Here is a 57,671-nt window from a genome sequence, read left to right on the forward strand (position 1 = left end):
CTAAAGGCCAGCTTGTACGCGTATTGGAGCAGGAGCCAAGCCAGCTCGCTTAAAGCGATTGGGCGCTATGCTTAAAAGATAACATATAGTAGAACAGTGCTGGTGAAAATAGCTTTTGCTATTTGGAAATCAAGCATTTTGGTGAGAATAACGATATGCGTTCAGATGTATTGGGTGTATAAACTCATTCGTACTGTTTTTAAAATGAGAAGTTGTTTATAGATCAAGCTTCATAATAATATTCAGCAGGATTTCATTTTGCATAACTGGCGAGATGCCGGAGCCGCAAGGTGAAATCCTTTGTTTTGCCGTGAAATGTATATCGTGAAGTGTATTTGGTATGAATCGCTTGAAATGTAGTACGCATTGATCAGGATAGAATCAATGAATAGTAGATCGATCGGTATTTGATTGTATTGGGATGTACGTATAAAAGGAGTGAGCCATCGTGGCAACGGTTATTTTACAACAGAAACGTAAGAAAAGATTAGAGCAAGGACATCCGTGGATGTTTGAAGGGGAAATTGCTACAGTAGAGGGCGAGCCGCAAGCAGGCGAGGTTGTACAGGTGATGAATCATCAGCGTAAGTTCCTCGCTACAGGTTATTACAACCCGGCATCGAAAATTAAAGTTCGTATTATTTCCAGACAGCCGGTGATCGAGATGGATCAGGCGTTTTTTGCCGAGCGATTCCGCTGGTGTGTACAGCATCGGGAGCGCTTTTTGCCTGAGGAGCGTGCTTATCGTCTAGTGTATGGTGAGGCCGACTTTTTACCTGGCTTGATTGTGGATCGTTTTGACGATGTACTCGTTGTCCAGCTGCTCACGCTTGGTATGGATCAGCGTCGCCAGCAGATTATCGATGCACTGGTTGAAGTTATTCAGCCAAAAGGCATCTATGAGCGTAGCGATGTATCCGTTCGTAAGCTGGAAGGGCTGGAGGAAACGACAGGCGTACTGTATGGTGAATGTCCACGTCATGTGACCGTGCAGGAAAATGGCTTGTGGATCAAGGTCGATATCGAGCAAGGTCAGAAGACCGGTTATTTCTTCGATCAACGCGAAAATCGTGACTCGATCGCTCCGCTGATGCTCGGCTGGGGTGAACGTAGCGGCATTACATTGCAATCGGTCACACAGGATGGCGAAACGGTACAGGCTCCCGTGAATCGTAAAGGCAATGTGGTGGAATTCCCATACTGGGATGGAGCAACGGTGCTAGAATGCTTCTCGCATACAGGTAGCTTCACGCTCAATGCATGCAACTACGGTGCGAAAAAGGTAACCTGTTTGGATATTTCTGCACATGCGATCGAAAGCGCTGAAGAAAATGTACGTCTGAACGGGTTTGAGGATCGGGTAGAATTTGTCGTAGCCGATGCATTTGACTACCTGCGCAGCAATGCCAAGGGACTGGAAGAGCGCCGCAACCGCGCCGAAGGCGGTAAGCACGATACATCTGTACCGATGACCGCAGGCGGTGGACGTAGCTGGGATGTTGTGATTCTCGATCCACCTGCATTTGCCAAAACGAAAAATGCAGTTCCTGGTGCCGTACGTGGCTACAAGGATATTAACCTGCACGGTATGAAGCTCGTGAATGAAGGCGGCTATCTCGTAACTGCAAGCTGCTCGTATCATATGAAGCCCGAGCTATTCCTGGAAACGATTCAGGAAGCCGCTCAGGATGCAGGCAAGGTGCTGCGTCTGGTAGAGTGGAGAGCGGCAGGTAAGGATCATCCGCAAATTCTCGGCGTAACCGAAGGGCATTATCTCAAGTTTGCGATCTTTGAAGTGCGTAGCGCTTCGTTTTAATAGATAAAGCAGTGTTCTGCCCAAGCATTATTCATTCAGTAAGCCTTATAGTATAATTATAGTTATGGTGAGGAGTCCCCTCCGCCTGTCGTACCGCATTGTACGCCTGAGGCGGTGGGGATTTCCTTGTTTACGGGTATACTATACAGGAAGATAAGCACAGCGGAATGATAACGACATAGCAGTAGTATTGAAATCCAACACATAGTACGATAAAGTGGAAAGATAAGAACATTTGTTCTATTAAAGAATTGTAAGTGAAGAGAGATATTTTACAGACCAAAGGGGATATGCATATGCCTCTCAAGTTTATGATCGGCCGCTCGGGCAGCGGTAAAACGACAACGATTATTAATCGAGTAATCGATAAAATTGCAGCGGAGCCGACAGGCGCACCGCTATTTATTATTGTGCCAGAACAGGCATCCTTTCAGACGGAGCATGCGCTTATTCGAACCGAGCGTGTACGTGGCAATATGCGTGCAAGTGCATTTGGCTTTCGGCGTTTGGCACAGCTTGTACTGCGTGAGGTCGGCGGTTCGGCCCGAATCGTGATTGCAGATGAAGGCAAAAAGATGCTGCTGTATAAGCTCCTTCAGCAGCAACAATCGCAACTTAAGCTATTTGGACGTTCTGGTGAGCAGTTTGGCTTTATTAGTCAGCTGAGCGAGCTGTATAGCGAATTTAAGCATTATTCGCTCACAGCCGAGCAGCTAGAGGGCTATGTACAGCAATCTGTAACAGGCGTCTCACCACTTCTGACAGACAAGCTACACGATTTACAGCATATTTATCGCCAGTACGAATATGGATTGTCGCAGTTATATATTGACCGCGACGATACGCTTGATGATCTGGCAGAAGCGATTCCGCGCTCAGAGATGCTGAACGGAGCAGAGGTCTGGATTGATGGCTTTCATAGCTTTACGCCACAGGAATATAGAGTCATCATGGCACTGCTGGACAAGGTAGATGGTGTGACGGTGTCGCTGACACTGGATCGTCCGTACTGGGATGAGCAGCCACCCGAGATGGAGCTGTTTTATCAGCAAGCGGTTGCTTGTCGACGTCTGTATCAATTTGCAGAAGCGCTTGGTCATGCCGATCCTCAGGCGGTAGAGAATCTGTCGCCTGCACATGAGGATGTCCCTGTCCGCTTTGCGCATAGTCCGCTACTTGCCCATCTGGAAAAGGGCTATCGTACGCGCAGTCTGTGGAAGGGTGGTCGTCTACAACAGGGTACAGCGGATGAGCTATCTGTACATTGTGCCCCTGATCGTCGTACAGAAATCGAGGGCGCACTACGTGAAATGGTGAAGCTAGCGCGTGAGCAGGGAGCAAGATGGCGAGAAATGGCTATCTTTGTGCGTAATCTGGATGATTATGAGCATCTGATTGCACCGCTAATGGAAGATTATAATATTCCTTATTTCTTAGATAAACGACGTGGTATTTTGCATCATCCGCTAGCTGAGCTTATGCGTGCTGCACTTGATGTGGTGCAGTATAACTGGCGCTATGAAGATGTATTTCGCTGTATCAAGACGGGATTGCTCGTCACACTGGATGATGAAGTAACGGCAGATGATCTGGATCGCCTTGAAAATGTCGTGCTCGCATGCGGTATTCATGGATATCGCTGGACAGATGGACGCGAATGGAGAGGCATTCCAAGTCTGTCACTGGAAGCAGAGGAGACAGAGAACGGCCAGCCGAGCGAGCGCGATATGATGCAAGCGCAGCAGATTGAAAAGGTACGCCGTAGAGTCGCCGCGCCACTACAACGGCTGGAGAAAAAGCTCAAAAAGGCAAGACATGCGACTGAGATGTGTATTGCTCTGTATGAGCTGCTGGAAGAGCTGGAGGTCGCCGATAAGCTGGAGCAGTGGAGTGCTGAAGCGGCTGCTAGTGGGCAACCACTGCGCGCACGCGAGCATATTCAGATTCATGGCGGCATTATCGAGCTGATGGAGCAAATGGTCGATATTATGGCGGAGGATGAGCTTCAGCTGGAAACCTTTGCTGGATTGCTGGAAACGGGTCTTGCGGGATTAAGGCTGGGGGTTGTACCACCAGCGATCGATCAGGTGCTGATCGGTTCACTGGATCGTACTCGTCCGCTAGATATTAAATATGCATTTGTGCTTGGTATCAATGATGGCATTGTGCCGTCCGTATTTCCAGATCAGGGCATTTTGAATGAAGCCGAACGATTGAATCTAACAGATAGTGGACTGGAGCTTGCGCCAGGCATTACACGTCGTCAATTGGATGAGCAATTTATTATTTATCATGCACTGACGGTTGCGAGTGATCGTCTGTGGATCAGCTATGCGATGAGCGATGAGGAAGGTCGAGGCTTGATTGCTTCCGAGGTGATCACGACCGTCAAAGCACTCTTCCCTGGCTTGCGTGAGCAATCGCTCAGTATAACGGCTGATGTACGTCAGACAGCCGAACAGCAATTACAGCTTATTGGGCGTCCAGGCGTGACACTGCCTCATCTGATTGGACAGCTGCGTGAATGGAGCCGTGGCACGAATATACCGGTCCTATGGTGGCATGTGCTGCGCTGGTATGATGCGAATGAAGCATGGAAGCCGCAGCTGCATCGATTGTTCGGCTCACTATTTTATGAAAATGTCGGTCATCGTCTGAGCGAGGAAACGAGTCAGCGTCTGTATGGTCGTGTACTACGCACGAGCGTGTCTGGTATGGAGCAATTCGTATCCTGTCCGTTCGCCCATTTTGCAGCGCGTGGATTGAAGCTGCGCGAACGGCAGGAATACCGTCTGAAAGCACCGGATATCGGTCAGCTGTTCCACGCCTCCCTCACAACGTTGGCGCAGGATTTGAAGGAGCAGGGGCGCAACTGGGGCGATCTGACACCAGAGGAATGTGTACAGGTAGCCGAAGCGGCAGTAGATAAGCATACGCCGCGCTTACAGGGTGAGATTTTGCTAAGCTCGCGGCGATATGGCTATATTACACGCAAGCTACGCGATATCGTGAGCCGTGCTTCGGTCATCATTGGTGAGCAGTCACGACGTGGACAGTTTGAGCCGCTGTTTTTGGAGCTGGCATTCGGACCGGACTGTAACTGGCCTGCATTGCGCTTTACTTTAGATAATGGATACACGATGGAGATTGTTGGGCGCATTGACCGTGTGGATGTAGCGGAAGGTGAAGGCAATCTGCTCATTCGGATTATTGACTATAAATCCAGTTCGACCGATTTGAAGCTGCATGAGGTGTATTATGGTCTGGCACTACAGATGCTCACGTATCTGGATGTGCTGCTCACCCATGCAGAAGAGAAGCTCGGACAGAAAGCTGATCCAGCAGGCGCTCTGTATTTCCATGTACACAATCCGATGCTGCAATCGGGCAATCGTCTGAGCATGGAGCAGTCACGTCAGGAGCTGCTCAAGCGTTTTAAAATGAAAGGTCTACTTGTTGCAGACCGTGATGTGATCGGTAAAATGGACAGCACGCTGGAAAAAGGACATTCTGCGATATTGCCTGTTGCCGTGAAGGCAGATGGTGGCTTTTACAGCAGCTCGGCAGTCGCTTCACCAGAGCAATGGCAGGAGCTACTAACGAATGTGCGACAAACGGCACGGCAGATCGGTGAAGGCATTACAGGCGGTGTAACTCAGATTGAGCCTTATCGCATTGATCAGGAGAAGGCATGCACATTCTGTGCGTACAAGTCGGTCTGTCAATTTGATGAGAGTATCAAGGGCAACGCCTACAATATGCTGAAAAAACCAAACAAAAACGAAACATGGGAGCTGCTGCAAAGTCAGCAAAACCCGCAGGAGGGAGAGAGCGGACATGAACGATCATGATCGTGAACAGCAACCATTACAGAGCGGACAGGGCGATCATGCCGATTCTGCGGGCTTTAGCGATGCTGGCAGCCAGTCCGCGCATCAGGAGCGCGCCCATGCCTTACAACAGCTGGTCATTCCAAGACCGGAGGATAGTACATGGACAGAGGATCAATGGAAGGCAGTTTCGCTGCGCGGTGACAATCTGCTCGTAGCCGCCGCTGCGGGTTCAGGTAAAACGGCAGTGCTGGTTGAGCGCATCATTCGTCAGGTGACGGATCCAGACCATCCACTGGATGTGGATCGGATGCTGGTGGCTACGTTTACGAAGGCGGCAGCGACCGAGATGCGTCAACGGATACGGGCAGCGCTTGACCGTGAGGTGCTGAATCGACCGAATGATGAACGGCTGCGCAGACAGCTCGCACTACTCGGTCAAGCATCGATCACAACGCTGCATTCCTTTTGTATGGAGGTCATTCAGCGTTATTATGCGATGATTCCGCTTGATCCCGGCTTCCGCATCGCGAATGAAAATGAATGCGCCATGATGCGTGAGGAATTGCTGGAGGAATTATTCGAGGATAAATATACAGAGGAAGAAGAACGCGATAATAAGCAGTTTCATCGCTTGATCAACTGGTTTGGTGGCGAGCGTAGCGACGAAGCAGCGATGCAGCTTGTAGAGCGTCTGTATCATTTTGCACGCAGTCATCCGTGGCCTGAGCACTGGCTACGTGAAACGGCAAAATCCTTTCAAGTGCAGGATGCAGAGCAGCTGGAGCAGTCCGTCTGGGTAGAGCAGATTGTGAATGATCTGCATATGGCACTGGAAGGGCTGGAGGCACTGGTGCAACAGGCGATCGATACTGCGCTACAGCCTGGTGGCCCTGCCGCTTATGCGGAGACACTACGCGGTGATCTGGAGCTTGTTCATCATCTACAGGATGCAGTCGCCTTGAAGCCATGGAGTGAGCTGTATCCGGTATTTCAGCAGATTACATTTGGCAAGCTCAAGTCTGTGCGTAAGGATGATGCGCTGGATGTACAGCTACAGGAGACAGTCAAGCAGCTTCGCGACACGGTTAAAAAGTCACTGACAGAGCTGGGAAATCTATTTTTTGGTCGCACGGCAGATGAGTTTGCGCAGGAGCTGCGTGAATCGGCACCGCTGATGGAGGAGCTATCGGAGCTGGTGATTCGCTTTAGCGAGCGTTATCAGCAGGAGAAGCAGCGACGCGGCTGGGTGGACTTTTCTGACCTGGAGCATTATGCGCTACAGGTACTACGTGATCCATCTTCTACGCCAGAGCAGCTTTTGCCTTCGGCAGCGGCACTGGAATATCGGTCACGCTTTGATGAAGTGATGCTGGATGAGTATCAGGATACGAACTCGGTACAGGAGCAACTGGTACAGCTCATTTCACGTGAGCAGCCGGGCAATCGATTTATGGTTGGCGATGTGAAGCAAAGTATTTATCGCTTCCGCCTTGCCGAGCCAGGACTATTTTTACAAAAGTATCATCATTATCGTGATGATTGGAGCGGTGACGGACGCCGAATCGACCTGTCACGAAACTTTCGTAGTCGGACACAGGTTGTGGATGCGGTGAATATGCTATTTCGCCAGCTGATGAATGAAAAGGTTGCCGAGATTGTATATGACGAGCGTGCGGAGCTGGTAGCAGGTGCGCAATATCCAGACGGTTATGAAGCGGATTATGAGCCGGAATTCTGGCTGCTTGAGCGTGGCGGCAATGGTGTAAGCGCAGATGAGGAAGCTATCGATAGCGATAATATAACGGGTGGTGACGAGGCAGAGCTGGAATCTGCACGTCTGGAAGCCCAGGCGATCATTACGCGCGTGAGAGAAATGATCTCTCCAGATGGCAAGCCGCTGATGATTTATGATAAAGCGATCGATGGACTGCGTCCGGCAGAATATCGCGACATGGTTATTTTGCTGCGTTCTACGGCGGTATGGGCACCGCTTATGCTGGATGAGCTGAAGTTAGCTGGTATTCCAGCCTATAGCGATGTGGAGCAGGGGTATTTTGAAGCGGTTGAGGTTGATGTGATGCTATCACTGCTGGAGATTATCGATAATCCACAGCAGGATATTCCGTTTGCCTCTGTATTGCGCTCGCCCATTGTTGGCTTGAATGAGGATGAACTTGCTCAGGTAAGACTGGCGCGGAAGCAGGTGACCTTCTACGAGGCGATGACGACCCTGCTAGAAGCTACATCAACAGCGTCAACATCAGAAGCATCCGATACAATGGTTCAGCCTACTACAGATATTGGCGAAATGGCTCCAGAGCGTGCGCAGCCAGCGGATGAATGGCAATATGCCGCCAGCTTAACCGACAAGCTACGCCGCTTCCATGAGCAGCTTCTTAGCTGGCGTGCCGAAGCGCGCGAAGGCGAGCTGGGAAGCCTGATCTGGCGCATTTATCGCGAGACAGGCTATATGGACTGGCTGGGTGGATTGCCGGGCGGTGTGCAGCGCCAGCATCATTTACGTATATTGTATGAACGGGCGTTGCAGTTCGAACGTAGCGGTTCATCACAGGGGTTATTCCGCTTCCTGCGCTTTATTCGTCGTCTCAAGGATACGGGCGGCGATCTTGGCTCGGTATCAGGTGGAGCTGAGGAAAATGCGATTCGGATTATGACGATTCATAAAAGTAAAGGACTGGAGTTCCCGGTCGTCTTTCTGGCGGGTATGTCCAAAATGTTTAATATGCAGGATCTGAATGCACCGTTTCTAATGCATAAGGAGCTGGGCTTTGGGCCGAAGTTTGTAGATGAGGATACACGGGTAAGCTATCCGACTTTACCGAATCTGGCGATCCGTCGTCGTGCGATGAAGGAGCTGCTGGCAGAAGAGCTACGTGTGCTATATGTCGCATTAACTCGTCCACGCGATAAGCTGATCATGCTGGCAACGGTCAAGGATCTAGATAAGCGTATTGCAGCCTGGAGTCAGGTGCAGTCTCATCCAGCGCTAGAGCTACCTGATTATGTACTTGCTCGTGCGCGTAGTTATATCGATTGGTTAGGCCCGGCATTTATGCGCCATCGGGCGGCACGTGTATTCCGTGAGCGTAATGAAGCAGCAACCGCACCTTATGCAGCAGTGCTAGCTGATGATCCAGCAGCATGGCAGGTGCATATTCTGGATACTCGTCAACTAATAGACACGTTAGATGCAGATGAGCAGACGGCTGTAGAGCCGCGTCAAGATGATCCTAAATGGCAAGCGATGAAGGCAGGAAAAGCTCCGCAATGGCACGATATTATTGTCGCTGCGCTGGAACAGGAGCAAAGCGATCAGCCATTAGCTGCTATAGCGGACATGGCTGACGAAAATTCTCATGCCAAGCATAATATAACGTCAGCAACTGAGTCTCTGGAGCCGACAGCTACCCCTACTAACGCTTCTGAGCAGACTAAGGATGTCGATACTACAGCTATCGATGCGAAGACGCTTGCCCAGCATGTACACATTAGTGAAGCAGACTGGCATCGGCTGGATGAACAGGAACAGCAAGCCGCTGAGGCGATTGATACCCGTCTCAGCTGGACATATCCATATGAACAGGCTGCACATATTGCTGCTAAAACGACGGTGAGTGAGCTGAAGCAGCAGCTTGTATCGGATGAGATACCGGATGCTGATCTATGGGAAGGAATCTGGGATTTGAACCCTCAGCTGCAAGCTTATATCGATCGGCAAAAGCAGCATGAAGCTGCTGGCGAAGGCATAGCGACGAATACATCGCTTTTAGCGGAGCTTTCTTCGAAAATATCCCAGGAAAATCTGTCCAGTGATGGATCGTCAGATACTTCTGATCGTCACCGGAATAGTCTTAAGCTTGAACGCCCCTCCTTTATGGAGAAAAAAGGTCTAACCGGCGCCGAGCGTGGGACGGCCTACCATATGGTGATGCAGCGTGTGCCCATACAAGCAGGTGAGGTGACGACCTTGCTTGTTGAGGAAACGAAGCAGCGTTTGGTAGACCAGCAGATTTTACGACAAGCCGAGGCAGATAGTGTACAGCCGGATGAAGTAGCTGGATTTTTCCAGACTGAGCTCGGTCAGCGCCTGATGAACGCTTCATGGATTCGACGTGAACTGGCATTCAGCCACGCGCTGCCTGTTAATGAGCATGGTGATCTGATGCTGACACAGGGCATTATCGATTGTCTTTTCCGCGAAGGGGAGCGCACCATTCTGGTCGATTACAAAACAGATCGTGTTCTTCCGCATGAAGGTGGACTTGAAGCCTTGAAGGAGCGTTATCGTATCCAGCTGGAGCTTTATGCACAAGCTGTACAGCAAGCATTTGGCTGGAAGGTCGATGAGCTATGGCTGTACTTTTTTGACGGTAAGCATGAGGTTCGTATAGATGGATAAATAGACGGGAAGCTTATCATTCTAACGATCATCGAATCGCACAAATCTAATTCTCTGAATGCTGAATAGTATAGAGTTCCCACAGATCGATGCACAGGTGGATCGAGGTACTTTTTACATGCGGTTCGGCTGATCGTTAGTTCTGTTTTGTTTAGTTATGATTGGCGACTCAATAAGCCCGATCTAGTGCAAAACCATACAACGATAACTCATATGCTCTATACAAAATAAGAACAGAAAATAATACACCGCAATATGAAAGATAAAGGGGGAGTTCTGTGCGTATTTTACATACCGCAGACTGGCATTTTGGAAAAACGCTGGAAGGGCGTAGCCGGATGGAGGAGCAGGCAGCATTTGTTGATGAATTGGTACGGCTCGCAGACGATCAGCAGGCGGATCTCATTTTGATGGCTGGCGATGTGTATGATTCAGTCAATCCTCCGGCGATAGCAGAGCAGCTTTTTTATGAAGCGACTGCACGATTAACGGAAAAGGGTAGACCGCTCATCGTTATTGCAGGTAACCATGATCAGCCTGAGCGAATTTCGTCCGCTTCTCCGCTCGTGCGTGGACGCGGAATTCATTTGCTCGGTGTGCCGGAAGCGGCAGGTCTGAGCATCTATGTTCCACGTACAGACGAGACGGCGATCATTGCGCCATTATCCTATCCGTCCGAGGCACGCTTAAATGAATTGCTAACTGAGGAAAATGAAGAAAATACCGTTCGCCGTGCCTATAGCGAGCGTGTTGGACGTCTGATGCGCCAGCTTGGATCTGGCTTTCGTCCGGACACTGTAAATCTAGCGATGAGTCATATTTATGTACTTGGTGGTGTAGAGACCGATTCGGAGCGACCGATTCAAGTAGGTGGAGCGTATACAGTTGACCCGTCGGCACTGGATACAGGCGCGCAATATACGGCGCTCGGACACTTGCATCGCGCACAGGCAGTCAAAGGAAATGGCATGATCCGCTACAGTGGCTCGCCGCTTGCGTATAGCTTTTCCGAAGCAGGACAGGCGAAGTCGGTCACGATGCTGGATATCACGCCAGGACAGGCGCCGCAAATGGAAGAGGTATTTCTGACAAGCGGACGACCACTTGTCCGTTGGAAGGCGAAAAATGGACTGACCGAGGTATATCAGTGGCTGGAAGAGGGGCGTGATCCGAACGCCTTTATCGATCTGGAAATCTCGCTAGTTGAGGCGTTATCGATGAGCGATATTCAAACGCTTCGCAAAGCTTGCGGTGGCATCGTGAATATTCGTCCGGTATATGCGCAAATGGAAACACAGGAGCAGCTTAGTGAGCGAGCGCAATTGCCTGTACACGAGCTGTTCCGTAAGTTTTATGAGCGTCAAACCGGGGGGGCTGTGCCCGAGGATCGATTAATTGAGCTTTTTCTAGAACTGATCGACGGCGAGGACACGATTGCAGCCTCAGATTCGAGTGTACATCATGATTTTGAAGGATAAGGAAGTGCAGCCATGAAGCCCATAATGTTAAAGCTATCCGGCCTGCAAAGCTATCGTGAGCAGCAGGAGATTGATTTTACCGAGCTGTGTGAAACGGGTCTGTTTGGTATTTTCGGACCGACAGGCAGCGGGAAATCAACGGTTCTGGACGCGATCACACTGGCGCTGTATGGCAAGGTGGAGCGTGCGCAGAACGGAACGCAGGGGATATTGAACCATTCAGAGGACGCGGTATTTGTCTCGTTCTCATTTGAGCTATTATCCGATGCAGGCCCACAGAGGTATCGGGTGGAGCGTAGATTTAAACGTACAGGCGATCATACGGTCAGCAACAGCATGAGTCGTTTTATTTGCTGTGAGGCGGATGGCGATAAGGTGATCGCGGATAAGCTTGGCGATGTCACTCGCTGTGTAGAGGAATATATCGGACTGAAAATGGACGATTTTACCCGTGCAGTTGTATTGCCACAGGGGAAATTCGCTGAATTTTTATCGCTCAAGGGCAGTGATCGCAGACAGATGCTGCAACGTCTATTCCATCTGGAGCGGTACGGTGATCGACTGATGCAGAAGCTAAGCCAGCGTGTGAAGGAAACAGATCACCAGCTGGAGCGCTTCGCTTCGGAGCAAACCGGACTTGGCGATGCCTCAGCAGATGCGGTGAAGCAGGCGAAAGAGCATCTGGCAGAGGTCACACGAGAAGCAGAGCGTGTTCGTACGCGTCTGCTCGAAATGAATACGCAGGTGGAGCAATTGGGCAAGGTACGCGAGCTACTGCGTGAGCGCGATCTACTGCATACACGTCAGGAACAGCTTCGTGAGCACGAGCCAGCGATTCGTCAGCTGGAGCAGGAGCTTGCAGATGCGGAATCAGCACGTACATTGTTGCCACTACTAGATGCGTGGCAAGAGGTTCAGGCACAATCAGTAGAAGCCGAGCAACGTATGCAGCATCTCCAGCTCCAATTAGCGCAAACAGAGCAGGTCTACAAAGACGCTGCCGCTGGCGAAGAAAAAGCACGTCTGGAGCTGGCAGCACATGAGCCGCGTCTGGTGCTTCGTCTGGAGCAGCTTCAGCAAGCGCTGGAATTGCAGCAGCAATGTGCCGAGCTGGAGCAATCCCAGCGACAGCTAAATGAACGGTTAGCGCATATTGCCGCAGAGCTGGTACAGGTACAACAGCAGGCAGAGACGGAACAGCGTATGCTAGGCAAGGCAGAGCATCGACGAGCCGAGCTGGAGCAGCAACTCAAGGAGTGCGAGGTGCGCAGCAGTGATCGGCAAAAGCTCCAGTATGCCCAGCAGCGACTCAGTACGCTGGACGGATTGCGTACACGTCAAGCCGAGTTAGAGCAGGAACACCACGATTATGAGTCTGTCCATGAGCGTCATAATAAGCAGTGGGAAGTCTTACAACAGCAGTCTGCCCAATTCGCCTTACAAGAGCAGGAGCTGTATCGTCAGGTGGTTAATGCGCATATTATACAGCAGGAGCAAGACCGTTTGCTGATCGGGGCGCGTGAGCAACTGGATCAATTGGAGCAGCAATACCAGCAGGCATCTCGCGCCGCAGAATCACATCGTCTGGCTGCCATTCTGGCTGCTGATTTGCAGGATGGACAACCATGCTCGGTCTGCGGATCGGTGCATCATCCACAGCCAGCTGTGGCTATTGAGGAAGAGGAATCAGAGTCTTCCGATCTGAATGGGCAGTTGAGTAAGCTTCACCCACTACGTCAGCAAGCGATGCAATACGGTGAGCGGGTACGTAATCACGGCTATGAGCTGGAACGTATGGTCACCGATTGGGAATGGCAGCATGGACGGGAGGAAGCAGTCGCTGCAACGGCTGCGTCTCAGAACACGCCGGGCGATCCGTCTATTGATCAATTCAGTAGCCTGGATGCGCTCGTTCTAACCAAGGCGGATCAACAGGAGCTGGATGCAAGCTTACCTATCGCAGAGACATGGTTGTCGCAATATGGCGTAGCTGTACAGCAATTAGAACAGCAGCTAGAGCAGATCCGTCAGCAGCTACGAGCATGGCGCCAGGAGCAACGTGAATGGACACAGCAACATACCGCTGTACAGGCTGAGCGTCAAAGTGCACTTCGACTAATGGAGCAAGTAACAGCGCGCCTGGAGGCTGGACAACACGCTGTACAAACAGCACTAAATGACTGGCAGCAGACCTTTGAAGGACTATCCGAGCAGGAAGCGCGTGAGCGCTTTGCTGAACTGGCCAAGCGCGATGAGCAGGCAGATGCAATTCGTACTGGCTTGGAAAAGAGTGTGCCTTACATCGAGGAACGTAAGCGCCAATTGCAGGAATGCGAGCAGAAGCTTCATACGCTGGAGCGACAGCAGATTCAGGAGCGCACTCGCTTTGAAGGCGAGGAACGTTTATTACAGGAGAAGCGTAGCCGTCTGGAGCAATGGATTGGTGAGCAATCCGCAGAGGAGCTACTACGGCAGTCACAGGCAGAGCTAGAGTATTATCGGCAGCAGTCTGCTCAATGGGCGGGCAAGCTTCGGGATGCACAGCAACAGCAGCAGCAGGCTTCACAGGCTTATGCGCTAGCAACACAAGCTGCGCAATCGCTGGCAACACAGTCCGAGCAAGCGCGTTCGCGCTGGCAGGGAGCACTGAATGACTCTCGCTTTGACGATGAGCAGCAGGTGACTGCGGCACGCATGGATGAGCAACAGCAGGCACAGGGCCGTCAGCGAATCGAGCAACATCGAGAACAGCAAAGTGAGCTAACTGTCCGATTGCGTGAGCTGGATGCCAAGCTGGATGGACAGCAGGTATCGGAGGAAGACTGGCAACAGCTACAGCAGAGCTGGCAGGAAGCTAGGCAGGCAGACGAAGCTGCGTTAGAGCTACGCGCTCGTGCTACACGCGATGTGGAGGATTTGGAGCAGCGCCATATTCGCTGGCTGGAGCTGGAGCGGCAGCGTGAGCAGTTGTCGATCGAGGCAGGACATTTATCGAAGCTACAAGCGAGTATGCGCGGGAATGCCTTTGTCGAATATATTGCGGAAGAGCAGCTGATGCAGGTCAGCCTGGCTGCTTCAGAGCGTCTTCGTTTTCTGACCCGTCAGCGTTATTCGCTAGAGGTCGATTCCGGTGGCGGTTTTGTCATTTGTGATAATGGCAATGGTGGTATTCGCCGTCCTGTATCGACATTATCCGGTGGCGAGACGTTCCTTACCTCATTGTCGCTCGCACTTGCGCTGTCTGCACAAATTCAGCTACGCGGTAAATATCCGCTACAGTTCTTTTTCCTGGATGAAGGATTTGGTACATTGGACCCCGAACTTCTGGATACAGTAGTTACGTCGCTGGAGAAGCTGCACACCGACCGTCTTGCTGTCGGCATCATCAGTCACGTGCCAGAGCTACGTATGCGCTTGCCGCGTAAGCTTGTGATTTTACCAGCAGAGCAAGCAGGCAAAGGCTCCCGAGTCGTATTGGAGAAAATGTAGCTGAACCGCCAGGTAGCCATACACAACCGATTCGCTTTCATCATGTTACACTAATTATGATCTATTCATCTGTACAAAGCCGTTATATGAAAGGGGAATTTCGATGTTTAAAGAGGATTGCTTATTTTGTAAAATCGTTGCAGGTACAATCCCGTGCAATAAAGTGTATGAGGACGAGCAGATTCTGGCGTTCCATGATATCGCTCCAGCCGCACCTGTACATGTATTAATTATTCCGAAAAAGCATATCGATTCGATGAATGAAGTAACTGCGGAGGATTTGCCACTGATCAGCGACATTCATCGTGTAGCGATCGAGCTTGCCAAGCAGCTCGGAGTTGCAGAATCCGGCTATCGCCTGATCAACAACTGCGGTCCAGATAGCGGACAGGCTGTCCAGCATTTGCATTATCATCTGCTCGGTGGCGGTAAACTTGGCGCATTGACAGGCATCTCCGATTCACATGCATAAATAAACAGGGGATTGCCGTTGGCTCAAAATAGTAATATTGATGTGTTGTTCATAGTCATTCATATTGTGGCTGTGGCTCGCTATCGATTACTGTTTACGTAAGCGGACTCTGAACAATTCTAAATAGTTATGAAGCTGGCTTTCTCAATATTATGGATTATGAATATGCTTCAAGATGAAAGGCTCGCCATTTGGCGAGCCTTTTTGATGTCTAACATTACAGTGAACTCACACTACAGCAAACAACAATGTATATCATGAAATACACCTGTACATGTATTTCGCGATGCCTATCTCTATATGCACCTTACACATTAATTCCTCAAATCAATCCGAACCGTTATCTCCTTCTTCATAATCCATACGAGAGGTCTGCCGCATCACCGTATCGTCTTCCAACCGCAACCAGCTATCCAGCCGACGTTCGCCTTCATGCAGCAAAATAACTCGTGCTCCGCGTGATAAGCTACCATAAGTGTTATAACCAGCCACTCGGCCGAATACAAGCTCAATCCCATGCCATTGCCCCCGATAATCGTTATCATGATCATGTCCGGCGAAGACAGCGAACACATCCTCACCATCCAGCAGGGCAGCAAATAAGCCGCTGTTCACATCTGCGCAGCACACTTCCTCACCTTTGCCTCCAACCGTTGTATCGCTATGCCATGCTTCCCGATATTCAGGCAAAGGAATATGCATGAAGCCAAGTGCAGGCAGAGCCTGACCATCCTGCTTTTTAAACTGTGCGGACTGCTCTCTATACCAGTGAATCTGATCGCTATGAATCCATGCGTAGCCACCGATGAATTCCGGTGCATCTGCACCCGAATCCCAGAAGTAGAGCAGAGCCGCAGCGTCCATTCCATGCACTTGCTGAATCGGGAGTACATAGTTACCAGTGCCATGAATATGCGTCGGACCGGCTTCGCCCTGATGCAGTGTATATTCGTCTGCGATGTGCTGTAGCTGCTGACGTGTCACATGCTTTTCCGAATCGTGGTTGCCATAAATAACGGCAAACGGAATACCTGCATCCTGTGCGCATTGAAGCGCTCGGCGAAAGGCACGTTCCGTTGCAACAGCATCGTCGGCATCATGGCTGGATAAGATATCGCCTGTAAATACGATCAGATCCGGCTGCTCGATATCAATGATGCGTTCTACCAGCCCAATCGTGCGAAGATCAAGCGGATTGTGCTCCACATCCTGTAAATGCAGATCGGTCAGTTGAACAATTTTGAATGTACCCTGTTCGTTAAATGCCAGTCGATGGTTCACGGTAATTCAGCCACCTTTACCTTATATTCAAATGAACCTCCTGCCACGACAATGTGAGCGAATATCAACATTGTACTAGGGTGCAACAGCTCATCCATTCGATTATGCATGCTGCGTGTACATGTTCACATCCTTGCAACAAGTACTTTGCCTATTATTCCTTGAGTGCACCTGCCGATACCCCTTTGGTAAAATGCTTTTGCACAAATGGAAATACGAACAAAATAGGCAAAATAACGAGCAGAATCATGGCCATTTTCAGCGATTCACCGGTTGCCTGCATCCGATCCAGCATTTCATACGCACGACCTGGACGCAGCAGTGACTGACTGAGCGCTTCCTGACTGATCAGCATCTCCTGTAGCAGTGTTGCCGCCGGTTTGAGCTGCTGCTCCCGAACGAAGAACGCGCCGGTAAACCAGTCATTCCAGTGCGATACCCCATTAAACAAGGCCATGCTGGCGAGTACAGGCTTGCTGAGCGGCAATATCAGTTTGAAAAAAATCCCCGTTTCACTCAAGCCATCCATTCGAGCCGCTTCTTGTAGCTCTACAGGCACCTGCTGGAAAAAGGTGCGCATCACCATCATATTCCATACACTATACAGGCTCGGTACGATATATACCCAGATCGTATTGGTCAAATGCAGATCCTTAAGCACCAGATAGTACGGAATCAATCCACCGCTAAACAGCATCGTAAAAAAGATCATAAACGCGATTGGCCCGCGAGCCGGTAATGTACGACTGGTCAATGCATAAGCGGCAAGCGCGGTCATGAATACACTGGCAGCCGTACCAACGACGGTACGAAACAGCGATACGAGAAAGCCGTTAACCATATGAGACTGCGTAAATACCTCGGTGAAATTTTGCAGCGACCAGACGCGCGGCCATAGATAAATACCGCCGCGCTGGGCATCTGCCCCGCTATTGAAGGCTAGGGCTGTAATATTTAATAGCGGGAATAGCACCGTCAGGCAAGCCAGTATAATCAATACATAATTGAGGACTGAAAATAATAACTCCTCCGGTATATACGATGAACGTTTGCTTGTTTGCATCCGCGTGCTCCTTGTACATTTTATTGGCATATAGTCAGTCAGAGTCGGCCATGTCTGCTCTTGCACGGCATTGGATATTCGGACAATACATTACAATTGCATACACGCTGCTAGAATTTAATCGTGATCTTATCCTGACTTTCCTTCTGATTCAAAAATTGGATAAAGCTATCCAGCAATTGTCCATTGTTTAGCTGTGCATTGGCATCGTTCATAATGGTACGCGCTTCATCCATATTATCGCTAAAATAAGCTTTGATCAGACTATCCTTATAGTTATTAATCGCTTGATTCAGCTCATCGCCACGGTCAAACTCACTTAAAAAAGAGAGTGGAGTTAAACCGTCTACGATCTTCGCCTGCTTACGCCGCTCATCATAGTGCCACATTTGCAATATCTTTTTGGCGGTTGAATCACTATTCGAATCGCTGGCATCACCGTAAACTGCCTCGCCAAAGTCATCTGTATCATCAATATCAGTCAAGCCGAGATATTCACCCCAGTAATTGCCCACTCCGCTAAAACCAAGCTTTTCCGCCTGTGCGGGATTGCTTTTCATCAGCTCAAGTACCGACTTTTTGACGACCGGGTTCCCTTTGCTATCCAGTGTATAATCGCGCCCCTCGATACCATATTTGAAGAGGAGCTTTCCTTCACGACTGGCAAGAAAATCAGCCAGCTTTACGATATCCTCTGGATGCTGGGTAGTGGTTGGGATTGCCCAGCCTGCAGAATAAGATTTGTAATCAAGCTGCTTATAGTAAGGGCCATCCACAAAATTAATCGGTCCGAGCGGTACATACGTCATATCGCTGTTTTGCGGAATATAATTGTGCATATCAGCGACGATACCGAAGGAGTGATTGAGCACGCCTTCCCGTGCTTCATTTTCCGACATGGTGAAAAATTCCGGACTAATGAGCTGCTGATGACGCATATTCTGAATAAGCTGGATGCGTTTGAGCGGATAATCAGTTTGACTTTCGAACTTGATCGCACCGCTGGCATCACGAAGGAATTTCTCATCACTTGGCCCTGTCCAGACCAGATCATTGAATAAAGTGTCCACATCTTTACCGCCCCAGACGGTTGGACCGATCGGTGTGATCGGTTTGCCGTTAGCATCAGTGAAATTGCCAGCCTTCATCTTTTGCGCTAACTCATACAGTTGCTGCGATGTTTGGATGGATGCTGGATCAATACCGAGCTTGTCCATAATGTCTTTGCGCACATAGGGACCGCCGACATACTTTTTGCCGACATAACCCGGGTTGCGTGAGATGTCCATATTGACAAGATAGGCAGCACCGTTGAACTCGGGGCGGAACACGATATTTTTCTCCGAGTCCATCGGCAGATAGCCGGGCTGAAAATATTTGCTGTAAATTTTCGTCTGCTTCAAATACGGAGATACATCGGTAAACATGCCTTCCCGTGCCGCCTTAAGCAAGATCGGCATCTCTGGCCGACCGCTATTGTCCAGATAAAAGCCGACAAAGTCAGGCAGATCGCCTGCCGCTAAGCCTGCTGCCAGCGCCTGCGTAGAATCATTGCCAGATACGCCCTGAATTTTTAGCGTGATCCCGGTTTTCTCCTTCAGCACCCGGGCGATATCCGGATTCATTTCGGTCGATACATCACCTGCATCTTCAAAGATCAGGCCTGTAATCACACGATCGGCAATCCATGTTGACGGCTTGCCAGTAGCCTCACTGCTCTGGCTGTCGGTTGCCTTTGCTGGTGAAGTTGAAGAGCACCCCGTCGCCAGCATCGTAACGAGCACAGGAATTGCCAATACCGAAGTCCACTTTTTCATGAATCAAGCTCCTTGAGTCAAATTTTTACCAGAGGGACACCGAAAACCATTTTTTACATAGCTGATTGACAGTAACGACGAGAATCAAACCGATCACACCTTGCATCAAGCCAACAGCGGTTGCATAGCCGAACTGTGCATCTTGAATACCGACATGAATAATGTACGTGTCCAAAATTTGCGCCACCTCAGCATTAGCGGGATTTTGCAGCAGATAGATCTGATCAAAGCCAGCGGACAAAATGCTACTAAGCGACATAATAAACAGAATCAGAATTGTAGGACGGATACCAGGCAGTGTAATATGCCAGATCTGACGGAACCGTCCGGCACCATCCATGCGGGCAGCTTCATATAGCGCCGGATTAATTCCGGCAACGGCAGCGAAATAAATGATGGAGTTCCAGCCGATCTCTTTCCAGATATAGCTCCAAAACATAATCGGATAAAAATAATGCTTGTCCATCATGAAAAAGGTGCTGCCATTACCACCTAATGCTTGTATCCATTCATTGAGTAAGCCTGTATCAGGTGCGAGAACACGTTGTAATATGCCGATTACTACTGCCCATGAGAGAAAGTGAGGTAGATACATGACTCCCTGAAACAGGGAGCGCATGCGTGAACTGCGAATTTCGTTTATTTGCAAAGCGAATAAAATGGGAAACGGAAGAGCGAGAAACAATTTGAAAAAGCTAATAATCAGCGTATTGCGAATATAATTCATACTGTACGAATCATTGAAAAAACGTTCAAAGTATTTCCAGCCGACCCACGGGCCACCGTATAAACCGCCATTAAATCGATATTCTTTGAACGCCAGTATAAGCCCGGTCATCGGAATATAAGAGAATATGATAAAAAAGAGGATCGCTGGCAACAGAAACAAATACATCGATCGGTGCAGCCATATTCTTTTCAGCCATATACTCATGCGCCCTTTTCACCTGCTTTAGTTATTTGATGAGCAAACCAGTCCCATCCTGCACCAACCTCATCGGGATGATGAGCATCGGAGCCGTAGACAAGCGGGATATTACGCTTGACACAGGCGGCGATAAACCATGGCGGCACGTACGCTTGCTGACACAGCGGCTTGCGCAAACCTGCTGTATTCACATCAACTCCAACCCCGGCTTGCTGAAGTAGTGGCAGTAGATTTTCCAGTCGCTTTTGCATAATGAGTGGATTCAGCTCAGGCATGCTCATGCGAAATTTTTCAATCAGGTTGATATGCCCGATTCTGGTGCGTAACGGAAGGGTGCCAGCCCATTGGATCGCTTGCTCGACATGATCGTAATACGCATGCAGCAATTGATCGAGCGAACCATAATAAGGAACGAGACGATCCAATAGCACATCCGCTGTATAATCGACACACTCATTGCCATTTGAACCGGGTAAAAAGTGTACCGACACAACCGCATCCTCCATCTGTCCAGCCCATTGATCCAGCAATCGACTGGCATGCTCCAGACGATCTGGCAAATAGTCTAACTCCAATCCAACAGTAATCTCAATTTGTTCCTCTACATGCTGCTTGAGGCTATGGGCCTGTTCAAAATAGCTACCAAGCTCCTGCTCCGGCATAGCTAACGTGCGCTGCAAAGCCTCATCAGCGATATAATGTGGAGGCAGTGGAGGGTGCTCGGTCAATGTATAACGCTGGAACTGCTGCTGAATCGCCTGCTGTACATAATGTATCATCGAAGCAGAGCTGCCATGTTTGCAAAACGGTGTATGTGTATGCCCATCCCACTTTAGCATGTGTGTCTGACCTCCCTTGCGATTGGAATAATGTGAAATCTCGTTCAGTATAAATAGTGAATTCGTGTTTGACAATATGACCGATCAAACATTAACTGAAAAATTACAAATCAATGCTGAGCTAATCTTTCAAGCTTATAATAAGCCATTTTATTTAACAAAACTCCAACAATAGGGAAAATAAAGGAAGGTTAGAATCTATTTCCTATCATCAAAGCTTATGTTGATTATGTTGGAATAAATGTTTGATTGGTCATTATAAGGCGCAAAAAACGACACATGGTATACCCATGCATCGTTTCTAGAATCTCATCTATTTGTAGTTCGGCTGCTAGCTATTCTTAACCATCATTCATCTACATGAGCCGTCAACCACTGTACACCCGTTTCTTTCAAGTGCTCAATCCAGCCCTCCGGAGCATCCGTATCACAGACAATCGTATCGACCTCGTCAAAAGCGAGCATATGTGAGAATGCACGCACGCCCAGCTTGGAATGGTCAGCGATCACAATTACCTGTTCAGCGGACTTGGCAAACGTCTGTGACATGGAAGCTTCATCCGGATCATATTCGCTAATGCCGTCCGTCAAGGAGATACCGCCAACCGAGATAAATGCCTTGTTCACCCGAAAGTTCCGCATCATTTTCTCACACAAAATACCGCTGATGGATTGCTGCTCTGAATTCAACTCGCCGCCCAGTACGATCACTTTGCCGCTAAAATGCCCGTAATTGATTTTCTCCATCAGCGCAAAGGCAACCGAAAGGCCGTTCGTTAAAATAGTCAGCCGCTTGCGTCCATGAATCGCCTTGACCAACTCGATCGGTGTGGTGCCTACATCGATCACGATCGTATCGCCATCCTGAATCAAATCAGCAGCACAGCGGCCAATCGCAGCTTTTTCGCGTTGATTATGGGATTGCCTTTGCACGAAGGGAGCTTCATGATTTTGAAATAATACGGCTGTCGCACCACCATACACGCGGCGTAGCATGCCATTGCTTTCCAGCTCCTGCAAATCCCGGCGTATCGTTTCCGGTGCGACTTTGAATTGCTCGGCAAGCGCAATCACTTTTACCTGGCCGTTTTGCTTCAATAAAGTAATAATCGCCTGTTTTCGCTCTGATGAAACGGTTGACACGTATGTACACACCTCCGTAATGGTTGCCGACTGTATCGCAGCTTTGCAGCAATATATACATAATAGGATTTATTGTAGCGCTTAATTTTATCCAGCCTAGTGTAGACGATTCATTTCCCTACCGTCAATCGGTCATACACTGGGTATAATATAATTACGGAAAGCGCTGAGGCAGGGAAGAACTGGGAAATGTGGAGGGCATTTTGCAGTCAAATGAACAGAATATGTACCCCGTTGCAGCAGACTCTAACATATTGAAAAGGTACCCCAACCCAGCATTAGAGCCGTATTATGAGGACGTCCAGAAAAAAATGACTGGAAAAACCGTGATTTGGTTGACACTGGCTTCCGTTTTCACCTATAATGAAAGTTGATAAGCCGTGTTATTTTTCCGGACGGTCTGGTCGGAGGGAGGGAAAACTGGTGTCTGAAACGAAAGTTCGCAAAAACGAAACAATTGATGCAGCACTTCGTCGCTTCAAACGCTCCATCGCTAAAGATGGCGTTCTGGCTGAGGTGAAAAAACGCAAACATTATGAAAAGCCGAGCGTAAAGCGTAAGAAAAAATCTGAGGCTGCGCGCAAGAGAAAGTTTTAGGAGGATTTATCCGTTATGAGTCTTAGCGAACGATTGAACGAGGATATGAAGCAAGCTATGAGGGATAAGGACAAGTTCAAATTGTCCACGATCCGCATGGTACGTTCCACAATTCAAAATCAAGTGATTGATTTGAAGCGTGACCTGAACGATGAGGAAGTGCTTGATATTCTTAGCCGTGAGATCAAACAGCGCAAAGATGCCCTCCAAGAATTTGAAAAAGCAGGTCGTGACGACCTGACAACCAACCTTAGTGCGGAAATTGAGATCATTTCGCAGTATCTGCCTGCCCAGCTTTCTGAAGAAGAAATTAAAGTCATTGTACAGCAGACCATCCTGGAGACCGGTGCTTCTTCAAAAGCCGATATGGGAAAAGTAATGAGCGCCTTGATGCCTAAGGTCAAAGGTCGCGCAGACGGAAAAGTTGTGAACCAAGCGGTTCAACAGCTTCTGCCATAAACAAATTCAAAAGCTCCTTCTTTACTTTGTAAAGAAGGAGCTTTTTTCTTTCTACCGCAGTTTACTCTATTTTATCATTCTTAAACATCCAAACATCCAAACATCCACATCTCCACACATCCTTTTAAGATATAAACAGTTGGGCAGGTTAACTTAAATGGGAGGATGCTAACGTGAACAAATATGCAAATGATTACATTTTTGTGAAACGTAACGAGGGTTAACCACGTATAATAAGTATAAGCAAGCCCTGTCTGTGCCATACCGTTTCGACGGGGACGGTCATGTTGTGCATGGATAGATAGTGCATAGGGTGCATCATTATGGCTGAAAAGAAGGGAGCAAAAACGAATGAATAGGATCATCGACGGCTTAAGACGTCATCGTCGTCAGTCGTTTGGGGCATCGATACTGTCCATGCTGCTGGTCATTGTTTCGTTTGTACTTTCTGCGGCTCCGGTACATGCAGCAGCGCAGGCTGCGGCGGCAGAGCCAGGATTGGCTTCACAGATCGCTGCTTTTCTGACGAATCCGATTGTATCCACGATTTTACTGTTTATCGGTATTGCAGGGATCGCGATTGAAATTCTCATTCCGGGCGTTATTGCACCGGGTGCGATTGGGATTATTGCGTTTGGACTGTTTTTCTTTGGTAGCTACATTGCGGGATATTCGGGTTCCGAGACATGGATTTTGTTCGCGGTCGGTCTGTTGCTACTTGTGCTAGAGGTATTTATCCCAAGCTTTGGCATACTGGGTGTACTCGGCGCAGCAAGCTTGATTGCCGCGGTGATACGAGCAGCCTACGATACGTCGGATGCTATTCTGTCACTCGGTATCGCTTTTGTCACAGCTGCGATCTTCGTAGGCTTTGTCGCTTATGCACTTCGCAAACGAGGCGTATGGAACCGTTTTATTTTGAACGATCAGCTCACCTCTGATGAAAGCTATATGGAGAACCTGCAACGTGAGCAGCTGCTCGGTTTGGAAGGTAAAAGCCTAACGCCACTTCGCCCATCCGGTACGGTCATCATAGAAGGACGTCATATCGATGTCGTCACACAGGGTGGATACATCGAACGCGATCGTCCGATTCGTATTATTCGTATCGATGGCAGTCGTATTATTGTAGATGAATTACCAGAGCAACTGGAAAATGTACACACAGGTACAACCAAGCCTGTTAGCTAATGTGTTAGCGAATTTGGATGAGAGTATAGCCTTACAGGCAAATACGATCCCGTCGTACGATCCGGCACTATCTTTTCAGCTAGCTGCGATGTACCGGAGAGAAGCAGATGGAGCAAAGCATGCACTGACTTTGCCACAGAACGCCATTCATCTGCTACTCTTACATAACTACAACGGTCGATAACAGCCCTGAAGCCGGCAGTTTGACCCATTTTATCGAATAGGAGCGTGATTTCTCTAATGGCATCACCTATCGTAAGTATTATTTTTATCGTCGTCGTCGCAATTATCGTTCTGAGTGTGTTTTTCAGCTTCTTCCCGCTAGCACTGTGGATTTCCGCAGTCGCTTCCGGTGTCCGAGTCGGTATCATTACGCTCGTAGCGATGCGTCTGCGTCGCGTTACACCTTCTCGAATCGTAAATCCGCAGATTAAAGCACACAAAGCCGGTCTGGGCTTGAACCTGAACCAGCTGGAAAGTCACTATCTGGCAGGTGGTAATGTAGACCGCGTTGTTAACGCGTTGATCGCGGCACAGCGTGCCAATATTCCGCTTGAATTTGAACGAGCAGCTGCGATTGACCTTGCTGGTCGTGACGTATTGCAGGCGGTACAGATGAGCGTTAACCCGAAAGTGATCGAAACTCCGGTCGTTGCTGCGGTAGCGAAGGATGGTATCGAGGTTCGTGTTAAAGCGCGTGTTACCGTTCGTGCCAACATTGACCGACTCGTCGGCGGTGCGGGTGAAGAAACGATCATCGCCCGTGTTGGTGAAGGTATCGTTACAACGGTTGGTTCCAGTGATTCTCACAAGCAGGTATTGGAAAATCCTGATCTGATCTCCCGTACCGTATTGCAAAAAGGTCTTGATTCCGGTACAGCTTTCGAAATTCTGTCGATCGATATCGCGGACGTAGATGTAGGTAAAAACATCGGTGCGATGCTGCAAACCGAGCAGGCAGAAGCCGACAAGCGTATCGCTCAGGCAAAAGCTGAGGAACGTCGTGCAATGGCGGTAGCGCAGGAGCAGGAGATGAAGGCGAAGGTCGTTGAAATGAGAGCGCGTGTCGTCGAATCCGAATCCGATGTACCGCTGGCGATGGCGGAAGCGTTGCGTAATGGACAGATGGGCGTAATGGATTATATGAATCTGAAAAATATTGAAGCCGATACGCAAATGAGAGGCTCACTGGGCAAGGCTAATGATCCGAATCAGGGTGGGAATGACCAGCAACCACTGAAGTAAGGATGTGTTTCTATGGTTGATTTTATATTAAGGAATCTGTACATTATCGTCATTATCGCCTTTGCTATTTTTACAGCGATCAGTAGCCGCTCTGGCAAAAATAAGTCGCGTAATCCTCGTCAGGGCATGCCGACATTTGGTGGCGGTCCGGATACGCCAGGTAGACGTATTCCGGGTTCTACACAAACGACGCAGGAGCGAGAGGAAGAAGCGCAGCGTCGTTATCGTGAGGCACAGCGCGAATTTGATCAGGGACAGATGGGCAGAGGACTGGAAGAAGGCAGCTCACGCGATACGATGTCACAGGAGGGCACCTATCGTAGTGAAGGGCCGAATACAGCGTCTGATAGCGCAGAAGGCTCGCGGATGGAGCCAGCTACTGCGGCGACCGAAATGGGGCGTACTGCGGATCAGTATCGTAATGAGATGCAGAAGCGTCTGGATCAATTAACGAGCGGAATGAATGATCGTCTGGGTCGAATGGATCTATCGTCTACGCCGTCACCTTCATCTATTGAAGTTACAGGCAATACCTCTTCCTCTACTGAGCTTCGTCTTGACCCTGGTCAGGCAGCACAGGGTGTGCTGTGGGCAGAGATTTTAAGTCCGCCACGTTCTCGCCATGGGGGCAGCTTTGGACGTAAGACGAGCCGCGAGGGGCAGTCTACAGAAACATAAAAGAATGTTAAGCGATATACCCTAAGCTGGGTATAGATATAGTGTGGATTTGAAGCCGGTCTTGCAAAGGACCGGTTTCTTTATCCATTAGCCAAAAAATTTTGCATGAGCTTCGATACAATGGTAAAGTTTATGAGAAGGTACGACGACTATTATTCTACAACTGAGGAGATTGAGGCTATTTGTCAGAGCAAACGCAAAGCATCAGAATTCCCTTGCAAAACGTGGAAGAAGGACTGGCCCTGTTCGGTCCACAGGATCAGTTTCTAAAAATGATTGAACGTGAGACCGAGGCGAAAATCGGCAGTCGTGAAGCCGAAATTGCCATCCAGGGTCCCGCTGCGGTCGTAGACCAGATGCAGCAGCTGTTCGAGGTGCTGCTTGAGCTGGTTCGCAAAGGCTACGTACTGACCGAACGGGATATTTTATATGCAATTGAGCTAGCTAAGGATATGAGAGCGGATCAACTGCTTGACTTATATAAAGGAGAGATCACCCAGACGTTTCGTGGTAAGCCGATTCGCGTTAAGACGATTGGACAGAAGTATTATGTGTCCACGATCCAGAAGCGCGATATCGTGTTCGGTATTGGCCCTGCCGGTACAGGTAAAACGTATCTGGCGGTTGTGCTCGCAGTAGCGGCGCTCAAGGAAGGCAAAGTGAAGCGTATTATCCTGACACGTCCAGCTGTTGAAGCGGGTGAAAGTCTGGGTTTCCTGCCAGGGGACTTGCAGGAAAAGGTAGACCCTTATCTGCGTCCATTGTATGATGCGCTTTATGACGTCATGGGGCAGGAGCAGACAGCGAAGGCATTAGAGCGCGGTTTGATCGAGATTGCACCGCTTGCGTATATGCGCGGACGCACACTTGATGATTCATTTATTATTTTGGATGAGGCGCAAAACACAACGCCTGAGCAAATGAAGATGTTTCTAACGCGTCTTGGCTTTGGTTCCAAAATGGTCATCACGGGTGACGTGACTCAGATTGACCTGCCACGCGGCAAAAAATCCGGGCTGGTTGAAGCGAGACTGGTGCTGGATGGAATTGCGGAGATCGGTTTTGTTACCTTTGCCGAGCAGGACGTTGTGCGGCATTCACTGGTACAAAAAATTATCGTTGCTTATGACAAAGCATCGGAGAATCTGGAATAGCAGATGGTCAGTGGAAAGGCAGCAACCGCACATTTTGAATATTCAGAAGTGAGAGGACTGTAAGTATGACATCCAAGGAACCGTCCAAGATCAATTCATTCTATTCCAGGCTGGCAGGATGGAAAACTGGCCGCGGAACAAAATATATCCTATTTGCGCTATTGCTGGTTATTTTCTATGCCAGCTTAGCGCCTAATTTGTTGCCACAGCGCTTCGATATTCATGTCGGTGCAGCAACCGACAAGGACATTATTGCTCCAACGCAGCTTCCGAATAACAAGGCGACCTTGCAGGCACAGGAGGAAGCGGCAGAGCGTGTTGAAGCGGTATATAAGATCGTTTCTATGCATCGAGATACCGTGATTGCCCAAATGCTGGAGCGAATCGAGTCACTGAATCAGGATGACCAGATATCGAGCGCGGATAAAGCGCAAATTTACAGCCAGGAAATTCCCGATCGGATTCGTAATTCGGTTGCTAATTTTATACGTAACCAGCGTGAGAGTGACAATTACTCTTCGCAGTTACTGGATGAAATGCAGCGTACGATTTCCAATCAGACGTATAGTATACCGGAAGAAACCTTTTTGAAAATCCCACGTCTGTCTAATGCAGATGTACAGCAGATCAGTCAGGTGGCGACATCGATTGTATCGCGTCTGATGAGTGATCAGATTGCCGATGCCCAATCTGCACGAGCGCGTGTAGCCGAATTGGTAAATACAAGCTCGCTAGAAAGCCGTACCGCACGCGAGGTGGCGCAGGAGCTCATTCGTGGCGTACTCACAGCGAATAAGTTCTATGATGAAGAAGCGACCAAGGCAGCAAAGGTTGAAGCGCGTGAAAATACACCTGTTGTCTATGTACAGCAGGGCGAAGTGATCGTGCCAGCCGGTCAGGTCATTACGCAGGATATGTATACCCTGCTAGATGAGAACAATTTGCTCAAAAACGAAGTGAACTACTGGCCACAGCTTGGCTTATTCATGCTGTCGTTTCTGCTTACACTGGGCGTGTATTTATTTATTCGTCAATCGGCTCAGCGCGGTATGCAATATAATAATGCCCAGCTCCTTATGCTGATTTTGATCTTTGTGATTACTGTGCTGGCTTTTCATCTGGTACGTATTTTGCAAATTGGCAATTCGCCTTATTTTGGCTATCTTGTACCAGCAGCGCTCGGTGCGATGCTGATTACGCTATTGCTGGATATTCATCTCGCCTATGTATGCTCGATCATTTTGAGCGTGCTGGCAAGCGTGATTTTGAATATGCGTCAGGGCGAAATGTTTGACTATCAGTTTGGGTTGTTTACGCTGGTTGTATCGTTTGCAGCGATTCATTCGATTCACCGTGCAAGTCAGCGCTCGACCATTTTGAAGGCGGGTATTATGACATGTTTGTTCGGCGCGATTTGCGTGCTGACGCTGGTGCTGCTGCATGATAATGAATGGACGCGTATGACGGTACTGTACGCACTGGGCTTTACCTTTGTAGGTGGCTTGCTAACAACGGTGCTTGTGCTCGGACTGATGCCATTTTTCGAGACGACCTTTGGTATTTTGTCGGCACTGAAGCTGATCGAGCTGTCCAATCCGAACCATCCATTACTGCGCAAGCTACTGATCGAAACGCCAGGTACGTATCATCATAGCGTGATGGTGGGTAACTTGTCCGAGGCGGCGGCAGAGGCGATTGGTGCGAATGGATTGCTGTGTCGAGTCGGTTCATATTATCATGATATCGGGAAGACCAAGCGACCAGGCTATTTTATTGAAAATCAAAACCATATGGAAAATCCACATGACAGCATCGATCCGAAGCTGAGTAAATCGATCATCATTGCCCATGCACGAGATGGCGTGGAAATGCAAAAGGAATATAAGCTACCGAAGCCGATTCGAGATATTGCTGAGCAGCATCACGGTACAACATTCCTGTACTTCTTTTATCAAAAGGCGCTCAAGCAGGCAGAGGAGCAGGGCGTAGAGCCAGACTTCACCGAAGAGGATTTCCGTTATGCCGGGCCGAAGGCGCAGACGAAGGAAGCGGCTGTTGTCGGTATTGCAGATAGCGTTGAAGCGGCTGTGCGCTCGCTCAAGCAGCCAACCGTGGAGCAGGTCGAAACGATGATCGAGAAGATTATCAAAGGACGTCTGGATGATCATCAGTTCAATGACTGTGATCTGACGATGAAGGAGCTGGATGTGATTGCTCAAACGCTGAAAGAAGCGGTTATGGGGATTTTCCATTCACGTATCGAGTATCCGGAAGATGTGAAGAAGCCGGATGTAAAGGAGAACAAGGCATGAGTTTACAGCTCGCATGGGAAAATGAGCAAACAGAATATGAAATTACAGATAAGCTAATCGGTCTGCTGGAGCAAATTTTGCAGGAAGCCGGTAAGCAGGAAGGCGTAACTGAAGGTGAAGTTGCGCTGACTTTTGTAGACGATGAGGCGATCCATGAGCTGAATCTGGAATATCGTAATATCGACCGTCCTACTGATGTGCTGTCCTTTGCGATGAATGAATCGCTGGATGATGAGCCGCTGATTCATTATGGAGAAGGCGTTCCAGAGGCAGAAGGCGAGCCCGAAACAATGCTGGGTGATATTATCATTTCCATTCCGCGCGCCATTGTACAGAGTGAGGATTACGGACATTCGGTTGAGCGTGAGCTGGGCTTTCTGTTTGTGCATGGCTTTTTGCATTTACTCGGCTATGACCATCAGGACGAGGAGAGCGAAGCAGAAATGATGGGCAAGCAGGAGCAAGTATTGCAGCAGATCGGATTGACTCGCTAATGAAAAAGAGGACGTGGAGAGCCGTATTTTATTCCGCAACTGAAGGTGTGATTGCAACCTTCCGTACCGAGCGCAACTTTCGCGTTCATGTGCTAGCGACATTCGCCATCATTGCCGCCGCATGGTTTTTCCATGTAAGCGTGCTTGATTGGCTGCTGTTAACGCTTGCGATCGGAATGGTACTTGGTGCGGAGCTGATGAACACCGCCGTAGAGGCTGCCGTCGATCTCGTCTCTCCCGACTGGCATCCATTTGCCAAAAAAGCAAAAGACGCCGCTGCTGGAGCAGTCCTGATCGCATCGTTAACAGCCGCAGTCATTGGAATCATCATATTCTGGCAGCCCGTCCTGCAATGGCTAGCGACACTGTTCGGTTAGTAGCTACCAGCTGACAACTGCTATGCAGCTTGCAAGTTACCGGTACAATGCGTATCGATAAGCGATTGATTCTACGATATACAGTATGCGAATAGATGAAATACGACTTCAACGCGTGCCATCTATAAAGCCCCTTGCTCTAGTCTAGAGTGCACCTCTTGGAATGCTCATTAGAAACCCTCTCGGGTCAACGAATAAGCATTTAGGGAAGCACATACTAAACTTAGGCAAGGGGCTTTTATAAGCTGATATGATGATACGCTTACCACCTTATTCTTTCTTAAAGTGGTTATCTCTTATAGCAAGAATCTTCATAATCGCTTCATTCAAATTCGAAATCTCCCGTAAACCCTGTCCGAATCCCCTCAAATGATGTAAAATAGAAGTAAACCCTTTTGGCGTCCGGCTGATCAAGCGAACGCCTTCATGCACCTATTCGATTGTGTACTGGAGGAACAACATGGAATCATCCCAATTGCTGCAAGAGGCGATTATTGCCCGTGCAAAAGCATATGTACCTTATTCCCATTTTTCCGTTGGAGCTGCGCTGCTGGATGAGGATGGCAACGTGCATCACGGATGTAATATTGAAAATGCAGGCTATTCTCCAAGTAACTGTGCAGAACGTACAGCGCTATTCAGTGCAATCGCACAGGGACATCGTCCCGGCTCCTTCCGCATGCTGGCGGTTGTAGGGGATACCGATGAGCCAATTGCACCGTGCGGTGTATGCCGTCAGGTCATGGTAGAGCTGTGCAAGCCAGATATGCCGGTATTGCTCGCCAATATGAAGGGCGATACACGCATGACGACTATTGCTGAGCTGCTTCCGCATGCATTTGGACCGTGGAATCTAAGCCAACCTTCTTGATCGTTTTGGTTGAACGATATACTAATACAGGTATCTCTATCGCAATAGCAGATACCGATGAACGGAGTGTACTATGTCAAAAAAATCTTTTAAATCCGGTTTTGTCGCGATTGTCGGCCGTCCGAATGTAGGCAAGTCAACGCTGATGAATCAGGTGATCGGGCAAAAGATCGCGATCATGTCCGATAAACCACAAACGACACGCAACAAAATTCATGGCGTCTATACGACAGACGACATGCAAATCGTATTCCTAGATACACCAGGCGTGCATAAGCGTCAATCCAAGCTGGGCGATTACATGAACCAGACGGCATTGAACACGTTGAATGAAGTGGAAGCAGCGCTATTTCTGGTGGATGCAGCCGAAGGTCTGGGCGGCGGTGACCGTTTTATTATCGAGCATTTGAAAAAAGTCAAAACACCAGTATTCCTCGTATTGAACAAAATTGATCAGGTGAAGCCGGAAGATTTGCTGCCGCTAATCGATAAGTACCGTTCCCTGCACGAGTTTGCGGAGATCGTCCCAATCTCGGCTAAGCTGGGTAATAACGTCAATACCTTGCTGGAGCAGCTCGGTAAATATTTACCAGCAGGTCCACAATACTATCCAGACGATCAGGTAACTGATCATCCAGAGCAATTTGTTTGTGCAGAGCTGATTCGTGAGAAAATTTTGCAAATGACACGTGAGGAGATTCCACACTCCATCGCCGTTACGATCGAAGATATGTACACGCAGGAAAATGGAGTTGTGAATATCTCAGCTGTTATTTTCGTAGAGCGTGATTCCCAGAAAGGGATCATTATCGGTAAACAGGGTGCCCTGCTAAAAGAAGTCGGCAAGCGTGCACGGATGGATATCCAGAATCTGCTCGGTTCCAAAACATTTTTGGAGCTATGGGTGAAGGTGAAAAAGGATTGGCGTAACCAGGATCGTGTGTTGAAAGACCTCGGCTTCCATAAAGACGCGTAAGCAAGGAAGAACGAACAGATAGTATAAAGAACGACAAGCGGATGAATGCAGTCAAAAGTAATAAATAGACTGGATCTGCGATATTACCGCACCACGTACAATTGAACAAATTGCCATAACGAAAAGCTTCTTTTCTCATAGAAGCTACCGGAAGAGCCAGTGGCTGTTCATGTTATGCGATGGGAGGGAAACAGGGCATGTGATTGAAATGCCCTGTTTCTTTCGCTTCATTGGTAGTTCGTTCATCTGTACCTAAGATAAGCCAGCATCATTTTCTTTTTTTAACAATAAGACAATCGCTCACGTATACGGCAAGCCATCTCATTTTAGAACGAATCGATCTCACACGATGGCGTGAACGACATACGATAGCGATCAACGAGATCGGAGGCTAGCGTGTGCTATACCGAGTGCAAGGAATCGTAATCCGCAGCATGGATTATGGTGAAGGCAACAAAATCATTACACTATGCACGGAGACGCACGGTAAGATTGCCGTGTTTGTTCGTGGAGCAAGAAAAGCCAAAAGTCGGCATGCTGCGCTGGTACAGCCTTTTACGTATGGCGAATTCAACTTTTTACGAAGCGGCACGAACATGGGCACGCTTAATCAAGGCGAAGTAATCGAATCCAACCACAAATTGCGCGAGGACATTATTCTTGCCGCTTATGGCGCCTATGGCTGCGAGCTAGTCGATAAAGCGTTACTTGATAACGAAACCGGACACTTCTGGTTTGATCAGCTCAAAGCTTATTTATCTTTTCTAAGCGAAGGACGAGACCCGGTCATCCTCACCGCCCTGTTCGAAATGAAAGTGCTACAAGCCGCAGGCTACGGCCCACAGGTCGATGCGTGCATGTTCTCTGACGAGACCGAAGGTGATTTCTGGCTTAGCGTGCGTCTGGGCGGCATCCTATCCAAACGCGAACGCCGCCAGGACCCCGCAGCAATCGCACTTTCTCCAGGCGTACTACGCCTACTGCGATTATTTGCCAGACTCGACATTCGCCGCCTCGGCAATATCGACGTACGCGAGGAAACAAGAGCCGAGATCAAGCAGATCATGAGTGCTTTCATGGAAGTACAACTTGGCTTAAAGTTAAAATCACGACGCTTTTTGGAACAATTAGAGAAGTTCGAGATGTAATCGGGCGAAGCTAGTTGATTGTAGTTATATAATTCGTAGTCATATAATTCATGGTAATCGTAATGAGACCAGTACGTAATAGCAGTAACGAGATGTAGTACCTAGACCAGGTTAAAGATTAACTTTGTCCATGTACTGGCACGTCCATAATTCAGTAGTTGAAGTGAATTCAAGGTTGAAATGAATTCCGATCAAGGTACTGGTATTCAGATAGCGATTTGCCTAAAGAAAAAAGGAACCTATCTCTTCGCATTTTTCCCTATACGGATATATGATGCTATAAATAATGCTGGAATTTTTCAATAACGCCCCATAATTTTGTCTGAGGTTCTGAGGTTCTGAGGTTCTGAGGTTCTGAGGTTCTGAGGTTCTGAGGTTCTGAGGTTCTGAGGTTCTGAGGTTCTGAGGTTCTGAGGTTCTGAGGTTCTATACGCAACTTATATGCTGCGAGAAGCACAGAACGAAGGGAAGGAATAAGGGGAAAGGACGATTTTGGAGGTGCGGGAATCTACATTAACAATCTAATCTAGTAGATTCCCGCGGCTCCACTGAGTCCGTCCCCTTATTCCTTACCCAAGTGGTGTCTGCATCCCAACACAAGTTAGCGCAATAGACTGCTATCATCCAGCCGCCGTATTGACGAACGATGTCAATTCCGGTATGATCAATTCTATATTGTGGCGCTAATGGTGCCACACATGATGCATTGACCGGAAAAGTAAGCTAACGATATTCGTCCCAAGCGAATCAGGGATCGTGGGAGCCTGATGACGACCGATAGCCGAATGGCATCCGCGAGCATATGAGCTGAATACGGAAAAGTGGATGACATGCCCAGCATGTCTTCAAGTAGGGTGGAACCGCGGGAAATGAACCTCTCGTCCCTATGTCTGTGACCAGGCGTAGGAACGGGAGTTTTTTGCGTGCGTTGCAGATAAAGATGCCGTTTCAGCGTCACATTTGCCAACCCGGCACCTATAACGAAGATAATGGAAAAGGAGTAATGTCGATGAATTTCCAGCAAATGATTTTGACGCTGCAAAACTTCTGGGCTGCGCACAACTGTATTATTGTGCAGCCGTATGACACTGAAAAGGGTGCAGGTACAATGAACCCGATGACCTTCCTGCGCTCTATTGGCCCTGAGCCATGGCGCGTCGCTTATGTTGAGCCTTCCCGCCGTCCTTCCGATGGTCGTTACGGCGAGAACCCGAACCGTCTGTACCAGCATCACCAGTTTCAGGTGATTATTAAGCCGTCTCCAGACAATATTCAGGAAGTGTATCTGGATAGCCTGCGTGCGCTGGGCATCGAACCGCTGGATCACGATATCCGTTTTGTTGAAGATAACTGGGAAAACCCGACACTTGGCTGTGCCGGTCTGGGCTGGGAAGTATGGCTGGACGGTATGGAAATTACGCAGTTTACGTATTTCCAGCAAGTCGGCGGGATCGAAACAAGCCCAGTATCCGTTGAGATTACCTACGGTATGGAACGCTTAGCTTCTTATATTCAAGAGAAGGAAAATGTATTCGATCTGGAATGGGTAGAGGGCATCGCCTATGGTGATGTATTCCATCAACCGGAGTTCGAGCATTCCACGTATACTTTTGAGGTATCCGATGTATCCATGCTGCTAGGCCTGTTCAGCACCTATGAGCAGGAAGCAAAACGTGCTATGGAATTAAATCTCGTATTCCCGGCATATGACTATGTACTGAAATGCTCGCACACCTTCAACCTGCTGGATGCACGCGGCGCGATCAGTGTCACCGAGCGTACTGGTTATATCACACGTGTCCGTAATCTGGCGCGTCAGATTGCTACGACATATCTGGAAAGCCGCGAGAAGCTTGGCTTCCCGATGCTCAAGAAGGGAGAGGTATAATCATGGCAAAGGATCTATTGCTTGAAATTGGTCTGGAAGAAGTGCCTGCTCGCTTTTTGCGCGCGGCAATGAACCAGCTGCTCGATAAAACGGTAAAATGGCTGGATGATTCACGTCTGGCACATGGCGATGCCAAAGTATTTGCCACTCCACGCCGATTGGCAGTATGGGTAAAAGATGTAGCCGAAAAGCAAGAAGACATCAACGAAGAAGTAAAAGGCCCTTCCCGCAAAATTGCACAGGACGAAACAGGCAACTGGAGCAAGGCTGCACTGGGCTTTGCACGCAGTCAGGGTGTGGACCCTGCTGACTTCACGTTCCGCGAAGTGGGCGGCGTTGAATACATTTATGCACAAAAGAGCAGCATCGGTGCAAGCACCGACAGTATTGTTGCGGATGCGCTGCACCAGATCATTACGTCCATGACGTTCCCGAAAAACATGCGCTGGGGCGATCATGATTTCCGCTTTGTACGTCCAATCCGCTGGATGGTCGCACTGTGGGGACATGAAGTGATTGACTTCGAAATTACTGGTGTGAAAACAGGTCGCACAACGCGTGGACATCGCTTCCTCGGTAAAGACACTGAGATCGCTGAGCCAACGCTGTATATGGAAGCCCTGCGCGAGCAGCATGTTATCGCAGACGTAGAAGAGCGGCAGGCGATGATCAGCGCGCAAATCGCTCATCTGGCAGCTGAGAAAAACTGGCATATCGATGTGAAGGATGATCTGCTGGAGGAAGTATTGTTCCTCGTTGAGACACCGACGGTACTGTACGGTACGTTTGATCCAGCATTCCTGAACATTCCACAGGATGTACTGATCACATCGATGCGTGAGCATCAGCGCTATTTCCCGGTGCTGGATAGCGAAGGGCAATTGCTTCCATTTTTCGTAACGGTACGTAACGGTAATGACCGCGCACTTGACGTGATTGCAAAAGGTAACGAAAAAGTATTACGCGCACGTCTGTCCGATGCGAAGTTCTTCTACGAAGAAGATCAGAAGCTGAAAATTGCAGACGCTGTAGCGAAGCTGGATAATATCGTTTTCCATGAGGAAATTGGTACGCTGGGTGAGAAGGTTCGCCGTGTACGTCAGATTGCTGATCAGCTGGGTGCTGCACTACAGGTATCTCCAGAGCAAGCCGCAACGATTAGCCGTACGGCTGATATTGCCAAGTTCGATCTGGTTACACAGATGGTGTACGAGTTCCCTGAATTGCAAGGTGTGATGGGTGAGGATTATGCACGTAAGGCTGGCGAGAGCGAAGAAGTGGCACGTGCTATTTTCGAGCATTATCAGCCTCGATTCTCCGGCGATAGCGCACCTGCATCGCTGACAGGCTCGATCATTAGCATCGCTGAGAAGATCGATACGATCGTAGCCTGCTTCTCGATCGGAATTATTCCTACTGGCTCGCAAGACCCGTATGCATTGCGTCGTCAGGCAGCAGGTATCGTACAGATTCTGCTGGAGAGCGAGCTTCCGCTGACATTGGAGCAAATCTTTGACATTACCTTGAATATTCATGAAAATTTAAGGAATATGAAACGTTCTTCCGATATAATACGTATAGATTTAAATGAGTTCTTCGGTCTGCGTGTGAAAAAGCTGCTGTCCGAGACACTCCGCTATGACGTGGTTGACGCTGTCATTTCGGCAGGCTTTAGCCATATTGGTTCCGTTGTAGCGCGCGGTAATGACCTGATGAAGGCTGTACAAGAAGTTCCTGACTTCAAGCTGACTATCGAGTCATTTGAACGCGTATCAAATCTGGCGGCGAAGTCTGCAGGACATACCGTGAACGCTGCGCTCTTTAGTGAAGCAGGCGAAAGCGATCTGTATGCAGCATGGGAATCCGTCACTAGCAATTACAATAGCTTAATGGATAATAACAAGACAGGTGAAGCACTGGCACTACTGGCAACACTTCGTCCGGCGATCACGGCGTTCTTTGATCATATTATGGTTATGGTCGATGATGAGGCTGTACGTGAGAACCGTCTTGCTTTGCTCGCGGCGATCGATCGCGACGTGAAGCGGTTTGCAGATTTTTCAAAGCTGGTTAAATAGACAATACAGGAGCATAAGCGCCTGTTGCACCAATTGAATTTAGAAGTGCATAGCCTAATGAAGCATGCGGTCATGCTTGCCAGCTGGCGAACCTGACTGCGGTAGCTTGCTTCTAGCAGCATGCATTTCATACTCACTCATACTTGGATACGGAACGACTATTTTACACGGTCGTTCCGTATTTTCCGCTTTGTGAACGAACGTATGCTCCGTGACCGATCATGTCAGCTCGTGGTTAAGAGATGAAGTCTTCTATCATAGTGTATAGAAAGGAGAGGTCATTTGCCATCTGAAATAAAGGATCGTCCGACGATCGTTGTTGACGGCGATGCCTGTCCCGTCAAAGCGGAAATCGCTGAAACAGCTCGTGCATTCGAGGTGCCTGTATTGATCGTTTCCTCGTTTGACCACCGTATTCAAGCGGAGGAAGGTGTACGTGTTATACAGGTGGATCGCGGCGACCAGAGCGCTGATTTGTATATTGTGAATCATATCCAGCCTGGCGATATTGTGATCACACAGGATTACGGACTGGCTACGATTGCACTGGCAAGGCGATGCCTTGTGCTGTCCTTTCGCGGTATGGAGTTTCATGCGGACAATATCGAATTTTTGTTAGCTCGGCGTCATGCGCAGGCAAAGGCACGTCGCCAGGGTAAATATGGCAAAGGTCCACGTCCGCTTACCCATGAGGATCGAAAAAATTTCCAAACAGAGCTAGCAAAACTTTTAACAAATAGGCAGGAGTTTCGTTCTGACTAGCGAATATTATGTATCGTGCGAAAAGAGATGAAGGTGGTAACGATGAACACCGGACATAGCGGTGGTATTCCTGAGGAAGTCATTGAAGCTGTATTACAGCATAATGACATTGTCGATACGGTAAGCAAGTATGTTCATCTGACCAAACAAGGAAAGTATATGAAGGGTCTCTGCCCGTTTCATTCTGAAAAGACGCCTTCGTTTACAGTAACACCTGAACGCCAGATTTTTTACTGTTACGGATGTGGCGCTGGAGGCAATGCAATCAAATTCCGCATGGAAATTGAGGGTCTGTCCTTTCCAGAAGCGGTCAGATTGATGGCGGAAGAATCGCATGTTCCTTTTCATGATAATAAAGGAACCGCAGTCTCTCCGCAAAATAAGGAGCTGGAGCGATTGCTCCAGGCGCATGAATGGGCTGCCAAGCTATTCCACTACCTGCTGAAAAATACGGAGCATGGTAAAGCTGCAATGGATTATCTACGTAACCGCGGGTTTGGTGACAAGCTGATTGATCAATTTCAGATTGGCTATGCACCGGATCGCTGGGATACATTAGTGCAGTTTTTTGAAAAACGTTCCTTTGATCTACAGGAGATGGAAAAGGGTGGACTGTTATCATCGCGTCAAAATGGCTCCGGCTATGTGGATCGTTTTCGCGGGCGAGTGATGTTTCCAATTATGAACCGCAGTGGCAGGGTTATTGCCTTTGCGGGAAGAATACTTGGAGACGGTCAGCCCAAATATTTGAATTCACCTGAAAGTCGTCTGTTCAACAAGAGCCGCACACTGTACAATTTGAATCTTGCTAAGGGAGCGATTCGCAAGCAAGGGCAGGTTGTACTCATGGAAGGCTTTGGTGATGTGATTGCCGCATGGGATGCAGGGGTACAACATACTGTGGCGACGATGGGAACCGCATTGACTGAAAATCATGCTGCGCTCATTCGTACGCTGACCGAGGAAGTCGTTGTTTGTTATGATGGCGACAATGCCGGTCAGGCAGCTGCATTGAAAAGTATCCCGATTCTGGAGGGAGCGGGTCTGCATGTAAAGGTGTCGGTGTTACAAAATGGACTGGATCCAGATGAGTACATCAAAACCTACAGCAAGGAACGTTTTGTAGACCAGATCATTCATGGAGCTGTATCTACTACCAAGTTCAGACTGATCAATGTTAAGAAACACCATAATCTGCTTGAAGAGGATGGCAAAGCTGCCTACGCCCAGGAAGCAATCGGGATTATCGCCCAGCTTGGTTCACCGACCGAAAGAGAAGTTTACCTCAAGGAGTTATCCACCGAGGTTGGTGTATCCCTGGAAAGCCTCAAGCAGGACTGCAATCTGGCTCGTCAAACGTATAGCCGTAAGCAGGCACAGAGTCAGAGCAATAACAGTAACCGCAGTAATGGGGCTGATGCGTCAGGCAAATCGTTCCGAGGCGGCTCGCGCAAGCAGACTGGAGCGCCAACACTGTTGCCCGCTTATCATGTAGCAGAGCGGCGTTTGCTCTCCATCATGCTTCAGGATGGAGAGGCTGCAACCTATGTGAGCGACCAGCTTGGCGACAGATTTAATATTCCGGAGCATGCGGCGCTGGCAGCATATATTTATTCTTATTATGCGCAGGGCAAGCCACCAGATATTAGTCGGCTTATCGCCTCGCTTCAAGACGATCGGTTGGAAAAAACGGCAACGTCCATCTCGATGATGGATGAGCCGCTCGATACAAGTCTTCGGGGAATGGATGATTACATTCGTGAGATCAAGAAATTTCCCAAGCAGAAGCAGATCGAGCAAAAAAGAGAAGAGATGCTGCGTGCAGAGAAATCCGGTGATTTCCTGCGTGCTGCTCAAATTGCAAGTGAGATTATCGCCCTGGAACGTGGATAGTCGTTCGGTACGGCTAGTTGCAGGGAGGAGGGAGTCGAAAGATGGCGAACGATCAGCATACTGAATTGGAAACCGAATTAACATTGGAACAGGTTAAGGAGCAGCTCATGGAAGTGGGCAAGAAGAGAGGCTCCTTGAACTACAAAGATATTACGGAGAGACTGGCTGCATTTGACCAGGATGCCGAGCAAATTGATGAGTTTTACGAGCAATTGGGTGATAACGGCGTTGAAGTAATCAATGAGGGTGACGAAGAGGTTCGTCGTGATTCCGACAGTGATAACGAAAACGGTGATAACGAGTTTAGCTTTGACGATGATCTGGCATTGCCGCCAGGTATCAAAATCAATGACCCGGTACGTATGTACCTGAAAGAAATCGGTCGCGTTCCGCTGCTGTCTGCTGACAGCGAGGTAGAGCTGGCTAAACGCATCGAGCAAGGTGATGAGGAAGCAAAACGCCGTCTGGCAGAAGCCAACCTGCGTCTCGTAGTTAGTATCGCGAAGCGCTATGTCGGTCGTGGTATGCTATTCCTGGATCTGATTCAGGAAGGTAATATGGGTCTGATCAAGGCGGTTGAGAAGTTTGACCATACGAAAGGATACAAGTTCAGTACGTATGCAACATGGTGGATTCGTCAAGCGATCACCCGTGCGATTGCCGACCAGGCAAGAACGATCCGTATCCCGGTTCATATGGTCGAAACGATCAACAAGCTGATTCGTGTATCCCGTCAACTTCTGCAAGAGCTGGGACGCGAGCCGTCACCAGAGGAAATTGCAGCAGAAATGGAACTGAGTGTTGAAAAAGTACGCGAAATCATGAAAATCGCACAGGAGCCCGTATCGCTGGAAACACCAATCGGTGAAGAAGACGATTCTCACCTGGGCGACTTCATCGAGGATCAGGACGCACTGGCACCTGCTGATGCAGCAGCTTATGAGCTGCTCAAGGAGCAACTGGAAGACGTACTCGACACGCTGACAGAGCGTGAAGAAAACGTACTGCGTCTGCGCTTTGGGCTGGATGATGGTCGTACGCGTACACTCGAAGAAGTAGGTAAAGTGTTCGGCGTTACCCGCGAGCGTATTCGTCAGATCGAAGCCAAAGCTCTGCGCAAGCTGCGCCATCCAAGCCGTAGCAAACGTCTGAAAGATTTCCTCGAATAGAATGGAATGGATTTCAGTTCGTTATACGAGCTGAATCGTATACAAGATGCCCCCTGTCTACATGGCAGGGGGCATTTTATTATGTGCGAGCACTGAGAAAGCCTTTACTTTTTACACCATTTCAGCGATATATAAAGAGATAGGTTGTTCGGCGCATTCAGGGGGAACGCGCCATACTAACACGATGCGGAAGTGGGGGACAGGTGTGAATCAGGATCGACGCACTGTGATTTTGGATGAAATTGAATACTGGCGTGAAAATCGGCTGCTGCCGGAGCATTATTGTGATTTTCTATCCAATCTGTATGATGTGGATCATGAGCATGATCGCGGGGATAAGAAGCTGTTATCGATGAGCTCGCTCAAGCAGGGTAATCTTCGCACATGGCTGTTTATTTTCTTGATGCTGTGTTTTATTTGTCTGGTGGTTCTGTATTTTTCGGCATTCCCGTTTTTGATGCAGCTGGTCTCTGTGCCGATTTTTGCAGCGGTATGTTACATTAGTGGCATTCGTCAACAAAAGCGTAATCCAGTCGCTTCCTCTGTACTGCTGGCGATCGGTAGCTTTCTGCTGCTTGGACTTGGAATCATGATTATCCATGAGCATCGATTGGAACCGACATTTTGGATTCCCGTACTCGTTATTGGCTGTGCGATCATCTGGTGTATAATGGGGTATGTGATATCAAGTCCGATTTTGCTGTATATTGGCTTTGGTGCACTTGTGCTGCTGTATGGCGGTTTCTTTGCACAGGTGAAGCCAGATGCGTCATGGATCATGCTGCAGGCATTGTGGTTGCCGCTGAGCATGCTATTTGTGTGGTTCAGCTGGCTCGTGCATCATCGTGGACGTAAGCTGGCAGCTGTATATTTTACGAGCGGCGTAGCGATCTGGTTTATGCCAGAGGTGGATGAGACGCTGCTGCGCGGACATATGCCAGATATTTTCGCAGTGTTATGTATTGTGAAAATTGCACTGGCGTGTATATTGCTATTTGTATTACGAAAAAAATGGATAGTGTGGGTGACTGCATGAAATTATCAACAAGATTAACGCAAATTGCGGAGCAAATTCCGGCAGGAAGTCGATTGGCAGACATTGGTTCTGACCATGGCTTACTACCGGTATACGCAGTACGGCAAGGGCTCGTAACAGAGGCCATTGCTGGAGAAGTCAATCAAGGGCCGCTTGACGCCGCTCAGCGTCAGGTGGACGAAGCAGGTCTGGGTCATGTGATTCAGCCGCGCCTGGGAAATGGACTGGCTGTGCTGGAGCCAGGCGAAGTGGATGTGATTACGATTGCTGGTATGGGTGGTGCGCTGATCGTGACGATTTTGTCCGAGGGCATCGCCAAACTGGCAGGTGTATCACGTTTAATTTTGCAGCCGAATGTGGGCGAGGAATTCGTACGCCGCTGGTTGCTGGAGCAGGGCTGGTATTTGTCCTCTGAGCAGATTTTGGAGGAGGATGGTCGTACATATGAGATTTTGACGGCCGATCGACTGGAAAATGCGAAGCAGCAAAATGAAGAGCTCTATCGTACTCGCGTGCTGGAAGGCGAGCAGGGCTTGAGTGTGAGCTTATCGGTGACCGAGCTGGTTCAATTTGGACCGTATCTGTTAGACGAAGCTGACCCGGTATTTTGCGAAAAGTGGCAGCAGGAGATTCTCAAGCTCGAAAAGGTAAAAGCTTCGGTAGAGCGCTCAGACAATGATGAATCCAGACTCAAGGCAGCCGCCTTGCAGCAGCAGATCAAGCTTGTGAAGGAGGTACTAGCATGCTTGCCAAAGGACAAACTGTAATTCAGTATATGGAGCAATTTGCACCAAAGTCAATCGCAGTACCCGATGACCGAATCGGCTTGCAGCTCGGATCATTGCAAAAGGAGATTACCGGTGTACTCGTTGCACTCGATGTTACCGATGCCGTTGTCGATGAAGCGATTGCGAAGGGCGCCAATCTGATCATCGCTCATCATGCGATCATTTTCCGTCCACTCAAAAGCCTACAAACGAGCACGCCAATGGGCAAATTGTATGAGAAGCTGATCAAGCATGATATTGCCGTATATATTAGTCATACGAATCTGGATATCGCTGAAGGCGGTGTGAATGATTGGATGGCAGATGCACTTGGCTTGCGTCAGACCGTTCCGATTGAGCAGACGTCTTCGGATGATTATTTGAAGCTGGTGACATTTGTACCCCAATCGCATCTGGATGCGGTTCGTTCGGCTGTATGGGCAACCGGAGCTGGACACATCGGTGCGTATAGCCATTGTGGCTTCACTACAGCAGGTACGGGTACTTTTTTGCCAGAAGAGGGAACACAGCCGTTTAGCGGCGAACAGGGGCGCTTGGAGCATGCCTCCGAGGTACGCTTTGAGACGATTATTCCATCCAGCTTGAAAAATAAAGCAGTACAGGCGCTGATCAAGTCTCATCCGTATGAAGAGGTAGCCTATGATCTGTATCCGCTCGCGTTGCCAGGCAAAGCCTATGGACTGGGACGTGTAGGAAAGCTGGATGAACCGGTCACACTGGCTGAGTTTGTGAATACCGTTAAGCAGGGACTGGATGTAAAAACGGTACGCGTGGTCGGCGATCTGGAGCGTACTGTGAAAAAGGCAGCAGTGCTCGGCGGCTCAGGCAGCCGATATGTAAATGGCGCTCTGTTCAAAGGTGCTGATGTGATCGTGACAGGCGATATCGACTATCATACTGCTCATGATGCGCTTATGGCAGGCATCGCAATTATCGATCCGGGTCACAATACTGAAAAGATCATGAAACCGGGCGTTGCTGGCGTGCTGCGTGCTCGTCTTGAAGCTGACAAATATGATACACCAGTATATGCCTCCGAGATCGATACCGAGGTATTTCGTTTCGTATAAATGTTTGGTATAAATCACAGTAGAGCTGCATCTATAGTACGGCTGGTTACCATCATGATCTCTATCGATCTGTACATGGAAAGTCAGACCGCCATATAGTATCGAGGTTTATGTATCAAGGTTTACTCGGTCGCAAAATTTTAGGCTGTGGAGTCGCATGCAGCAAAGCTGATTACGAGCTTGATCGCTTCATGATACACCTTTAAAATATTTTCAAAATTGAGCTTCGGATGCAAATAATAAAAAATACTTGCCACGTTATGAGAACGATTATATAATATGGAGTGTTGCGTTTGCGGAAAGTTTAACAGACAATCGCCGGTAGCTGAGAGGCTGCGGGAGGAAAGTCCGGGCTCCGTAGGGCAGGGTGCTGGATAACGTCCAGTCAGTGCGAACTGAAGGATAGTGCCACAGAAATGGACCGCCGATGGACGGAGCAATCCGTCACAGGCAAGGATGGAACCGAGGTGTAAGAGACCCCGAGGAACGCTGGTGACTTCGTTCCTGGTAAACCCCATCTGGAGCAAGACCTAAAGAGATACAGCTTTTCTTCACGGAAAAGCAGCCTTTGCCCGAGGTGTATCGAGGTTGGTCGCTGGAGCCAGTCAGCAATGGCTGGCCTAGATAGATGATTGTCGCCAAAAGTGGGAGGGTAGTTCCCGTCTGAACCACAAATGGCACAGAACCCGGCTTATGAGAAACTTTCCCAACTGACGCCACGTAAGTAGAGATGTATAGGGAAGCCACCTTGCTAGCGATATCGTTTGCTTGGAAGGCGATACTGTTTTGGCTGCCAGGTTTACCGAGTAGACTGGCATGCACAAAACATGTAACTTCAATATTTGCTGAATCAGGGCGGTGCGTCCTTCATGATGAAGAGCGCACCGTCTTTTTGCTGAGTTTATTTCCTTTGCATTCATTATTGTAAAGTCTAAGACTTGTGAATGAGCAGGGCAAATAGGTGATATTGATTTGTTGGCATAGGTAATTGGAGCGATTAATCTTTTTAATCAGACCTGCCATACATCTTGATTGTTAAGAGAATTCAAAGTAATCTATATGATATTAAACCATTCATTAGCTGATATATTGATGCAATAGGTTTTCATCATTGTAAACGCTGGTTAAAAAATGAATAAGCCGCGCAGTCCAATGCTTGAAATGTCAAATCAGTTGTGGTTTCGGGTACACCGTCCTGCTGCTTGCGCAAGCAAAGTTACCACTTTGACTTCATTTATGGTAGGATGTAATGTAAATCAGGGTTAAATTGTATGACAACACGACCCGGTTTTTAAGGAACCAATTAAGGGGGAGCTACAGATATGTCAGCTGCAAATGTCCACAAATTGAGTGAAAGCACACGGGAGAAGTTGAAACCAGCCATTGAGAAACTGGAGGAGTTTTTGAACGAATACTCCTTGAACGCTCTGGCATCTGAACAAGGACAGGACACATTGCCTTTTTACAAAGGCTTTTTGGCGGACCTTCGCCATTTGCTCGTATTTTCCGAAGTATCCTATGAAAAGCTTGGAGTCGTGCTGCGTCGTGCTAACTTTGACGTTGATTCTGCGGAAAAAGCGCTATACAGTACGTATCATCAATGCGTGAACAGCTTTTTTTATCCCAAAAATGAGTGCTATTCCGAAGATGGACGTTATGCTTATACCGGTCAGGAAGCGATCCGTTTCCGTCAAACACCTGTAAAACCGGTACGAGACATTATTCTTGAAGTGACCAGAACATTTGAAGAGCTGCGCGATGATCTGGCTTATTACGAAAGTGATTACCTGACACAGCGCCGTATGAACCAGCGCCACGCGTAAGTGTAATAACGGCGAAGAGATGGATGCTCTAAGTCACTTTAATTCGCAATCGATCTGACAAAGGATGCCTGTACAGGCATCCTTTTTTTGCAGAGCTTGTGAGAGCTTAAATGGATAAGACATCTGACTACGTTGAAGCACCATTCACAATATTAGCTAGCAAGCAATGTGACAAACGGTCATTTAGCATAGCGACATATAGAATATATAGCATGCGATCCCATAGTTAATCTTCCTGATTGTGTATAGCTTTATGTATGATTTACCTTCATTGATATTACACAATATAGATATAAAAGTTATCATATGATTCTTTTTACCAGCTCTTTGTTGCTACATAGGTATACATAGAAAACACGATGAAAGGAAGTCGTTCATGAGGTATCCATCATTTGTTTATTCTGTTCAGCATGGCATCGCAAAAGGTAATATTCGATCCGTTCATTTTAACGATAGCTCTAATGAGCACGACATACATAAGCCACACTCGGCAATAGCTGTAGATTCAGAATACAACTGGTTTTACCTGGGAGGGAGTGAGGCATCAAGCTCCTTTTTTGTAGACCAGCTTGATTCAGGCTGGCGCCAGCAGATGAACAGCGCACAGACGGTTGTTATTTTTTCACAAAATGAGCACTGGGATGCTGTCATCGAAGCTGAAATGAAAGATATCCTTCATCCAATGGAGCGTTATGCCTTCACCTACAAGTCATCTGATGAGGAGCAAGCAGCCGAAATTACCCGTCAGTTAGCGCAATTACTGCCGGAAGGATATGAACTTGCAAAAATCACACCGTCTCTTATTCAAAAAAGCGAGGGATTTGACGAAAAGTATATTAAGAGGTTTTGGCATACGATGGACAATTATGTGCAGCATGGCTTTGGATACTGTATTTTGCATGAAGGAAATTCAGTATGTGAATGCATTTCGATTGCTGCCAATCCGGATTGTGCGGAGATTGATATTCATACCGCTTCACCCTATCAGCGAAAAGGTCTGGCATTTCTAGTCGCGCAGGCATTCATTGCAGAAAGCTTACACAGAGGGATGCAGCCGAGATGGGACTGTAACGCAGCTAATGAGGCATCGGCAGGATTAGCACGTAAGCTCGGGTTTGTACCTAGCTTGAACTATCGCATGTGGATTAAATCTTGAGCGATTCAGACAGCCATTAGCATTACATTTTCAATTGAATGTGAGGGAATTGATGAATAGTTGCTCATGCTGAGCATGACTCGAATGAACAGCAATGTAGGATGGAGCTCACTAGGAAGATCAGGTTGGTTGCTAGGTTCACCCATTGCAATAATCGCCGAAACTTCCCATAGTCGCTTTGCACATAACATAGTACACTAAAGTCAACGCTATACAATCAATAGCCTTTGGACTTGACGGCTTCATTATACATTTACGAAATACATTTCATAACTAAGGACAGGAGATACACAGTCTATGCAAATTGATGCCAACACAGCCAAGCAGCTGCTTGAGCTTCGTTATTTGAACGCCTCGGGCGGAGGCAGTACCGGTGGGATGGATGTCAATACGAATGATACCGATGAGCTGTTTCAGATGATGCTGGATCAAAACATGGGTACAACCAATGATGCTAGTGGCTCCGGCTCTAGCATTACGAAAATGGCAAGCCTGCTTGCAGATGGCAATGCGATGTCTGTAACGGGCAATACGTATGGTGGTGCAAGCGCATTGGATGCGAGTACACCAAGTACTTCTGCTGGTGATCCGTGGTCGAATTTTGACCAATTGCCAGAGGTAGACCCATCTAACTCCACAACAACAGCGCGTCTACTGATGAATGGTGGTAGCATACCGACTAGCGCTGGTAGCATCGGTGGTGCAGACGGTACGAGTGGATTGTCCAGTTTGCCAGGCGCTGATGACCACGGAAGTAAAGCTACCGCATATAATGAATTCATTAGCACCGCCAGCAGTAAATACGGTATCCCTGAATCACTGATTAAGGCAGTCATTGATGTGGAATCGTCCTTTAATCCGAATGCAGGCTCAGGGGCGGGCGCGAAAGGTCTGATGCAGCTGATGGATGGTACAGCAGCTGGACTCGGTGTGAGCAACTCTTTTGATCCGGCGCAAAATATCGACGGGGGAACGAAGTACCTGTCCTACCAGCTCAAGCGCTATGACAATAACATCAAAACAGCCCTGGCAGCATACAACGCAGGCCCGGGTCGCTTGCAGCGTCTTGGTATCTCGAACGATCAGGAGTTGATGGCGAAATTCAATCAATTGCCAAAAGAAACGCAGCGCTATATTGGTAAAATTGAAGCGGCTCAGCAGAAGTACGCGCTTTAATACGCTCGAATCATACAAGCTAATCTGTATGCCGATATCTGTTTCTCATCACGATCTGTTTCTATACAGCCGGATGCATCGCATGGTGCTATCCGGCTTTTTGTATAAAGCGTGATGATGCTAATTCTCAGTCAACTCACTGGATGCGATCATTATTTTAAAAGATAGAAGTTTCGATGAAGAACAGCAGCAGGAGACGCGATGGCGCTTAATTTATGCTATAATGATGAGCAGCATGTTTGATCCTGATATCCATTCGGTTGGAGATGCTTGTTGAAGCTCCAGCTATCTGCTTGATACGAATGACACAATGACAGAGATCAAAAGGTGGAGCGCAGGCGAATCCCTTTTTGATCTTTTTGTATGTATACGTGAATAAATAATGATGGAGGAATGTCTGATGAAATATTTTGATTATGCCGCCACGACACCTCCTTACCCTGAGGTTGTACGCGCGATGGGCGAGATGATGCAGCAGCACTATGGTAATCCATCGTCCCTGCATCGTTACGGTGAAGAGGCAGATCGTCTGCTTCGTCGCGCACGTGAGGTCAGTGCAGGTGTGCTGGGTGTACAACCCGGTGAACTGATCTGGACATCAGGCGCAACAGAGAGCAATAATCTTGCTTTGAAGGGGGCGGCGATGCGTCGTGGACGTCTTCAAGGACATATTATAACGACAGCGATTGAGCATGCTTCTGTATATGAGGCATGTCGTCAGCTCGAGCAGCTTGGATTTGAAGTTAGCTATCTCGATGCTGAACCGAATGGGACGATATCGTTGGAGCGCATTCAGGCAGCCTTTCGCGAGGATACGATTCTATTTAGCATGATGCATGTCAATAATGAAACAGGTGCGGTACAGCCTATAATGGAAGTGGCACGCTGGATCAAGAAGTATCACCCACGCACGATTGTACACGTAGACGGTGTGCAGGGCTTTGGACGCCTTGCACCTTTGCCACTAGGAGAAGGTAGTATCGATCTGTATAGCTTGTCTGCACATAAGCTGCGTGGGCCACGCGGTGTCGGCTTATTGTATGTAAAACAGGGTACAGAGCTGCTACCGTTGCTAGCTGGTGGCGGACAGGAGAATGGCTATCGCTCAGGTACAGAAAATATAGCTGCTATCGCAGGCATGACCAAGGCGTTACGCCTTTTCGCGGAGAAGCAAACGACGCAGGAGCAGCATTTACGTCTTCTGTCAGATGAGCTTCGCCAGCAGATTCAGACGATTCCCGGTTTGCTGTTGACCGAGGTGAAGGAAGTGGCACCGCATATTGTGCACTTTACGTATCCGGGCATGAAGGCAGAGGTTGTGCTGCATAGCCTGGAGCAGCAAGGAATGCTCGTATCGACTCAATCTGCATGTGCATCCAGACGAGCGAAGCCGAGCCGTGTATTACGTTCAATGGGAATGGATGCAGAAGCAGCGATGAGCGGTATTCGCATCAGTCTCGGCGATGAGCATACCGCTGAAGATATTACACAACTGGTCGCTGCTTTGCGACAGACGGTGCAGGCATTGCGACCGTTGGAGAGGAGATAACGCCCTATGATCGGACATATCGATCGCCTGATGCTTCGTTTAGGTGAGATTACACTAAAAGGTAAAAATAGAGGACGATTTGAGAAAACAATCGCTGAGCATGTGCGCGAGGTGCTTCGTCCGTATCCGCAGGCAAAGCTCCAGCGTGAGTACGGTAGAATGTATGTGGATACAGGTGGTGTCCCAGCCGAGCAGCTCATTGAACGTTTGAAAAATATATTTGGTATCGTGGATATTATTCCAATCAAGCATACCGAGCCGGAGCTGGAAGCGATCATTGCCGCTGCGGTTGAGCTGGTTGGTGAATACGATCTCCAGCAAGAGACATCGTTTAAAGTGAATGCGCGCCGTGTATGGAAGGAGTTTGCACATTCCTCACAGGATATGAACCGTCTGATCAGCTCGCCTGTGCTGCGTGCGTATCCGCTACTCAAGGTGGATGTACGCCAGCCAGATATTGAGCTACGTGTCGAGGTGCGTGAAGGGATTGCGTATATTTACAGTCAGATCATTCCTGCTGCGGGGGGCTTCCCGCGCGGAAGCAATGGTCGTGCCATGCTGATGCTGTCTGGTGGGATCGATAGCCCGGTAGCAGGCTGGCATGCGATGAAGCGTGGTCTGGAGATTGAGTGTGTGCATTTTCATAGTTATCCGTTCACCAGTGAACGTGCACGGGAAAAGGTCATCGATCTGGCACGTGTACTATCCAGCTACGGCGGTAAGGTTCGGCTGCATGTTGTACCCTTTACCGAAATTCAGACCTCGTTCACAACTACACGTCAGGATAATCTGATGATCACATTGATGCGCCGTGCGATGCTACGGATTACAACCCGTCTGGCAGAGCAGCAAAAAGCACTGGCGATCGTGACTGGTGAAAGTCTGGGCCAGGTCGCAAGCCAGACGCTGAACAGTATGAATGTGATCGAGCGTGCAACGGATCTGCCCGTGCTGCGTCCACTTGTTATGCAGGACAAAGACCAGATCATCGAAACCGCACAGCAGATCGGAACGTATGAGCTATCGATTTTGCCATATGAGGATTGCTGTACGTTGTTCGTTCCACGTTCACCCGCAACAAACCCGAACCGCCGTGTCGTGGAAAAGGTCGAGGAAAACCTGCCGCTGGAAGAAATGATCGAGCGTGCCGTCCAGCAAACAGAGGTGCTCGATATTACACCGAGTATGCCTTCAGCATTATCTACGACAACAACCGAGTCCAAAGATTCGGATTGGTTTTAATACCATTTAATTGTGATATAAAAAATGCCCCGATCCCTTAGCTTGATAAGGATCGGGGCATTGCTATGACTGTTAATTGCTATAGCTATCGAATTAAAGATGAACACAATAGACAACATAATAAAAGAACAAATCGGTCTTATCTTCGCTTTTATTCACTGGTTTCGCTAGTAGTCTGTCGATTTTTCAAATACCCTGCTAGTAGCACTCCAATCATAACAAATGCGATAAAGATCCACGTCCATAGCGGATGAGCGCCAAAGACGGATTGTAATCGACTTTCCTGTGTGATCATATGGGATGCGGTATACGCGAGCACTGCGCTCCCTACATAGATAATCCATGGGAATCGATTTGTTAATTTGATGAAAATGGTGCTTCCCCACACGACAATCGGTACACTAATACATAAGCCAATAATGACGAGCACCACATGCTGGTTAGCAGCACCTGCAACTGCAATTACATTGTCTAGTCCCATCGCGGCATCGGCAATAATAATCGTCCAGACTGCACTCCATAGCGAGGTGCCAGCTTTGACTTCCTTGTGATCTTCATTATCCGTTAGCAGCTTATACGCGATTGCGATCAGTAATAGACCACCAACAGCGAGCAACCATGGAATTTGCAGCAGCCAGATGACTGCTACCGTAGCGGCAATACGAATAATGACCGCGCCACCCATTCCGTATAAAATTGCTTTTTTCTGCGTTTGCTGAGGCAATTTGCGTGCGGCAAGGCCGATAACGATGGCATTGTCTCCGGCGAGAATAAGATCGATAAAAATAATATTCAACAGCGATAGCCAGAATGCAGGCTGTGTTATATCCATTACATTCACTCCTTCATTCAAATGAAAATGATTAATCCTACAGTGTAGCTGTGTACAGAGGTAGTGAATGCAATTCAGATGGATATCGTCATAAACAGGCATAATACAATGCCAGCTAGATACCGATAATAGAAAGGCAAGCAACTACTGGAAATTATGCATATGAACTATGTTCCTTGACCGACATGTCGTATGTTAAAGCATACGTATTGGCAAGTAGTCGGGTTGCACATATATAATGAGCAACGAGAAGTTTTGTTGTTTGTATAATGAAGCGAGTGAGCAAAAGGGCTACTTGTTTTAGAGGTGGAGCAGGGAACATGCTTGTTGTTAGTATGGTAAGCAAGAAGAACGCTTGCTTTCATAAGTCGAAAGTCGAGCAAGAAGAACGCTTGCTCTTATAGGTCGAGCAAGAAAAACGCTTGCTCTTATAGGTCGAGCAAGAAGAACGCTTGCTCTTATATGAATTAATAATAACCCGCTCTTTTATAGAGCTAAACGCAGATATCGAACAAAGGACAGAAGGAGGCGACATACTATGAACAATCGTAATCAAGGCCTTTTTATTGTGCTACTTATTAGTGCAGGTATTATTATTTTGCTAGGAAAGCTGGGGGTATTTGCATTTTTGGGGCGAGCTTTTTGGCCGCTGCTTATTTTACTGCCAGGGATCATCTTACAGCTTGCCTATTTTAGTCGCAGTATTTCGTCGTATTGGCTCATACCGGCTGGTATGCTGACGGTATACGGTGTGTTATTTTTTCTATGTAATACATGGGGCTGGGGCTTGATGGATGTGCTATGGCCATTGTTTATTGGTGGTGTGGCACTGGGGCTGTATGAATATTATACGATGTCTCCGGTTCGTCTTGATCGGCGCATTGGCTGGGTGTCCTTACTGCTTGGAGCGCTAACGATTGTATTATTGCTGGTGAATCTGCTCGGCTCTGCATTACTTTATGTGATTGCGATCGCGCTAATCGTTGCTGCAATCTGGTTATTTTTGGGACAAAATAAGTCCGGTAGAATGCGCAGATAACAGTAATTTTGCTTGATTTATGGGATTTATAACGTATAATAAATAATGAATCAATTTGCGAATGACGGTTTTCAGTAATTTCATTTAATATTTCATAACAAAATGTAGAGCGTCGGCTTCATTGACCGACGCTCCTTTTATGGAGAGGATTTGGAGAATTTTATGCATTTGAGAGAAAATATCCGCAATATCGCTATTATCGCCCACGTTGACCATGGTAAAACAACACTGGTTGACAAGCTGCTTCAGCAGTCAGGCATTTTCCGTGACCACGAAACTTTGCAGGAGCGTGCGATGGACTCCAACGATTTGGAGCGCGAACGCGGTATTACGATTCTGGCTAAAAATACAGCAATTACCTATAAAGAATATCTGATCAATATCGTGGATACTCCGGGACACGCCGACTTTGGTGGCGAGGTAGAGCGTATTATGAAAATGGTTGACGGCGTATTGCTCGTTGTTGATGCATACGAAGGTTGCATGCCGCAAACAAAATTCGTTCTGCGTAAAGCACTGGAGCACAACCTGACTCCGATCGTTGTTGTAAACAAAATCGACCGTCCGGCTGCACGTCCAGCTGAAGTAATCGACGAAGTACTGGAACTGTTCATCGAGCTCGGCGCGAACGATGAGCAACTCGACTTCCCGGTTGTATATGCTTCTGCATTGAACGGTACATCCAGCATGGAAGACGATCCTGCCAAACAGGACGACAACATGCAAGCTATTTACGATACAGTTGTAACGAATATTCCAGCACCAACAGAAGATACAGAGCAACCACTGCAATTCCTCGTAACCCTGATGGACTATAACGAATACCTGGGACGTATTGCGGTCGGTCGTGTTAACCGTGGTATTATCCGTCAAGGTCAACCTGTAACAGTTATCACACGTGAAGGACAGAAAAAGTCCGCTCGTATCGAGAAGCTGTTTGGCTTCCAGGGTCTGAAGCGTGTTGAGGTTGAGCAAGCGGGTGCAGGTGATATCATCGCAATCGCAGGTATCAAGGACATCAACATCGGTGAAACAATCGCTGATCCACAAAATCCAGAAGCTTTGCCGGTTCTGAAAATCGACGAGCCAACACTGCAAATGACATTCCTCGTTAACAACAGTCCATTTGCTGGACGTGAGGGTAAATGGGTAACATCCCGCCGTCTGCGTGATCGCCTGTTCAAAGAGCTGGAAACAGACGTGAGCTTGCGTGTAGACGAAACAGAAAGCCCGGATGCTTATGTTGTATCGGGTCGTGGTGAGCTTCACCTCGGTATCCTGATCGAGAATATGCGTCGTGAAGGCTATGAGCTGCAGGTTTCCAAGCCTGAAGTTATCGTACGCGAAATCGACGGCGTACGCATGGAACCAATCGAGCGTCTGATGATCGACGTTCCTGAGGAGAGCATGGGTTCGGTTATGGAAAGTCTCGGAACACGTAAAGCCGAGATGGTTAACATGATTAACAACGGTTCGGGTCAAGTACGTTTGGAATTCTTGATTCCAGCTCGTGGTCTGATCGGTTATCGTACGTACTTCCTGACACTGACTCGTGGTTATGGTATTATGAACCACGCATTTGATAGCTATGGTCCACTCGTAGCTGGTCAGGTTGGCGGACGTCACCAAGGTGTACTCGTTTCTAGCGAAAATGGTTCTTCTACACTGTACGGTATCCTGTCTGTTGAGGATCGCGGTACACTGTTTGTTGAGCCAGGCGCTGAAATCTATGAAGGTATGATCGTAGGGGAGCACACACGTGATAACGATATCGTCGTTAACATCTGTAAAGAAAAGCAATTGACAAACGTTCGTTCGGCGACGAAGGACGATACGGTTAAAATGAAAACTCCACGTCTGTTCTCCTTGGAGCAAGCACTGGAATATCTGAACGACGACGAATATTGTGAAATCACACCAAAAGCGATTCGTCTGCGCAAAAAGATTCTGAACAAGAGCGAGCGCGAGCGTGCAGAGAAACACCGTAAAATGGCGGAATCTGGCCGTTAAGTTGCAATTGTAACCTGAATTGTTCATTATATTAGGTGGCTGTATCGTAACGCTTTCATGAGAAGCGCTGGCGATCCAGTCACCTTCCCTTATCTAGAAGGATAAGACGTTTGCTTCGTGGTCGCTGTGATCGTCAGAGCTTATGTACATAGCAAGCTCAGGCAACATTTGGATGCACGTGGTAAGAGCCAAACGATAAATACGATGGAACAGGTGTTGAGAGCAATGAGTACGACTACAGGGGGACTGCCGCCACGCGCGGGGAATAAGGCTCAAAAAGCCAGCAATCCCAAGTCCAAAAAGAAACAAAAGAAAAAAGTGAGTGGCTTCAAGCGCTTTATGCAAATCGTACTGATCGTATTGTTGCTAAGCGTTGTTGGAGTAATGGCGTATGCCGGCTATCTGTACTATCAGGTGGAAAATATGTTTGACGGTAAGGGAGGCGGCGCAACGCCTAATTCTGGTATCGTTGATACAAGAGTACCTCCGAAGTCTGCTAAGGAAAAGCCGATTACGATGATGCTGCTCGGGACGGATTATCGTAAGCAAACCGGTACACGTCTAACGGACGTTGTTATGGTCGCTACGCTGAATCCTGATACAAAGTCAGCGACGATTGTATCTCTGCCGCGTGATACGTACTTCCAGCTGGAAGGCTACATTCCGAACAAGCTGAACTCCTATTATCCGAAGTTTTATGCAAAGGATAAAAAGGACGGTACGAATAATGCGATGCAGGAAATGCAGACGATGCTCGGCAAATATCTCGGCGTTGATGTCGATTATACGACCGTTATCAACTTCAAGGGCTTTAGCGATGTGGTCGATGCAGTAGGCGGTGTTGATGTAAACGCAGCGATGAATATGTGTTATATCGATAATGCCGATGGTACGAACATTAACATCAAAGCAGGTCCTCAGCATTTGGACGGGGAACAAGCTCTTGGTTATGTACGTTATCGTCACTCCGGTAGCGGCTGTAGTCCACGTACGAAGGAATCGAGCGACTTTGACCGTAACAAGCGTCAAAATGAAGTTCTAAATTCGATCGTAGACAAAATCCAGTCGTTTAATGGAATTACCAAGCTGAGCTCGATCATCCAATCAGTAGACGATAATATGGAAACTGATATCGAGGGAAGCCAATTCACAAACCTGCTCACCACATACTGGAATATTCCAAAAGCGAATATTAAGTACATGCCGGTGACCGGCGATTGGCGCAGTCCGTACGTGTATATTAACGAAACGGAATTAGCGAATGCGAAGCAAGCTTTGCAAGATGAGCTGAATGGTACGGCTACACACGCGGATCAATTTGATGGTACATCAACAGGTGAGACGAGCAGTAGTCAGACATCAGCCCAATAAATAGATAGACATCATTCGATAAATGATGTGGGAATGACTTGGATGGAGGAGTATGAACGGTACGAGCTACAGGCTTGCTGATCGTTCATGCTCCTCCATTTTGCTATGTATTCCGGGTGTAATGGTTTCATTTTACATGTGTAGCATTTATGATATACTATCTGTGCACCTATCTTTAATGACAGCAAAGCAGTGATTGGGGGCCTGACCATGCGGAATCGAATTCATATCTGTACGATGTGGAAGCAGGTCATGCTGTGTACAATTGCAGACTGTTTAGTTATGAAGCTGTGTAAAGGCAGTGTGTTTTCATCATGCTCGTTCGCAATCATTTCTTTCGATAGGAAAAGTCTGGCCTGTTAGCGGGTCAGACTTTTTGGCGTTCATGAAGAGGAGGGTGAGGCTTGGCGATTCAGGAAGCGGGAAGCATAAGCTGGAGGCATCAGAGATCACAAACAATTCGTACCCAGGGGGGACTCTCCATGAAAAAGATTTTTGTATTGGATACCAATGTGCTTCTTCACGATCCGAATGCCATTTTCGCTTTTGAGGAAAATGATGTTATTATTCCCGCTGTTGTATTAGAAGAAATCGACTCCAAAAAACGCAACGCTGATGAAATCGGGCGTAACGCTCGCGGCGTATCTCGTTCACTCGATGCTCTTCGTACGATTGGCCATCTGCATGACGGTGTACAACTGGAAACCG

43 protein-coding genes and 1 other RNA gene (2 of these 44 running past the window's edge) are annotated in these 57,671 nt (G+C 48.2%); 37 read left to right on the forward strand and 7 right to left on the reverse strand.

Going from position 1 to position 57,671, the window contains the following annotated elements; translation table 11 throughout:
* From mtaB to SK066_RS07565, 7 genes are all read left to right on the forward strand, one after another.
* Positions 1-53: the end of a tRNA (N(6)-L-threonylcarbamoyladenosine(37)-C(2))-methylthiotransferase MtaB gene (gene mtaB, locus SK066_RS07535; RefSeq protein ID WP_188776340.1), read on the forward strand. Its footprint begins 1,291 nt before the window's first position; the window shows 53 of its 1,344 coding nt (coding positions 1,292-1,344); its start codon lies off the left edge, out of view; it ends in the stop codon at positions 51-53.
* Between the two features lie 395 nt (positions 54-448).
* Positions 449-1,816: a class I SAM-dependent rRNA methyltransferase gene (locus SK066_RS07540; protein ID WP_320544227.1), complete on the forward strand. Its 1,368-nt coding sequence runs from the start codon at positions 449-451 to the stop codon at positions 1,814-1,816.
* 296 nt (positions 1,817-2,112) lie between these two features.
* Positions 2,113-5,667: a helicase-exonuclease AddAB subunit AddB gene (addB, locus tag SK066_RS07545; RefSeq protein ID WP_320544228.1), complete on the forward strand. Its 3,555-nt coding sequence runs from the start codon at positions 2,113-2,115 to the stop codon at positions 5,665-5,667.
* Positions 5,654-10,069 carry a helicase-exonuclease AddAB subunit AddA gene (addA, locus tag SK066_RS07550; RefSeq protein ID WP_320544229.1) on the forward strand — a complete coding sequence of 1,472 codons (4,416 nt, stop codon included), beginning with the start codon at positions 5,654-5,656 and terminating at the stop codon, positions 10,067-10,069. The genes addB and addA overlap by 14 nt, the downstream gene beginning before the upstream one ends.
* Positions 10,070-10,347: 278 nt before the next feature.
* Positions 10,348-11,547 carry an exonuclease SbcCD subunit D gene (locus SK066_RS07555; protein ID WP_320544230.1) on the forward strand — a complete coding sequence of 400 codons (1,200 nt, stop codon included), beginning with the start codon at positions 10,348-10,350 and terminating at the stop codon, positions 11,545-11,547.
* A gap of 12 nt (positions 11,548-11,559) precedes the next feature.
* A complete protein-coding gene (locus tag SK066_RS07560) occupies positions 11,560-15,036 on the forward strand; it encodes an AAA family ATPase (RefSeq protein WP_320544231.1) in 3,477 nt (1,158 codons plus the stop codon).
* 103 nt (positions 15,037-15,139) lie between these two features.
* The gene (locus SK066_RS07565; protein ID WP_320544232.1) at positions 15,140-15,508 is read left to right on the forward strand and encodes a histidine triad nucleotide-binding protein; all 369 of its coding nucleotides are present in this window, start codon (positions 15,140-15,142) and stop codon (positions 15,506-15,508) included.
* A gap of 327 nt (positions 15,509-15,835) precedes the next feature.
* On the opposite strand, the gene SK066_RS07570 is transcribed toward SK066_RS07565, so the two are convergent.
* The 6 genes from SK066_RS07570 to SK066_RS07595 form a co-directional block, all read right to left on the reverse strand.
* Positions 15,836-16,789, reverse strand: coding sequence for a metallophosphoesterase family protein (locus tag SK066_RS07570; RefSeq protein ID WP_320544233.1), 954 nt, complete (start codon positions 16,787-16,789; stop codon positions 15,836-15,838).
* A 154-nt stretch (positions 16,790-16,943) separates the two neighbouring features.
* Complete coding sequence (locus SK066_RS07575) at positions 16,944-17,852, reverse strand: carbohydrate ABC transporter permease (protein WP_320544234.1); 909 nt, start codon at positions 17,850-17,852, stop codon at positions 16,944-16,946.
* Positions 17,853-17,962: 110 nt separating this feature from the next.
* Positions 17,963-19,669 (reverse strand): extracellular solute-binding protein, encoded by a 1,707-nt coding sequence (locus SK066_RS07580; RefSeq protein WP_320544235.1) that lies wholly within the window; start codon positions 19,667-19,669, stop codon positions 17,963-17,965.
* 25 nt (positions 19,670-19,694) lie between these two features.
* Positions 19,695-20,603, reverse strand: coding sequence for an ABC transporter permease (locus tag SK066_RS07585; RefSeq protein WP_320544236.1), 909 nt, complete (start codon positions 20,601-20,603; stop codon positions 19,695-19,697).
* Positions 20,600-21,436 (reverse strand): histidinol-phosphatase HisJ, encoded by an 837-nt coding sequence (hisJ, locus tag SK066_RS07590; RefSeq protein ID WP_320544237.1) that lies wholly within the window; start codon positions 21,434-21,436, stop codon positions 20,600-20,602. Before hisJ ends, SK066_RS07585 begins: the two co-directional genes overlap by 4 nt.
* Positions 21,437-21,784: 348 nt before the next feature.
* On the reverse strand, positions 21,785-22,579 hold the full coding sequence (locus tag SK066_RS07595; RefSeq protein ID WP_320544238.1) for a DeoR/GlpR family DNA-binding transcription regulator: 795 nt from the start codon (positions 22,577-22,579) through the stop codon (positions 21,785-21,787).
* Between the two features lie 423 nt (positions 22,580-23,002).
* Here SK066_RS07595 and rpsU point away from each other — a divergent pair, with 423 nt between their 5' ends.
* From rpsU to thiI, 26 genes are all read left to right on the forward strand, one after another.
* Positions 23,003-23,176 (forward strand): 30S ribosomal protein S21, encoded by a 174-nt coding sequence (rpsU, locus tag SK066_RS07600; RefSeq protein ID WP_005547957.1) that lies wholly within the window; start codon positions 23,003-23,005, stop codon positions 23,174-23,176.
* A 15-nt stretch (positions 23,177-23,191) separates the two neighbouring features.
* Complete coding sequence (locus tag SK066_RS07605; RefSeq protein WP_320544239.1) at positions 23,192-23,635, forward strand: GatB/YqeY domain-containing protein; 444 nt, start codon at positions 23,192-23,194, stop codon at positions 23,633-23,635.
* Between the two features lie 351 nt (positions 23,636-23,986).
* Complete coding sequence (locus tag SK066_RS07610) at positions 23,987-24,826, forward strand: NfeD family protein (protein WP_320544240.1); 840 nt, start codon at positions 23,987-23,989, stop codon at positions 24,824-24,826.
* Positions 24,827-25,066: 240 nt separating this feature from the next.
* Entirely contained in the window at positions 25,067-26,071 is a 1,005-nt protein-coding gene (gene floA / locus SK066_RS07615) for a flotillin-like protein FloA (protein ID WP_320544241.1), read from the forward strand.
* A gap of 12 nt (positions 26,072-26,083) precedes the next feature.
* Positions 26,084-26,749: a hypothetical protein gene (locus SK066_RS07620; protein WP_320544242.1), complete on the forward strand. Its 666-nt coding sequence runs from the start codon at positions 26,084-26,086 to the stop codon at positions 26,747-26,749.
* Positions 26,750-26,931: 182 nt separating this feature from the next.
* Positions 26,932-27,903, forward strand: coding sequence for a PhoH family protein (locus tag SK066_RS07625; protein ID WP_320544243.1), 972 nt, complete (start codon positions 26,932-26,934; stop codon positions 27,901-27,903).
* A 65-nt stretch (positions 27,904-27,968) separates the two neighbouring features.
* Positions 27,969-30,215, forward strand: a complete 2,247-nt coding sequence (locus SK066_RS07630) for an HD family phosphohydrolase (protein WP_188776352.1) — start codon at positions 27,969-27,971, stop codon at positions 30,213-30,215.
* Complete coding sequence (ybeY, locus tag SK066_RS07635) at positions 30,212-30,709, forward strand: rRNA maturation RNase YbeY (protein ID WP_188776353.1); 498 nt, start codon at positions 30,212-30,214, stop codon at positions 30,707-30,709. Before SK066_RS07630 ends, ybeY begins: the two co-directional genes overlap by 4 nt.
* Complete coding sequence (locus tag SK066_RS07640) at positions 30,709-31,086, forward strand: diacylglycerol kinase family protein (RefSeq protein ID WP_188776354.1); 378 nt, start codon at positions 30,709-30,711, stop codon at positions 31,084-31,086. Before ybeY ends, SK066_RS07640 begins: the two co-directional genes overlap by 1 nt.
* Before the next feature lie 460 nt (positions 31,087-31,546).
* Positions 31,547-31,957 (forward strand): cytidine deaminase, encoded by a 411-nt coding sequence (cdd, locus tag SK066_RS07645; RefSeq protein ID WP_320544244.1) that lies wholly within the window; start codon positions 31,547-31,549, stop codon positions 31,955-31,957.
* A gap of 73 nt (positions 31,958-32,030) precedes the next feature.
* Positions 32,031-32,933 carry a GTPase Era gene (gene era / locus SK066_RS07650; protein WP_188776356.1) on the forward strand — a complete coding sequence of 301 codons (903 nt, stop codon included), beginning with the start codon at positions 32,031-32,033 and terminating at the stop codon, positions 32,931-32,933.
* A gap of 398 nt (positions 32,934-33,331) precedes the next feature.
* Positions 33,332-34,081, forward strand: coding sequence for a DNA repair protein RecO (gene recO, locus SK066_RS07655; RefSeq protein ID WP_188776357.1), 750 nt, complete (start codon positions 33,332-33,334; stop codon positions 34,079-34,081).
* Positions 34,082-35,090: 1,009 nt separating this feature from the next.
* Complete coding sequence (glyQ, locus tag SK066_RS07660; protein WP_320544245.1) at positions 35,091-35,969, forward strand: glycine--tRNA ligase subunit alpha; 879 nt, start codon at positions 35,091-35,093, stop codon at positions 35,967-35,969.
* Between the two features lie 2 nt (positions 35,970-35,971).
* On the forward strand, positions 35,972-38,047 hold the full coding sequence (gene glyS, locus SK066_RS07665) for a glycine--tRNA ligase subunit beta (RefSeq protein WP_320544246.1): 2,076 nt from the start codon (positions 35,972-35,974) through the stop codon (positions 38,045-38,047).
* Between the two features lie 282 nt (positions 38,048-38,329).
* Entirely contained in the window at positions 38,330-38,809 is a 480-nt protein-coding gene (locus tag SK066_RS07670; RefSeq protein WP_284446255.1) for a YaiI/YqxD family protein, read from the forward strand.
* Between the two features lie 42 nt (positions 38,810-38,851).
* Positions 38,852-40,702, forward strand: coding sequence for a DNA primase (dnaG, locus tag SK066_RS07675; RefSeq protein WP_320544247.1), 1,851 nt, complete (start codon positions 38,852-38,854; stop codon positions 40,700-40,702).
* Between the two features lie 41 nt (positions 40,703-40,743).
* Positions 40,744-41,871 carry an RNA polymerase sigma factor RpoD gene (rpoD, locus tag SK066_RS07680; RefSeq protein WP_188776362.1) on the forward strand — a complete coding sequence of 376 codons (1,128 nt, stop codon included), beginning with the start codon at positions 40,744-40,746 and terminating at the stop codon, positions 41,869-41,871.
* Between the two features lie 205 nt (positions 41,872-42,076).
* On the forward strand, positions 42,077-42,907 hold the full coding sequence (locus SK066_RS07685; protein WP_188776363.1) for a hypothetical protein: 831 nt from the start codon (positions 42,077-42,079) through the stop codon (positions 42,905-42,907).
* Positions 42,904-43,674 carry a tRNA (adenine(22)-N(1))-methyltransferase gene (locus SK066_RS07690; RefSeq protein ID WP_250343627.1) on the forward strand — a complete coding sequence of 257 codons (771 nt, stop codon included), beginning with the start codon at positions 42,904-42,906 and terminating at the stop codon, positions 43,672-43,674. Before SK066_RS07685 ends, SK066_RS07690 begins: the two co-directional genes overlap by 4 nt.
* Entirely contained in the window at positions 43,650-44,765 is a 1,116-nt protein-coding gene (locus tag SK066_RS07695) for a Nif3-like dinuclear metal center hexameric protein (protein ID WP_188776365.1), read from the forward strand. Before SK066_RS07690 ends, SK066_RS07695 begins: the two co-directional genes overlap by 25 nt.
* A 299-nt stretch (positions 44,766-45,064) precedes the next feature.
* An RNA gene (gene rnpB / locus SK066_RS07700) (RNase P RNA component class A) lies at positions 45,065-45,474 on the forward strand.
* Positions 45,475-46,087: 613 nt separating this feature from the next.
* The gene (locus SK066_RS07705; RefSeq protein WP_188776366.1) at positions 46,088-46,588 is read left to right on the forward strand and encodes a YpuI family protein; all 501 of its coding nucleotides are present in this window, start codon (positions 46,088-46,090) and stop codon (positions 46,586-46,588) included.
* Positions 46,589-46,964: 376 nt separating this feature from the next.
* Positions 46,965-47,744 (forward strand): GNAT family N-acetyltransferase, encoded by a 780-nt coding sequence (locus SK066_RS07710; RefSeq protein WP_320544248.1) that lies wholly within the window; start codon positions 46,965-46,967, stop codon positions 47,742-47,744.
* Positions 47,745-48,041: 297 nt separating this feature from the next.
* On the forward strand, positions 48,042-48,920 hold the full coding sequence (locus tag SK066_RS07715; RefSeq protein WP_188776368.1) for a lytic transglycosylase domain-containing protein: 879 nt from the start codon (positions 48,042-48,044) through the stop codon (positions 48,918-48,920).
* A 400-nt stretch (positions 48,921-49,320) separates the two neighbouring features.
* Positions 49,321-50,469 (forward strand): cysteine desulfurase family protein, encoded by a 1,149-nt coding sequence (locus SK066_RS07720; protein WP_320544249.1) that lies wholly within the window; start codon positions 49,321-49,323, stop codon positions 50,467-50,469.
* A 6-nt stretch (positions 50,470-50,475) separates the two neighbouring features.
* On the forward strand, positions 50,476-51,711 hold the full coding sequence (gene thiI / locus SK066_RS07725) for a tRNA uracil 4-sulfurtransferase ThiI (protein ID WP_320544250.1): 1,236 nt from the start codon (positions 50,476-50,478) through the stop codon (positions 51,709-51,711).
* Between the two features lie 151 nt (positions 51,712-51,862).
* Here the strand turns inward: thiI and SK066_RS07730 are convergent, their stop codons facing one another.
* A complete protein-coding gene (locus tag SK066_RS07730; protein WP_320544251.1) occupies positions 51,863-52,543 on the reverse strand; it encodes a TerC family protein in 681 nt (226 codons plus the stop codon).
* Between the two features lie 538 nt (positions 52,544-53,081).
* Here SK066_RS07730 and SK066_RS07735 point away from each other — a divergent pair.
* The 4 genes from SK066_RS07735 to SK066_RS07750 all read left to right on the forward strand — a co-directional run.
* Positions 53,082-53,582 (forward strand): hypothetical protein, encoded by a 501-nt coding sequence (locus tag SK066_RS07735; RefSeq protein WP_320544252.1) that lies wholly within the window; start codon positions 53,082-53,084, stop codon positions 53,580-53,582.
* Positions 53,583-53,744: 162 nt separating this feature from the next.
* A complete protein-coding gene (typA, locus tag SK066_RS07740; RefSeq protein ID WP_188776373.1) occupies positions 53,745-55,592 on the forward strand; it encodes a translational GTPase TypA in 1,848 nt (615 codons plus the stop codon).
* A gap of 225 nt (positions 55,593-55,817) precedes the next feature.
* Entirely contained in the window at positions 55,818-56,963 is a 1,146-nt protein-coding gene (locus SK066_RS07745) for an LCP family protein (protein WP_320544253.1), read from the forward strand.
* Between the two features lie 482 nt (positions 56,964-57,445).
* Positions 57,446-57,671, forward strand: the beginning of a protein-coding gene (locus tag SK066_RS07750; protein ID WP_188776375.1) for a PhoH family protein. Its footprint extends 1,112 nt past the window's final position; only the first 226 of its 1,338 coding nucleotides appear in the window; the start codon lies at positions 57,446-57,448; its stop codon lies off the right edge, out of view.

The organism is Paenibacillus hunanensis (assembly GCF_034055775.1).
Taxonomy (GTDB): Bacteria; Bacillota; Bacilli; order Paenibacillales; family Paenibacillaceae; genus Saccharibacillus; species Saccharibacillus hunanensis.

Bases quoted from the DNA above. Each gene is read 5' to 3' on its own strand.
- addB (WP_320544228.1), top strand. From the start codon at position 2,113: ATGCCTCTCAAGTTTATGATCGGCCGCTCGGGCAGCGGTAAAACGACA.
- addA (WP_320544229.1), top strand. From the start codon at position 5,654: ATGAACGATCATGATCGTGAACAGCAACCATTACAGAGCGGACAGGGC.
- SK066_RS07560 (WP_320544231.1), top strand. From the start codon at position 11,560: ATGAAGCCCATAATGTTAAAGCTATCCGGCCTGCAAAGCTATCGTGAG.
- SK066_RS07565 (WP_320544232.1), top strand. From the start codon at position 15,140: ATGTTTAAAGAGGATTGCTTATTTTGTAAAATCGTTGCAGGTACAATC.
- SK066_RS07575 (WP_320544234.1), bottom strand. From the start codon at position 17,852: ATGCAAACAAGCAAACGTTCATCGTATATACCGGAGGAGTTATTATTT.
- SK066_RS07580 (WP_320544235.1), bottom strand. From the start codon at position 19,669: ATGAAAAAGTGGACTTCGGTATTGGCAATTCCTGTGCTCGTTACGATG.
- SK066_RS07585 (WP_320544236.1), bottom strand. From the start codon at position 20,603: ATGAGTATATGGCTGAAAAGAATATGGCTGCACCGATCGATGTATTTG.
- hisJ (WP_320544237.1), bottom strand. From the start codon at position 21,436: ATGCTAAAGTGGGATGGGCATACACATACACCGTTTTGCAAACATGGC.
- SK066_RS07605 (WP_320544239.1), top strand. From the start codon at position 23,192: ATGAGTCTTAGCGAACGATTGAACGAGGATATGAAGCAAGCTATGAGG.
- SK066_RS07610 (WP_320544240.1), top strand. From the start codon at position 23,987: ATGAATAGGATCATCGACGGCTTAAGACGTCATCGTCGTCAGTCGTTT.
- floA (WP_320544241.1), top strand. From the start codon at position 25,067: ATGGCATCACCTATCGTAAGTATTATTTTTATCGTCGTCGTCGCAATT.
- SK066_RS07620 (WP_320544242.1), top strand. From the start codon at position 26,084: ATGGTTGATTTTATATTAAGGAATCTGTACATTATCGTCATTATCGCC.
- SK066_RS07630 (WP_188776352.1), top strand. From the start codon at position 27,969: ATGACATCCAAGGAACCGTCCAAGATCAATTCATTCTATTCCAGGCTG.
- ybeY (WP_188776353.1), top strand. From the start codon at position 30,212: ATGAGTTTACAGCTCGCATGGGAAAATGAGCAAACAGAATATGAAATT.
- SK066_RS07640 (WP_188776354.1), top strand. From the start codon at position 30,709: ATGAAAAAGAGGACGTGGAGAGCCGTATTTTATTCCGCAACTGAAGGT.
- cdd (WP_320544244.1), top strand. From the start codon at position 31,547: ATGGAATCATCCCAATTGCTGCAAGAGGCGATTATTGCCCGTGCAAAA.
- era (WP_188776356.1), top strand. From the start codon at position 32,031: ATGTCAAAAAAATCTTTTAAATCCGGTTTTGTCGCGATTGTCGGCCGT.
- glyQ (WP_320544245.1), top strand. From the start codon at position 35,091: ATGAATTTCCAGCAAATGATTTTGACGCTGCAAAACTTCTGGGCTGCG.
- glyS (WP_320544246.1), top strand. From the start codon at position 35,972: ATGGCAAAGGATCTATTGCTTGAAATTGGTCTGGAAGAAGTGCCTGCT.
- dnaG (WP_320544247.1), top strand. From the start codon at position 38,852: ATGAACACCGGACATAGCGGTGGTATTCCTGAGGAAGTCATTGAAGCT.
- rpoD (WP_188776362.1), top strand. From the start codon at position 40,744: ATGGCGAACGATCAGCATACTGAATTGGAAACCGAATTAACATTGGAA.
- SK066_RS07690 (WP_250343627.1), top strand. From the start codon at position 42,904: ATGAAATTATCAACAAGATTAACGCAAATTGCGGAGCAAATTCCGGCA.
- SK066_RS07695 (WP_188776365.1), top strand. From the start codon at position 43,650: ATGCTTGCCAAAGGACAAACTGTAATTCAGTATATGGAGCAATTTGCA.
- SK066_RS07705 (WP_188776366.1), top strand. From the start codon at position 46,088: ATGTCAGCTGCAAATGTCCACAAATTGAGTGAAAGCACACGGGAGAAG.
- SK066_RS07710 (WP_320544248.1), top strand. From the start codon at position 46,965: ATGAGGTATCCATCATTTGTTTATTCTGTTCAGCATGGCATCGCAAAA.
- SK066_RS07715 (WP_188776368.1), top strand. From the start codon at position 48,042: ATGCAAATTGATGCCAACACAGCCAAGCAGCTGCTTGAGCTTCGTTAT.
- SK066_RS07720 (WP_320544249.1), top strand. From the start codon at position 49,321: ATGAAATATTTTGATTATGCCGCCACGACACCTCCTTACCCTGAGGTT.
- thiI (WP_320544250.1), top strand. From the start codon at position 50,476: ATGATCGGACATATCGATCGCCTGATGCTTCGTTTAGGTGAGATTACA.
- SK066_RS07730 (WP_320544251.1), bottom strand. From the start codon at position 52,543: ATGGATATAACACAGCCTGCATTCTGGCTATCGCTGTTGAATATTATT.
- SK066_RS07735 (WP_320544252.1), top strand. From the start codon at position 53,082: ATGAACAATCGTAATCAAGGCCTTTTTATTGTGCTACTTATTAGTGCA.
- typA (WP_188776373.1), top strand. From the start codon at position 53,745: ATGCATTTGAGAGAAAATATCCGCAATATCGCTATTATCGCCCACGTT.
- SK066_RS07745 (WP_320544253.1), top strand. From the start codon at position 55,818: ATGAGTACGACTACAGGGGGACTGCCGCCACGCGCGGGGAATAAGGCT.